Origin of the sequence: Dactylosporangium maewongense (assembly GCF_039531485.1) — a bacterium.
Classification (GTDB): domain Bacteria; phylum Actinomycetota; class Actinomycetes; order Mycobacteriales; family Micromonosporaceae; genus Dactylosporangium; species Dactylosporangium maewongense.
Genome location: NZ_BAAAQD010000029.1, coordinates 56349 through 114019, shown reverse-complemented (window position 1 = coordinate 114019; position 57671 = coordinate 56349). Strand labels below are relative to the sequence as shown.

The 57671-nt window shown below is 72.4% G+C and carries 45 protein-coding genes and 1 pseudogene (2 of these 46 cut by a window edge); 24 read left to right on the top strand and 22 right to left on the bottom strand.

Features of this window, described 5'->3' with window-relative positions:
* The 6 genes in view from ABD332_RS48345 to ABD332_RS48320 are tightly spaced (at most 20 nt apart) and all read left to right on the top strand, a layout consistent with a single transcriptional unit that may run on beyond the window.
* A protein-coding gene (locus ABD332_RS48345) for an ABC transporter substrate-binding protein (RefSeq protein ID WP_344511820.1) crosses the window boundary here: on the top strand, positions 1-890 show its 3' portion. It extends 745 nt beyond the left edge of the window; the window shows 890 of its 1635 coding nt (coding positions 746-1635); its start codon lies off the left edge, out of view; it ends in the stop codon at positions 888-890.
* Positions 887-1645, top strand: a complete 759-nt coding sequence (locus tag ABD332_RS48340; RefSeq protein WP_344511818.1) for a DUF1684 domain-containing protein — start codon at positions 887-889, stop codon at positions 1643-1645. Before ABD332_RS48345 ends, ABD332_RS48340 begins: the two co-directional genes overlap by 4 nt.
* Complete coding sequence (locus ABD332_RS48335) at positions 1629-2573, top strand: ABC transporter permease (protein ID WP_344511816.1); 945 nt, start codon at positions 1629-1631, stop codon at positions 2571-2573. Before ABD332_RS48340 ends, ABD332_RS48335 begins: the two co-directional genes overlap by 17 nt.
* Positions 2563-3375: an ABC transporter permease gene (locus ABD332_RS48330; protein WP_344511814.1), complete on the top strand. Its 813-nt coding sequence runs from the start codon at positions 2563-2565 to the stop codon at positions 3373-3375. The genes ABD332_RS48335 and ABD332_RS48330 overlap by 11 nt, the downstream gene beginning before the upstream one ends.
* A gap of 20 nt (positions 3376-3395) precedes the next feature.
* On the top strand, positions 3396-4697 hold the full coding sequence (locus tag ABD332_RS48325; protein ID WP_344511812.1) for a hypothetical protein: 1302 nt from the start codon (positions 3396-3398) through the stop codon (positions 4695-4697).
* On the top strand, positions 4694-6283 hold the full coding sequence (locus ABD332_RS48320; RefSeq protein ID WP_344511810.1) for a dipeptide ABC transporter ATP-binding protein: 1590 nt from the start codon (positions 4694-4696) through the stop codon (positions 6281-6283). Before ABD332_RS48325 ends, ABD332_RS48320 begins: the two co-directional genes overlap by 4 nt.
* 10 nt (positions 6284-6293) lie before the next feature.
* Here ABD332_RS48320 and ABD332_RS48315 read toward each other — a convergent pair whose 3' ends face one another.
* A complete protein-coding gene (locus ABD332_RS48315) occupies positions 6294-6632 on the bottom strand; it encodes a winged helix-turn-helix transcriptional regulator (RefSeq protein ID WP_344511808.1) in 339 nt (112 codons plus the stop codon).
* 110 nt (positions 6633-6742) lie between these two features.
* Here ABD332_RS48315 and ABD332_RS48310 point away from each other — a divergent pair, with 110 nt between their 5' ends.
* Positions 6743-7417: an alpha/beta hydrolase gene (locus tag ABD332_RS48310; RefSeq protein ID WP_344511807.1), complete on the top strand. Its 675-nt coding sequence runs from the start codon at positions 6743-6745 to the stop codon at positions 7415-7417.
* A 69-nt stretch (positions 7418-7486) separates the two neighbouring features.
* Here ABD332_RS48310 and ABD332_RS48305 read toward each other — a convergent pair whose 3' ends face one another.
* On the bottom strand, positions 7487-8215 hold the full coding sequence (locus ABD332_RS48305; RefSeq protein WP_344511805.1) for a TetR/AcrR family transcriptional regulator: 729 nt from the start codon (positions 8213-8215) through the stop codon (positions 7487-7489).
* Between the two features lie 81 nt (positions 8216-8296).
* Here ABD332_RS48305 and ABD332_RS48300 point away from each other — a divergent pair, with 81 nt between their 5' ends.
* The 3 genes from ABD332_RS48300 to ABD332_RS48290 all read left to right on the top strand — a co-directional run bounded on the left by ABD332_RS48300 (position 8297) and on the right by ABD332_RS48290 (position 11059).
* Positions 8297-9172, top strand: a complete 876-nt coding sequence (locus ABD332_RS48300) for an NmrA family NAD(P)-binding protein (RefSeq protein WP_344511804.1) — start codon at positions 8297-8299, stop codon at positions 9170-9172.
* A 111-nt stretch (positions 9173-9283) separates the two neighbouring features.
* Entirely contained in the window at positions 9284-10300 is a 1017-nt protein-coding gene (locus ABD332_RS48295; protein WP_344511802.1) for an FUSC family protein, read from the top strand.
* A gap of 351 nt (positions 10301-10651) precedes the next feature.
* Positions 10652-11059 (top strand): DNA-binding protein, encoded by a 408-nt coding sequence (locus tag ABD332_RS48290; protein ID WP_344511800.1) that lies wholly within the window; start codon positions 10652-10654, stop codon positions 11057-11059.
* 167 nt (positions 11060-11226) lie between these two features.
* On the opposite strand, the gene ABD332_RS48285 is transcribed toward ABD332_RS48290, so the two are convergent.
* The 5 genes from ABD332_RS48285 to ABD332_RS48265 all read right to left on the bottom strand — a co-directional run bounded on the left by ABD332_RS48285 (position 11227) and on the right by ABD332_RS48265 (position 26557).
* Positions 11227-11967 (bottom strand): hypothetical protein, encoded by a 741-nt coding sequence (locus ABD332_RS48285; protein WP_344511798.1) that lies wholly within the window; start codon positions 11965-11967, stop codon positions 11227-11229.
* A 66-nt stretch (positions 11968-12033) separates the two neighbouring features.
* Positions 12034-12990, bottom strand: a complete 957-nt coding sequence (locus tag ABD332_RS48280) for a cyclase family protein (protein WP_344511796.1) — start codon at positions 12988-12990, stop codon at positions 12034-12036.
* Between the two features lie 198 nt (positions 12991-13188).
* Positions 13189-18456: a non-ribosomal peptide synthetase/MFS transporter gene (locus ABD332_RS48275; protein WP_344511794.1), complete on the bottom strand. Its 5268-nt coding sequence runs from the start codon at positions 18454-18456 to the stop codon at positions 13189-13191.
* A complete protein-coding gene (locus tag ABD332_RS48270) occupies positions 18453-21647 on the bottom strand; it encodes a non-ribosomal peptide synthetase (RefSeq protein WP_344511792.1) in 3195 nt (1064 codons plus the stop codon). The genes ABD332_RS48275 and ABD332_RS48270 overlap by 4 nt, the downstream gene beginning before the upstream one ends.
* A 23-nt stretch (positions 21648-21670) precedes the next feature.
* Positions 21671-26557, bottom strand: coding sequence for an amino acid adenylation domain-containing protein (locus tag ABD332_RS48265; protein ID WP_344511790.1), 4887 nt, complete (start codon positions 26555-26557; stop codon positions 21671-21673).
* A 348-nt stretch (positions 26558-26905) separates the two neighbouring features.
* Here ABD332_RS48265 and ABD332_RS48260 point away from each other — a divergent pair, with 348 nt between their 5' ends.
* Positions 26906-27085 carry a hypothetical protein gene (locus ABD332_RS48260; protein ID WP_344511788.1) on the top strand — a complete coding sequence of 60 codons (180 nt, stop codon included), beginning with the start codon at positions 26906-26908 and terminating at the stop codon, positions 27083-27085.
* Between the two features lie 41 nt (positions 27086-27126).
* Here the strand turns inward: ABD332_RS48260 and ABD332_RS48255 are convergent, their stop codons facing one another.
* Positions 27127-27459, bottom strand: a complete 333-nt coding sequence (locus tag ABD332_RS48255) for a DUF2867 domain-containing protein (protein ID WP_344511786.1) — start codon at positions 27457-27459, stop codon at positions 27127-27129.
* Between the two features lie 145 nt (positions 27460-27604).
* On the opposite strand from ABD332_RS48255, the gene ABD332_RS48250 reads away from it, so the two are divergent.
* On the top strand, positions 27605-27871 hold the full coding sequence (locus tag ABD332_RS48250; RefSeq protein ID WP_344511784.1) for a hypothetical protein: 267 nt from the start codon (positions 27605-27607) through the stop codon (positions 27869-27871).
* 28 nt (positions 27872-27899) lie between these two features.
* Here the strand turns inward: ABD332_RS48250 and ABD332_RS48245 are convergent, their stop codons facing one another.
* The 3 genes from ABD332_RS48245 to ABD332_RS48235 all read right to left on the bottom strand — a co-directional run bounded on the left by ABD332_RS48245 (position 27900) and on the right by ABD332_RS48235 (position 31215).
* Positions 27900-29228, bottom strand: a complete 1329-nt coding sequence (locus tag ABD332_RS48245) for a hypothetical protein (protein ID WP_344511782.1) — start codon at positions 29226-29228, stop codon at positions 27900-27902.
* Positions 29179-30051: a HEAT repeat domain-containing protein gene (locus tag ABD332_RS48240; RefSeq protein ID WP_344511780.1), complete on the bottom strand. Its 873-nt coding sequence runs from the start codon at positions 30049-30051 to the stop codon at positions 29179-29181. The genes ABD332_RS48245 and ABD332_RS48240 overlap by 50 nt, the downstream gene beginning before the upstream one ends.
* Positions 30052-30144: 93 nt before the next feature.
* A complete protein-coding gene (locus tag ABD332_RS48235; RefSeq protein WP_344511778.1) occupies positions 30145-31215 on the bottom strand; it encodes a hypothetical protein in 1071 nt (356 codons plus the stop codon).
* 227 nt (positions 31216-31442) lie between these two features.
* Here ABD332_RS48235 and ABD332_RS48230 point away from each other — a divergent pair, with 227 nt between their 5' ends.
* Complete coding sequence (locus ABD332_RS48230) at positions 31443-32267, top strand: hypothetical protein (RefSeq protein ID WP_344511776.1); 825 nt, start codon at positions 31443-31445, stop codon at positions 32265-32267.
* 100 nt (positions 32268-32367) lie between these two features.
* Here the strand turns inward: ABD332_RS48230 and ABD332_RS48225 are convergent, their stop codons facing one another.
* Positions 32368-33438, bottom strand: coding sequence for a hypothetical protein (locus tag ABD332_RS48225; protein WP_344511774.1), 1071 nt, complete (start codon positions 33436-33438; stop codon positions 32368-32370).
* Positions 33435-36017 carry a hypothetical protein gene (locus ABD332_RS48220; RefSeq protein WP_344511772.1) on the bottom strand — a complete coding sequence of 861 codons (2583 nt, stop codon included), beginning with the start codon at positions 36015-36017 and terminating at the stop codon, positions 33435-33437. Before ABD332_RS48220 ends, ABD332_RS48225 begins: the two co-directional genes overlap by 4 nt.
* 158 nt (positions 36018-36175) lie before the next feature.
* Here ABD332_RS48220 and ABD332_RS48215 point away from each other — a divergent pair, with 158 nt between their 5' ends.
* The 9 genes from ABD332_RS48215 to ABD332_RS48175 all read left to right on the top strand — a co-directional run bounded on the left by ABD332_RS48215 (position 36176) and on the right by ABD332_RS48175 (position 49427).
* Complete coding sequence (locus ABD332_RS48215) at positions 36176-37402, top strand: toll/interleukin-1 receptor domain-containing protein (protein WP_344511770.1); 1227 nt, start codon at positions 36176-36178, stop codon at positions 37400-37402.
* Positions 37399-38343 (top strand): AAA family ATPase, encoded by a 945-nt coding sequence (locus ABD332_RS48210; RefSeq protein ID WP_344511768.1) that lies wholly within the window; start codon positions 37399-37401, stop codon positions 38341-38343. The genes ABD332_RS48215 and ABD332_RS48210 overlap by 4 nt, the downstream gene beginning before the upstream one ends.
* Positions 38316-39464 (top strand): hypothetical protein, encoded by a 1149-nt coding sequence (locus ABD332_RS48205; RefSeq protein WP_344511766.1) that lies wholly within the window; start codon positions 38316-38318, stop codon positions 39462-39464. Before ABD332_RS48210 ends, ABD332_RS48205 begins: the two co-directional genes overlap by 28 nt.
* Positions 39461-40546, top strand: coding sequence for a hypothetical protein (locus ABD332_RS48200; protein WP_344511764.1), 1086 nt, complete (start codon positions 39461-39463; stop codon positions 40544-40546). The genes ABD332_RS48205 and ABD332_RS48200 overlap by 4 nt, the downstream gene beginning before the upstream one ends.
* A complete protein-coding gene (locus ABD332_RS48195; protein WP_344511762.1) occupies positions 40543-45642 on the top strand; it encodes a CU044_2847 family protein in 5100 nt (1699 codons plus the stop codon). The genes ABD332_RS48200 and ABD332_RS48195 overlap by 4 nt, the downstream gene beginning before the upstream one ends.
* A gap of 85 nt (positions 45643-45727) precedes the next feature.
* Positions 45728-46042: a CU044_2847 family protein gene (locus ABD332_RS48190; RefSeq protein ID WP_344511760.1), complete on the top strand. Its 315-nt coding sequence runs from the start codon at positions 45728-45730 to the stop codon at positions 46040-46042.
* A gap of 323 nt (positions 46043-46365) precedes the next feature.
* The gene (locus ABD332_RS48185; protein WP_344511758.1) at positions 46366-47385 is read left to right on the top strand and encodes a hypothetical protein; all 1020 of its coding nucleotides are present in this window, start codon (positions 46366-46368) and stop codon (positions 47383-47385) included.
* 148 nt (positions 47386-47533) lie between these two features.
* A complete protein-coding gene (locus ABD332_RS48180; protein WP_344511756.1) occupies positions 47534-48517 on the top strand; it encodes a hypothetical protein in 984 nt (327 codons plus the stop codon).
* 409 nt (positions 48518-48926) lie between these two features.
* Positions 48927-49427 carry an RNA polymerase sigma factor gene (locus ABD332_RS48175; protein ID WP_344511754.1) on the top strand — a complete coding sequence of 167 codons (501 nt, stop codon included), beginning with the start codon at positions 48927-48929 and terminating at the stop codon, positions 49425-49427.
* Here the strand turns inward: ABD332_RS48175 and ABD332_RS48170 are convergent.
* Complete coding sequence (locus ABD332_RS48170; RefSeq protein ID WP_344511752.1) at positions 49342-50055, bottom strand: TetR/AcrR family transcriptional regulator C-terminal domain-containing protein; 714 nt, start codon at positions 50053-50055, stop codon at positions 49342-49344. The genes ABD332_RS48175 and ABD332_RS48170 overlap by 86 nt on opposite strands.
* A 101-nt stretch (positions 50056-50156) precedes the next feature.
* Between ABD332_RS48170 and ABD332_RS48165 the strand changes: the two genes are divergently transcribed.
* Positions 50157-50375: a hypothetical protein gene (locus ABD332_RS48165; protein ID WP_344511750.1), complete on the top strand. Its 219-nt coding sequence runs from the start codon at positions 50157-50159 to the stop codon at positions 50373-50375.
* Here the strand turns inward: ABD332_RS48165 and ABD332_RS48160 are convergent.
* The 8 genes and pseudogenes from ABD332_RS48160 to ABD332_RS48125 all read right to left on the bottom strand — a co-directional run bounded on the left by ABD332_RS48160 (position 50354) and on the right by ABD332_RS48125 (position 57049).
* A complete protein-coding gene (locus tag ABD332_RS48160) occupies positions 50354-50692 on the bottom strand; it encodes a GMC oxidoreductase (protein ID WP_344511864.1) in 339 nt (112 codons plus the stop codon). The genes ABD332_RS48165 and ABD332_RS48160 overlap by 22 nt on opposite strands.
* Positions 50693-51312: pseudogene (locus ABD332_RS48155) on the bottom strand (glucose-6-phosphate dehydrogenase); the annotation flags it as partial.
* A gap of 205 nt (positions 51313-51517) precedes the next feature.
* Positions 51518-52828, bottom strand: coding sequence for an NAD(P)/FAD-dependent oxidoreductase (locus tag ABD332_RS48150; protein ID WP_344511748.1), 1311 nt, complete (start codon positions 52826-52828; stop codon positions 51518-51520).
* 96 nt (positions 52829-52924) lie between these two features.
* Positions 52925-53257 (bottom strand): molybdopterin-dependent oxidoreductase, encoded by a 333-nt coding sequence (locus tag ABD332_RS48145; RefSeq protein WP_344511862.1) that lies wholly within the window; start codon positions 53255-53257, stop codon positions 52925-52927.
* A 180-nt stretch (positions 53258-53437) separates the two neighbouring features.
* Positions 53438-54241, bottom strand: a complete 804-nt coding sequence (locus ABD332_RS48140) for a hypothetical protein (RefSeq protein WP_344511746.1) — start codon at positions 54239-54241, stop codon at positions 53438-53440.
* A gap of 317 nt (positions 54242-54558) precedes the next feature.
* The gene (locus ABD332_RS48135; protein ID WP_344511744.1) at positions 54559-54897 is read right to left on the bottom strand and encodes a hypothetical protein; all 339 of its coding nucleotides are present in this window, start codon (positions 54895-54897) and stop codon (positions 54559-54561) included.
* A 120-nt stretch (positions 54898-55017) separates the two neighbouring features.
* Positions 55018-55347 carry an STAS domain-containing protein gene (locus ABD332_RS48130; RefSeq protein ID WP_344511742.1) on the bottom strand — a complete coding sequence of 110 codons (330 nt, stop codon included), beginning with the start codon at positions 55345-55347 and terminating at the stop codon, positions 55018-55020.
* 574 nt (positions 55348-55921) lie between these two features.
* Positions 55922-57049 (bottom strand): FUSC family protein, encoded by a 1128-nt coding sequence (locus tag ABD332_RS48125; protein WP_344511740.1) that lies wholly within the window; start codon positions 57047-57049, stop codon positions 55922-55924.
* A 109-nt stretch (positions 57050-57158) separates the two neighbouring features.
* Between ABD332_RS48125 and asnB the strand changes: the two genes are divergently transcribed.
* Positions 57159-57671: the start of an asparagine synthase (glutamine-hydrolyzing) gene (gene asnB / locus ABD332_RS48120; protein ID WP_344511738.1), read on the top strand. 1338 nt of this gene lie beyond the right edge of the window; the window shows 513 of its 1851 coding nt (coding positions 1-513); its start codon is at positions 57159-57161; its stop codon lies beyond the right edge, outside the window.

Genomic DNA, 57671 nt, shown 5'->3' with positions numbered 1-57671 from the left:
TCGGCGCGGTCAGCAGCGGCCAGGCCCAGCTCGCCGCGAACGTGCCGCCGGTGACCGCGGCCGCGTTCGAGGCCGGCGGCGGGGTGCGGGTGCTCAGCGCGGCCGCGGCCGGGACGCCGTTCACCGCCTACCTCAACACCACGCGGGCGCCGTTCGACGACGTCAAGGTGCGCCAGGCGTTGCAGCGCGGCATCGACATCGACAGCATCGTCAAGGCGGTCTACGCGGGCCGTTTCCCGCGCGCCTGGAGCCCCCTCACGCCCAGCACGCCGTACTCGTACGACAGCGCCCTGGAGAACAGTTGGCCGCAGGACCTGACGCTGGCCAACCGGCTGCTCGACGAGGCCGGCTGGAACCAGAAGGACTCGCAGGGCTACCGCACCAAGGACGGCAAGCGCCTGACCGCGGTCTGGGTCCAGAACAGCACGGTCATGCGTGAGCAGCGCGACGTCGTCGCCCAGGCCGTCGCGGACAACGCCAAGAAGCTCGGTTTCGAGGTGACCGTGCAGGGCCTCGACGCCGGCACCTTCTCGGCCCGGGCCAAGGCCGGCGACTACGACATCACCGACCAGAGCAACCAGCGGGCCGACCCGGACATGCTCTACAACGTGTGGTCGTCGAAGTTCGCGGCGACCAAGGGCGGCGCCAACTACGCCAACGTCACGGACCCGCAGGTCGACCAGTGGCTCAGCCAGGGCACCACGGCGCTGCGGCAGGAGGACCGGCCGGCGGCCTACAAGCCGCTGCAGCAGTGGGTCATCGACAACGCCGCCGCGGTGCCGATCTACGTCCCGCAGTACCTCCTCGGCGCCTCCAACGCCGTGCAGGGCGTGCAGTTCACCGTCTCCGGGTACCCGGACTCCTTCTACACCGTGTGGCGGACCAAGTGAGCGACGACGACTTCGAGTCCTGGCTGGCCGCGCGCGCCGAGGAGGTGGCCGGCCCGGCTGGCCACACCGCCCTGACCGGCACGTACCCGGTCGCCGATCCGCTCGTCATCGACGGCGCGCCCGGCACCTGGAGCGTCCAGGACGGCCGGCTCGCCGTCACCGTCGAGCCGGGCGCGCCGCTGACCAAGGACGGCGTGCCGGTGACCGGTACCGCCTTCGTCGAGGGCGACCTCGAGGCGCCCGGCGTGACGATCCGGACGTTCGTGCGGGAGGACGGGCCGGTGGTGCGCACGTACGAACACGCCGCGCCCGGCCGGACGGGTTTCGCCGGCATCGACCGGTACCCGTACGACGAGCGCTTCCGGGTCCCGGCGACGTTCGAGCCGTTCGCCGTGCCCGAGGCCACCCCGATCCCCTACCAGCGCGACGACGTCCTGCGCGCGCACGTCGTGCCGGGCGAGTTGGCGTTCGCACTCGCCGGCACCGAGCACCGGGTGCGGGCGTTCGAGGGCCATGGCGGCCTGTGGTTCGTGTTCGCCGACGCGACGACCGGCGTGAGCACGTACCGGCCCGGCCGCTTCGTCGAGGCCCGCGGGACGCCGGAGGGGTACGTGGTGGACTTCAACCGCGCGTACCTGCCGCCGTGCGCGTTCTCCGACTGGTACAACTGCCCGCTGCCGCCCCGGGAGAACGTGCTGACGACGGCGGTCGAGGCGGGCGAGCGGTCGGTGCAGCGCCGTGCGCACCCGGTCTGACGGCGGCCGCCTCGCCCGCCGGGCGGCGATCGCGGTCGTGCAGCTGTGGGGCGCCGCCACGCTGTGCTTCGCGATGCTGCACCTGATCCCCGGCGACCCGGTCGACATCATCATGGGCAACCAGGCGCTGGTGTCGCCGGAGCTCAAGGCTCAGGTGCGCGCCGAGTACGGGCTGGACGACCCGGTGGTCGCGCAGTACCTGCGGCTGCTGGGCGAGCTGGTCCGCGGCGATCTCGGCACGTCCTACCAGCTGCAGCGGCCGGTGTGGGGCGCCCTGGCCGAGCAGGTGCTGCCCACCGCCGAGCTCGCGGGGGCAGCACTGCTGCTCGCGGTCCTGCTGGCGGTGGGCGCGGCGGTGCTGGTCCCCGAGCGCAGCCGGGTCGCCCGGACGGTGTTCTCCGGGCTGGAGATGGTCGCCGTGTCGCTGCCGCAGTACTGGCTGGGCATCCTGCTCATCACATTCCTGTCGCTGCGCTGGCACCTGTTCCCGGTCATCGAGGCCGGCACCTGGCGCAGCCTCGTGCTGCCGGCCGTCGCGGTCGCCCTGCCGATCGCCGGCACCCTCGCCCAAGTGCTGCGCGAGGAGATGGACACCGCCCTCGCCCAGCCGTTCGTCACCGCGGCCAGGGCCCGCGGCGCCGGCGCGCTGGCCGTGCGGACCGGCCACGCGCTGCGGCACTGCCTGGTCCCGGCCACCACGCTCACCGGCTGGTTCATCGGCAGCCTCCTCGGCGGGTCGGTCCTCATCGAGCAGGTGTTCGGCCGGCCCGGGCTCGGGCAGGTCGCGCTGACCGCGGTGACGAACAAGGACCTGCCGATGGTCACCGGCGTCGTCATGCTGGCGGCCGCCGTGTTCGTGGTCGTGAACCTGCTCGTCGAGGTCTCCTACCTCATCATCGACCCGAGGGTGCACCGCGATGGGACGTAGGCTCACCGTCGCCGCGGCGGCGCTGGTCGTGCTGGCCGCCGTGACCGCCGCGCTGTGGCCGCAGCTGTTCACCGGTCACGATCCGAACGCGACCGATCCCCTGGCGTCGTTCCGGCCGCCCGGCGCCGGACACTGGTTCGGCACCGACCAGCTCGGCCGGGACCTGTTCGCCCGGGCCGTCTACGGCGCCCGGCACTCACTGCGGATCGCCGCCGGTGCGACCCTCGTCGCGCTGCTCGTGGCGGTGCCGGTCAGCGTCCTGGCCGCGCTCGGCGGCCGGTTCGCCGACAGCGTCATCAGCCGCGTCCTCGACGTGCTGCTGTCGTTCCCGGCGCTGCTGCTGGCCCTCGTCGTCGTCACCATCGTCGGCCGCGGCGAGCTGAGCCTGCTCCTGGCGATCGGCCTGGCCGACATGCCCGGCTACGCCCGCCTGCTGCGCTCCCGGCTGCTCGTGGTCCGCACCGCCGGCTACGTCGAGGCGGCCACCGGACTCGGCGTCGGCCCGTGGACGTCGCTGTGGCGACACATCCTGCCCAACGCGGCCGGCCCGCTGCTGGTGACCGCCACCCTCGGCCTGGGCGTGGCCGTCATCTTCGCCTCCGGGCTGAGCTTCCTCGGCCTCGGCACCCAGCCACCGACCCCGGAGTGGGGCGCGATGCTCGCCGAGGGCCGCTCGACGCTCGCCGTCGCCTGGTGGGCCGGGGTCTTCCCGGGCCTGCTCATCACCGTCACCGCGGTCGCCGTCACCATCCTCGGCCGCGATCTGCGCAACCGCTTCGGCGTCGGCTCGATCCGGCCGTGAACCCTACTGGAGGTGTCCCCGTGCCGACCGACCGCTACGGGCAGCGCGTGTCCACAGTGGACCCCGACGCTGCCGCGGCCTACTTCGACGCCGTCGACGCGTACCTGGTCCTCGACGACGCCGCCGCCGACGGCTTCACCAAGACGATCGCGCTGGACCCCGGCCTCGCCGTCGCCCACCTCGGCCTCGGGCTGAGCCTGGCGGCGGCCGGGCGGGACGGGGAGGCCCGCGAGGCGTTCACCGCCGCCGTCCGGCTCCGCCGCGAGCACCCCGAACGGCTCAGCCCGCGGGAGGCCCGCCAGATCGACCTCGTCACGGCGCCGCCGGCCAACCTGGCCGCGTACGCCGAGCATCTCGAGGCCCACCCCGGCGACCTGCTCGTGCTCGGGTTCGCCGCAGGCCTGCTCAGCGGCCGACGGATCGCCGCGGGCACCGGCCGCGAGGGCGTCCTCGCGCTCGCCGCCGCGTCGGCCACCGCCTTCCCGCAGGACTGGGCCGTCGCCGGGATCTGCGCGCTGGAGCTGGAGGAGGCCTGGCAGTTCGCCGAGGCGGAGCGGGCGGCCGAGCGTTCGCTGCAGGACCGGCCGGACAACCGGGCCGCCTGCCACGGGTACGTCCACGTCCTGCACGAGACCGGGCGCATCGGTGCCGTCGAGTCGTTCCTCAACGGCTGGTTCGGCACCCGGCACCCCCACTCGCCGCTGCAGACGCACCTGCGCTGGCACCACGCGCTCGTGGCCCTCGAGAACGACGACCCAGAGCTCGGACTGCGGCGCTACCACGCCGCCATCGACCCTCGCGTCTCCACCCGCCGAACCACACTCGTCGACGCCGCCGCCGTGCTGTGGCGGCTGCACATCGACGGCCTCCCCGGCCTGCCGTGGGAGCCGGTCGCAGAGCTGGCCCGCGCCCAGGTGGCTGGCCCGCGCGGCGCGCTGTTCGACGTCCACGCCGCCCTCGCGCTCGCCGCCGGCGACCGCGCGGCCCTGGCCGGGCTCCGCGCCACCTGGGAAGCCGAGACCGCGCGGCCCAACCGCGACGTCGTCCTCGCCGTCGTCGACGGGATCGCCGCGCACGCCGACGGCCGCTACGACGTGGCCGCCCGGCACCTCGGCGGTGTCGTCGCGGCGGTGGCCCTGGTCGGCGGGAGCCGCCTGCAGCAGGACATCGTCGTGGACACGCTGTGCGACGCGCTGGCCCGCAGCGGGCAGGCCGCCCGGGCCGCCGACATCCTGCAGGACCGCAAGCACCGGCGCCGGTCGCGACGTGACGAGCGCTGGATCGCCGACCTGCGCCGGGATTCCGCGGCGGTACCGCGATGAGCCCCGACCCGGTCCTGGCCGTCGACGACCTGCGCGTCACGTTCCGCACCGCACGCGGTGCCGTCGAAGCGGTCCGGGGCATCTCCTTCACCCTCCACAAGGGACAGTGTCTGGCCATCGTCGGCGAGTCAGGGTCCGGCAAGAGCGCCACCGCCCGTGCACTGCTCGGCCTGGCCGGCCCGGCCGCTTCCGTCACCGCTGCCACGCTGCGGCTCAGCGGGCGGGACCTGAGCACGCTGACCGAGGCCCAGTGGCGACGCCTGCGCGGCCGCGACATCGGGCTCGTCCCGCAGGACGCGCTCGGCTCGCTCAATCCGCTGCACCGGGTCCACCGCGACGTCGGGGAGCCGCTGCGCCGGCACCGGCTGATCCCGCGTGCGCTGCGGCCCGGCCGGGTGGTCGAGGCGCTCGCCGGCGCCGGGGTGCCGGAGGCGGCCGTGCGGGCGCGGCAGTACCCCCACCAGCTCTCCGGCGGTCTGCGCCAGCGGGCCCTGATCGCCTCTGCCACCATCGCCGGGCCCCCGGTCCTCGTGGTCGACGAGCCGACCACGGCCCTCGACGTCACTGTCCAGGCCCAGGTGCTCCTCGAACTGGAGGGCCTGAAGGCCGGCGGCACCGCGCTGCTCATGATCAGCCACGACCTGGCCGTGGTGGCCCGGATGGCCGACCACATCCTGGTGATGCGCGACGGCGTCGTCGTGGAGTCGGGACCGCCGGCAGCGGTGCTCGGGGCAGCTCGCCACCCGTACACACGCCAGCTCCTCGCCGCGGTTCCCACCGGCCGGCCCTACCGCGACCCGGGCGGGGAAGCCCGCCCGGCCCTGCTGGAGGTCCAGGGGATCAGCAAACGGTACCGCCGCCCCGACGGCACCGACCACGCCGCCGTGTGTGACGTCTCGTTCACCGTCACCGCCGGGCGCACGCTCGGCGTCGTCGGCGAGTCCGGCTCCGGCAAGAGCACCGTGGCCCGCATCGCCCTCGGCCTGTTGCGGCCCGACGAGGGCGACGTCCGCTTCGCCGGTGCCCGGTGGAGCTCGGTGCCGGAGCGGCTCCGCCGCCCGCAGCGCGGCCGCATCCAGCTCATCCAGCAGGACCCGCTCGGCGCGTTCGACCCCCGCTTCACCGCCGGCCGGGTCATCGCCGAAGCGCTGCGGTCCGAGCGCGACCGGACCGCCCGGCGCCGGCGCGTCGGCGAGCTGCTGGAGGCCGTCGGCCTGCCCGCGTCACTGGCCGCCCGCGCCCCCGCCGAGATGTCCGGGGGCCAGCGCCAGCGCGTCGCGATCGCCCGGGCCCTGGCCACCGGCCCCGAGCTGCTGGTCTGCGACGAGCCGGTGTCCGCCCTGGACGTCTCCATCCAGGCTCAGATCCTCGCGCTGCTGGCGGACCTGCAGGCGCAGCGCGGCCTGGCGATCCTGTTCATCTCGCACGACCTGGCCGTGATCCGGCAGATCAGCGACGAGGTGCTGGTGATGAAGGACGGCGCCGTGGTGGAACGCGGCCCGGCCGACGACGTGTTCGACCGCCCCGTCGAGCCTTACACCCGCGAACTGCTCGCCGCCGTTCCCACGCTGCCGGTGTACCCGTAGCGCAGCCCGTTCACCGTTCCGCGACGGTCCGGGTGTCGTAGGCCGCACGGGATCGTTCCACTTCGGCCACGTTCTCCCTGCCCCAGGCGATCATCGGCTTGACCGCTTCGTGGAGGGCGACGCCCATCTCGGTGAGCTGGTACTCGACGTGTGGGGGCATGACCTCGAGCACGGTACGGACGAGGATGCCGTCGCGTTCAAGATTGCGCAGGGTGACGGTCAACATCCGCTGGCTGACGCCGTCCAGGCCGCGCTTGAGCTCGCTGAACCGTCTCGGCCCCGCGTCCAGCATCGAGATGACGTGCAGTGACCACTTGTCCTCGATCAGCGGTCGGCATCCGCTGCGCATGGTTACCTCCAGAGAACCGAGGCACCGGAATGTGCCTGATTGCCCGCTGCATGACATCCGTCAGAACATGAGGGAACTCCCAAGAAACACCCTCACAGCGAAGGATAGGCATGTCCACTTACGTCCTCATCCATGGCGCGTGGCACAGCGGGGCGGCCTGGGACCGCGTCGTGCCGCTGCTGAGCGCCGCCGGCCACCGGGTGCTCGCACCGACCCTGACCGGCTACGGCGACCGCATCCACCTCCTCAGCCCCGAGGTCGGACTCGACACACACATCGACGACGTCGTGCGGCTGCTCGACGACCAGGACAACGTCGTCCTCGTCGGCCACAGCTACGCCGGCATGGTCATCACCGGGACAGCGAACCGCACACCGGACAAGATCGCCCGCCTCGTCTTCCTCGACGCCATGGTTCCCCACAACGGCGAAAGCGCCGTCGACGTGATGCCGGCCACCCAACACCTCATCGACCGGGCGGCACAGACCGACACCCCATGGCGCCTGCCACCGATGTCCCGCTCCTTCGGCGTCACGGAACCGGCCGACCTCGCCTGGCTGGACACGATGCTGTCCGACCAACCGGTCCGCTGCCTGCAACAGCCGGTCGCCCTCGACAATCCGGCCGCGCACGCGATCCCACGCACCCACATCCACTGCACCACCGACGCTCCACCGCGGCGCCCCGTACCGCCGCAGGACGAGGTGTGGGAGCTGCCGACCGGCCACGACTGCATGATCACCATGCCCTTCGAGCTCACCGAACTGCTCCTCAAGGTGCACTAGGGCCGAGCTGCTCCGCGGCGGTCGGTCGGCCAGTCGCGGCACGGCGGCACCGGTTGCGGTTCGTGGGTCTCAGTCTCGCGGGCGCTGCGCCTGGTCGAGTGAACGGTTGAGCCACTCCGTCATCAGGGCTCGCTCGGCGTCGGTGAGCGCGGGCAGCTCGGGCACCACGGTGGCGAACGTGACCGTGACCGTGGTCGTGGTGGCGTCCGGCGCCGGAGGTGCGGCCGTGAGGATCCGGTCGGCGACGGCATCGAACATCACGTCCGCCAGGCCGGGGTCCCGCAGTGCCGCGGGCATGCCCAGCAGGGCCAGGACGGTGCCGGTGCCGGCAGCGTGGATCATGGCCACGGCCCGTCGCTCGTCGACGCGCAGGCGGCCCGCGGCGGCGAGCCGCCGCACCAGCGTGCGCAGCACCTCGATGCCGGCGGTCGTCGCCGGTGAGGGCGTGCCACGGCCGGGGGTGTTGAGCAGTGCGTACAGCTCCGGGTTGGCCAGTCCGAACTCGACGTGCAGCTGCCATCCGGCGCGCAGGTCGGCCACGGGGTCGCCGCTGGGCTGGGCCGCCGAGACCGACTTGCCGGCGACGTAGGTGGCCATGACGTGCTCGGCGAGGGCATCGATGAGGCCGTCCTTGTCGCCGAACAGCCGGTAGATGGTCGGCGCCTGCATGCCGGCGGCCTGGGCCACCGCCCGGGTCGTCACGCCGCGGGCGCCGTGCTCGGCCAGCAGCCGTGCGGCCGCCTCGAGGACGGCGGAACGGCTCTCGTCGCGGACCCCGGCGACCTGCGTCTGCTCCATGTATCGAGGATAACAGGAAGTTGTTTCCGTTGGAAAATCACTGATAACGTCGACCTCATATCAACGGAAACAGGGAGCGACATGATCATCGTCACCGGAGCCACCGGCAACCTCGGATCCCGGATCGTCACCCGGCTACTGGAACTGGTCCCCGCCGACACCGTGGGCGTCAGCGTCCGGGACGCCGGCAAGGCCGCCGCGCTCGCCGAACGCGGCGTCCGAGTCCGGGTCGGCGACTTCACCGACCCCGACACCCTCCAGCACGCGTTCGAGGGCGCCAGCCAGGTGCTGGTCATCTCCGCCTCGATCCGCGGCGCCGGTGCGGTCGCGGCCAACATCGCCGCCATCGACGCCGCACGCGCAGCGGGAGCGCAGCGCATCCTGTACACGAGCCATCAAGCAGCGGCGAAGGACTCACTCTTCGCACCGCAGCTCACGCACGCCTTGACCGAAGAGCACCTCACCCGGCAGGGCGTCGCGTTCACCGCCCTGCGCAACGGGTTCTACGCCAGCACGCTCGGCCACTACATCGGCGCCGCCCTGGAGACCGGCCGGCTCGTCGCGCCTCAGGACGGCCCGGTCTCCTGGACCGACCACGCCGACCTGGCGGAGGTGGCTGCGGCGGTACTGGCAGGCAACATCACTCTCGACGGCGTCACCGCACCGCTGACCGCGCCCCAGGCACTCGACTTCGAGGCCGTCGCCGGCATCCTCAGCGACCTCACGGGGCGCACCATCGAACGGGTCGTCGTGGACGACGAGGCGTGGAAGGCCGCGGCGGTCGAGCGCGGCATGCCACCGCAGGCCGCCGACTTCACCCTCGGCATGTTCCGCGCCGCCCGCCGGGGCGAGTTCGCCGTCACCGACCCGACCCTGGAGGCCGTCATCGGGCGGGCCGCCGTCCCGGCCGGCGCGGTCCTCGCCACGATGACCGCGGCGCAGCTCGCAGCTCGATGACCCGGCGGCCACACCCGGACTCCGGTTTCCGCCCGTGCCCCGGCCGGAGCTGACCGGCGCAGTATGAAGGATGGGCGACCATCGCAAATACGAACAAGACGGGTGAAGAGGATGGGTGAGCAGGCGCGGGCGATGCTCTCGGACCTGCTCCACATCCGCCCGATGCGAGGCACCCACCGGGTCGCGCTGCGGGCCGGCGTCAGCGTCCTGGTCCCCCTGCTCACCGTGCTGGCGCTGGGCCACCCGAGCTGGACGGCCTACGCCGCCTTCGGGGCGTTCACTTCACTGTACGGGCGCAACCACGTGCACCTGTCCCGCGCCGCGATGCAGGCGAGCGCCGCAGCGGCGCTGACGGTGTCGGTCGTCCTCGGCGTGCTTGTCGGCTCGCTGGAGTCGCCGGCGTGGGTCGCGGTGCCGGTCGCCGCGCTCGTCGCGGCGCTGGGCGCCGTGCTCGCCGCCGCGCAGGACTGGCACCCGCCGGGGCCGCTCTTCCTGGTCTTCGCGTTCGGTACGGTCGCCTCGGCCCCGCACCACGTGTCGGACGTCGCGGTCGCCGCCGCCGTGACCGGGGCCAGCAGCCTGTTCGCGCTGCTGGCCGGTAACGTGGGCAGCCTCGTCCGCCGGCAGCGGAGCCGGCCGGCCCGGCTGGCGCACGTGTGGACGTGGGAGCCGGTGCGCTACGCCCTCGCTGTGGTGCTGGCGGGCGGCCTGGCGACCGGGATCGGGATCGGCCACCCGTACTGGGCGACGGTGGCGGCGGTCGCTCCGCTCAGCGCCCCCGGCCGCACCGCCCAACTGGTCCGCGCCGCGCACCGGATCCTCGGCACGCTGCTCGGGCTGCTGCCCAGCGCGGCGCTGCTCGCGCTGCACCTCCCGCCGTACGCGACCGTGCTGGTCGTGGCGGCGCTGCAGATCGTCACGGAGCTGCTGGTCGGGCGGCACTACGGGCTGGCGCTGCTGTTCATCACCCCGATGGCGCTGCTGATGGGGCAACTGGCGGTGGCCCGCCCGGCCGGGCAGCTCCTCTTCGACCGGGCGGTCGAGACGGTGATCGGCGGCCTCATCGGCGGCGCGATCGTCCTGTGCCAACCGTGGCTGCGGCGTCACCGCACCCCAGGCACCACCTGACATCCATTGATGCGGTAGCGCGGCCCGGGCACTGCTGGACGTCGGTGCCCGGATCGCGCCGCGATGGCAGAACGCACGAGGCGCACAGGGCGGTGTGGGCGATGCGTTTTGACGAGTTTCGCAAGGCCAGTGACCTGCACGCAGCCCAGACTGAACGGATCCGGCAGGCGCTCGAGGGCAGCGGCCTCGGGGTCGTCGCGGCGTCCGAGGCGACCCGGCACCCGCTGCGGCGTCCGGCAGGTCGTCCTCCATCCGGCGCAGGGGTCGGTAGGCCAGGCCCAGCGCGCGGCGGTTTGAACAATCTATTGAAAACAGATTGTTGAGCTGGCATGATCCGAAGGCGTGACGGAGATGCTGACTTTCCCTGACCCCGAGGCACGGCGCGCGGAGCGGGTATACGCCGCGCTGGCCCACCTCACCGAGCGCCACGCCGCGTCGCCCGAGCTGCGCTCGCGGCATACCCACGCGGACGTCGCCGCCCCGCACGAGGTGGTCCGCGTCGCCGCGGCGATGGCCGCCGGGTCGATCCCGCCGGCCCCAGGCGAGCCCCCGCTGGACAAGTCCGACCTGGTCGCGGCGCTGACCCTGCTACCCGAGGTGCGGGCGGAAGTGGACGCCACCGAGCTCTACCTGCTCAGAACCGCCCGCGCCCGCGCGATGACCTGGCAGGACATCGCGCTGAGCCTCGGCCTGGGCACCCCGCAAGCGGCCCGGCAGCGCTACGAGCGGCTGGAGGCCCGTAGCGACCCGACGACATGATCGGGGATCTGCCCGAGCGGCTCGATGTCACTGAGCCGGCGCGCCCGTGGAGAGGAGCTGCCATCCCGACAGCCCGCACCCCGACCCGACCCGACCCGCGAACGTCAACCGGCATGTCCGACCCGGCCGACGTTCGCGGTCACAGCACCAGCCGGGACGGCTCGGCTTCAGACCGGGGTGGCGACCGGCAGACCGGCGACGCAGCGCACGTTGAGGCGGAGCTTGGCGGCCAGCAGGTCGATCTCCACGCGCGCCGTGTCACGGGCGCCGCCGTCCATGCTCACGACCTTCGCGCCTGGGGCGGGCCGAACGTCGAGGACGCGCACCTTCCCGTCGGCGCAGCCGGCGACCACGACCCCGCCGAGGGTCGACAGGCTGACGGCGACCAGCGCCGGCGTCGCCTCGGGGTTGGCGCTCGTCACCGGCGCCGTGGTGGCCGGCGCGCCGGCCGCCGGCGGGGCGGTGGTGACGGCGGGCCCCGGGTCGGTGTGTCCATCGCCGTCCGTGGCGTTTCCCGGGCGTCCGGCCGCGCCGCCCGACTCGATTCGGCCGTTGCCCGCCGACGGATCGCTTCCAGTACCCGGGGACGGGCTGGTGCCGGCCTCGACCGCAGGTTCCGTCCCGTCCGGCTGCGCGGTGCCGGCCGCACCCGGTTCGCGTCCTGCGGAGCTCGGCAGTTCGATCGGCCCGGCGTCGTGCGCCAGCAGGAACGACCCGAGGATCACCGCCGCAGCGGTCGACAGGGTGAGAGCGAGCCGCGTACGACGCCGGGTGTGGAACTCCTCGGCGACGTCGTCCGCCGGCGATCCGGTGAAGATGCCGATCGCCCGGACCGGGCGGTGCGGCACGCCGGACGGGAGCCGTTCGGTGACGTGGTCCTGCCCGTCGGGCACCTGTGATTCATCCACGAGCATAGTTTGTATCAGACGGCTCAACGCGGCACGGGCAGCGCGGGACGCCCTCGCGAACCGCGGTCAGAACGTGGCGATCGGGTTGACCGGGCTGCCGGACGTCCCGGCGAAGCGGACCGGTGCGACAGCGAGGTGAAAGTCCCATTGGCCGAGCTCGGCGGCCGTCGTCGCGCACGCCTCCAGGTCGCAGTTGTCGAGCAGCCACAGACCCATCGCGACGAGACCCACGGCATGAACCGGCATCAACACGTCGTCGTACCCCGACGGCTGAACGTCCTGAGGGGTGTCGGCGCCGATCAGGGCGACCTGTCGTTCGCGCAGCCACGGCAGGCAGGACGCGTGCCAGCCGGCCTGGGTGAAACCGCCGGCCGGACCGGCTTCGTGCCGGACGCGGCCTTGGCCGGTCCGCAGGAGCACCGCATCGCCGGATCGCACCCGCACACCCTGGCGACGCTCGGCCTCCTCGAGATCGTCGGGGAACACACCCTCCCCCGGCTCCAGCCACGGCACGTCGCGGACCCTCGCGATGTCCAGCAGGACGCCACGCGTGACGATCCCGTTCGCCGCCGCCGTGACGGCCCCCCACGCCGATCCCGTTGCGGCGTCGACCGACGAGTGCGGCCGCCCGTTGTACATCGTGCCGTCCCAGAAGATGTGACACGGCGAGTCGACGTGGGTGACGGTGTTGCCGTGGAACGTGATGCCGAGACGCTCGGACGAGAACCCCCAGCGCCGGTCGTTGCGGAATCCGGGCAGCGGCATGTGCTCGGCACCCGGCATGTCGGCGGCGCACAGGCACGTCGTTGTCGACCGCTCCATCTCGTCCGGGACGGCGACCTCCCACGCGCACGACACGCTCCTGCCGTGGCGCACGGCCCGCGCCGCCGCCAGCCGGACCTCGTCGGTGATGTGGTTCAGCGTCCCGAGCTCGTCGTCGTCGCCCCATCGCCCCCAGTTCGACAGCGCGCTGAAGTACCCCAGCACCTCGTCCTGCGTGGGCATCGGTCGCCCTGCCGTCATCCCAGCATCGACTCCTCCGGTCACGCGGTTCGAGGCACCGCGGGTAGACCCCGACCGTACTCCCGGCACGGCCGAGCGCACCTGGACGGCCGGCCAGGCCGGACCCCGCGGCATTTTCGCTGGTGCTGCCGCGAGGTCGGCCTGGTCTCCCGATCACGTGCTGCCGTTGGACGACCGCGTCGAGAACGGTGCGTCGGATTACACGCGCACCTGTTCGTCGGCCTGGGCCTGGACCTCGTCCAGCGAGTCGGGGATCTCGGCGCCCGCTGCGGCGTCCGGCAGGTCGTCCTCCATCCGGTGCAGGGGTCGGTAGGCCAGGCCCAGCGCGCCCCAGATCACCAGCAGCACGCCGCAGGCCAGCAGGATCAGTCCCGTGCCGCGGGCGTCCCCGACGCCCACGACCCGCCCGACGGTGTCCGCGAGCGCGCCCCCGGGCCGCAGCAGCGGCGCGACCGCCTCCGTGAACGGCGGCGCGGTCAGGAACGCGACCGGTGTCATCGCCACGGCGAGCATCTGGTTCGTGGCGAGGACCCGGCCCTGCAGTTCGAGGCCGACCTTGACCTGGATGATCGCGAGCCAGTGGGCGTTGAGGATGGTGAGCGAGGCGTACCAGATGAGGCTGCCCGCCGCCGCGAGCGCCGTCGATGGCCGTAGCCCGACGAGCGCGGCGCCGAGGCCGACCCCGATGACGAAGCCGACCATGCCGGTGGCACGGCGTTCGGCGCCGCCCCACAGCACCATGGCCAGTGCGCCGAGGGCGGCCCCGATGCCGCTGAACGCGGTGACGACGCTGACGGCCGTCGTGCCGCCGAAGGCGTACACGGTCGGCACGGTCACGGCGAGGGCGAGCATCGCGAGGTAGTTCTCGACCACGAAGAACACGATCATGACCATGAGCGGGCGGCGCCGGATGAGGAACCGCCAGCCGCCGACGATCGCGCGGACGAAGGTCTCCTCCTGACGGCGGAAGAGCCGGTCGGGCAGGCGCACCAGCAGCAGCGTGCCGACGCCGACGAGCAGCGACACCACGTCGACCGCGACCACCCACGGCATGCCCAGCGCCGTGATCAGCGCGCCGCCGGCCAGTGGGGCGATGAGCATGCCGATGCCCGGGCCGAGGTTGGCGAGGGCGTTGGCCTGCCCCAGGTACGGCTTCGGCACCAGCTGCGCGACCGCGGCCAGGTAGGCGGGCCGGTGGAAGGCGGTCACCGCTGACAGCAGCCCGGCCAGCAGCCCGACGCTCCAGATCTCCAGGCGGCCCAGCGCCAGCAGGGTGACCACGGCGGACATGACCGCCGCGCCCGCCCCGTTGCAGGCCAGCATGATGCGCCGCCGGTCGATCCGGTCCGCCACGGCACCGCCCACCGGCAGCAGCAGGATCGAGGGCAGCAGGGCCAGCATGGTGACGAGGGCGTAGTCGGCGACGCGGCCGTTCTGCTGGTACGCCCAGACGCCCAGGGCGAACGAGCTCAGCGCGGCACCGATCAGCGAGGCGGTCTGGCCGGCCGTCATGACGTAGAACTCGCGCAGGTCGCGCCGGGCCCGGCCGCCGGTGACCGCGGTGCTGACCACCTCCGGCGCCCGGCCCGCGCCCCACTCCCGCAGCGTGCCGGCGATCTCGTCGGCCGCGGCCGCCGCCTGGTGCTTGAGGAAGTAGTGCCCGGCCCGGGGCAGGACGGCGAGGGCGACGCGGTCCGCGAAGGCGCCCCATTCGGCATAGCGTTCCTGGTACAGCTCCGTCGAGCGGTCCCGCGCCCCGATGAGGCACAGCACGGGCGCCCGCAGCCGCCGCCGGTCGGGCCGGGTCAGCTCGCGGGTGAACCACGTCTGGGACTCGTCCACGTCGTGCCGCAGGCTGCGCAGGATCACGTCGGCGTCGAGGCCCTCGTCGTCGTCGAGGCCGCCGAGTGTACGCAGGAAGTCGCGGTACGCCCGGTCGGAGGTGAACCAGGTGGCGTGGAAGCGCCGGTGCAGCCAGGACGACACCCGCCCCGGCAGCCGGGCCGCCGGGAAGCTGCCGCCGACGACCAGTCCGGCGACCTCGCGGCCGTCGGACTCCAGTCGGAGGGCGAGCTCGGTGGCGGCCGCCGAGCCGACGCAGTGGCCGTAGACCAGCACCGGGCCGGTCGGCAGGTCCGCGACCACGCGGTCGATCAGCTCGGCCATCGGCAGCGGCGGCTCGTCGGGCCGGGCGGGGTCGTGCCCGGGCAGTTCGATCGCCAGGACGGCCGCGCCCGGCAGGCGCTGGGCGAGTTCGGTGGCGAGCGGCCCGTAGGCCGCGGCCGAGCCGCCGCCGTAGGGCACGCAGACGACGGTCAGGGTCGCGTCGGCCGGGCCCGCGAGGCGGTGCAGCAGCCCGGTCGAGCCGGTGTCGCCGTCGAGGTAGGCGGCCAGCTCGCGCACGGTCGGGCGGGTGAACAGGTCGATGACCCGCAGCTGCGGGTCGATGGCCCGCACGGCGCGCACGGCCTTGAACGAGTCGCCGCCGAGGGCGAAGAAGTCGTCGTCGAGCCCGATCTCAGCGCCGTCGAGGACCTCGGCCCAGGCCGCGGCGACCCGCAGCTGCGTCGGGGACTCCGGCGCGACCCGGGTGGCGGCGCCCGGCGGCTGCGGTGCGGGCAGCGCGGTCCGGTCCACCTTGCCGTTGGCGGTCAGCGGGAGCCGGTCGAGGATCACGAACGCCGACGGCACCATGTAGTCCGGGAGCCGGTCGCGCAGCGCGGCCCGCACCTGCCCGGGATCGGCGGTTGCGGGCGTGATCCAGGCGGCCAGCCGGCGCGTGTGTGCTTCGCCGACGGGCAGTACCACGGCCTCGCCGACGCCGGGGACCCCGCGCACCGCGGAGGCGACCTCGTTGAGCTCGACCCGGAAACCGCGGATCTTCACCTGGTCGTCGACCCGGCCCAGGATCTGCACGAGGCCGTGGGCGTCGACGCGGACGCGGTCGCCGGAGCGGTACCACCCCTGCTGGAAGCGGTCGTCGACGAGGTTCAGGTAGCCGCGGGCCACGCTCGGGCCGCCGATGCGCAGCTCACCGGGCACCCCGTCCGGCACCTGGCGGCCCGCCCGGTCGGTCACCCGGCATTCGACGTTCGCGAACGGGCGTCCGATGGGGACGATGCCGGTGCGGCGCTCGGCCGGGACCTCGCGCACGTCGCAGCCGAAGACGGAGACGGTCGTCTCGGTCGGGCCGTAGTGGACCTGGACCTCGAGGTCCGGCCGGACCCGTTCGATGCGGTCGACCAGCTCCCACGGGCAGGGCTCGCCGGCCAGGACGAGCAGCTCGCGGGGCAGCAGCGCGGCGAGGTCGCCGTGCGCGGCCAGCAGCTCCAGGTGGCTCGGGACCAGCTTCATCGCGTCGACCGGGTGCTCGGCCAGGTAGGCCGCGAACGCCTCCGGGTCCGTGGCGGTCTCGCGGTCCACGAGGTGCGCCACGCCGCCGGTGGCGAGCGCCCCGAACAGGTTCGTCATGCCGAGGTCGGCGGCGTGGGTGGACACCAGGGCGTAGGACCTCCGGTGTCCGATGCGGTCCGCCACCGCGTGCAGGTAGTGCGCGATGTTGCGGTGCTCGACCATGACGCCCTTGGGCCGCCCGGTCGAGCCGGACGTGAAGATGAGGTACGCGAGGTGGTCCATCGGCACCACCACGGCCTCGGCCGGATCGCCGGTGACGTCCGCGACGACGATCGCCTCACGGCCCGGGACACGGCACGGTGCACGGTCCGCGAACGCCGTCTCGGTGAGCACGAACCGGGCCTGGGCGGTGTCGAGGATCTCCGCCACGCGGCCGTCCGGGTAGCCGGGGTCGACGGGCAGGTAGACGGCGCCGGCCTTCAGCGTTCCCAGCATCGCGACGGGCAGGGCCGTCCCGCGCTCGGTGAGCACCGCGACCGGCTCCTCGGGCCGTACGCCGGCCGCCAGCAACCGGGCCGCCACCGCCCCGGCGCGCCGGTCCAGCTCCGCGTAGGTCAGCCGGCCGTCCGCCGCGACCACCGCGGTGGCCTCCGGCGTCGACCCGGCGTGGCGGGCGATGAGCTCGTGCAGCGGCCGGTCCAGCGGGTAGGACACCCGCGGGCCGTCCGGCCCGGGCCGCACGCCGGGCTCCAGCGCCAGCGCTCCGACGGGGCGGTCGGGCTCGGTGACCAACCCCGTCAGCAGCGCCAGGAACCAGTCCACCAACCGCCGGACGGTCTCCTCGTCGAACAGGTCGGTGCGGAACACCAGCATGCCGCGGTAGCCGTCGTCCACCCGCGACAGCGTGAGGTTGAGGTCGTACTTGGCGGTGTGGGTCGGCAGCAGGACGCCCTGCGCGTCCAGGTGCGGCAGGCGCGGCGGCGCGGCCGGCTGCTCCAGCACGTTGAGCAGCACCTGGAAGATCGGCGTGTGGCCGAGGGTGCGCTCGGGCTGCAGCCGCTCCACGATCCGCTCGAACGGGGTCTCGGACTGCGCGAGCGCGTCGATCGCCACCTCGCGGACCCGGGCCAGCAGCTCGCGTCCGGTCGGGTCGCCGGAGCAGTCGGTCCGCATGACCAACGTACCGATGAAGCAGCCGATCATCTTCTCGATGTCGGGGTGGTGCCGGCCCGCGACCGGGACCCCGATCGGGATGTCGTCGGTGCCGCACACCCGGGCCAGCAGCGCCTGGAGCGCGGTGAGCAGCACCATGAACGGGGTGGCCCCGCAGGAGGCGGCGAGGTCGGCGAGCGGGCCGGCCAGCGCCGCGGGCACGTGCACCGGCACCTCCCCGGCCCCGTGGCCGGCCACCGCGGGGCGGGGCCGGTCGGTCGGCAGGTCCAGCACCGGCGCCAGGCCCTGCAGCCGCTCGACCCACCGGTCCAGGGCCGCGGCAGACGGCTCGCGGCCGGCCTGCCAGCGGGCGTAGTCGGCGTACTGCAGCCCGGGCGCGTCCGGCGCCGGGCGGCCGTCGAGGCGGGCGGCGTACAGGTCGGCGAGCTCGCGCAGGGCGAGGTCGACGGACCACTCGTCGAAGGCGATGTGGTGCACGACGAGCAGCAGCACGTGCTCGTCCGGCCCGTCGCGGCGGATCAGCGCCCGCAGCGGCGGCTCCTCCTCGAGCCGGAACGCCCGCTGCCGGACGTCGTCGATCTCCCCATCGGTCTCGACGAGCACGTCGTCCGCGCTGCCCAGCACCGCGCTCGGCTCGCCGTCGCGGTCCACGTACCGGGTGCGCAGCACGTGGTGGCGCTCGGCGAGGTCCCGGATCGCGGCGGTCAGCGCGGCCACGTCGAGCGGGCCGGTCAGCCGCACGGTGGCTGTCACGTGGTAGGAGCCGCTGTCGGGCTCCAGCTGGTGCAGGAACCACAGCCGGGCCTGGGCCGGTGACAGCGGCGCCGGCGAGTCCCGGTCGGGGGACGCGGGAATGGTGCTGGCGGCGCGGGCGGCGTTGCGGCGTGCCCCGGCCAGCCGCTGCTGCAGCAGCGAGCGCTGGGCGTCGGTGACTGTCACGCCTGCGCCGCCTCGTCCAGCAGCAGTGCCTCCAGCGCGGCGGCGAAGTTCGCCAGCACCGGCTGCTCGAACTGCAGCCGGACCGGCACCGGGAAGTCCAGCGCGTCGCGGAGCCGGCCCACGACCAGCGTCGCCGACAGGGAGTGCCCGCCGAGCGCGAAGAAGTTGTCGTACACCGACAGCTCATCGCGCTTCAGCACGGCGCTCCACATCTCGGCGACCAGCTGCTCCGCCTCGGTGCGCGGCGCGACCCGCTGCTGCACCTCGTCCCGCGGCTCGGGCAGCGCGGTGCGGTCGACCTTCCCTGACGCGTTGACCGGCAGCGCGTCCAGCGTCATCCAGCGGCGCGGGACCATGTAGTCGGGCAGTGTCGCCCGCAGCAGGGCCTCCAGGGCCTGTGTGTCCGGCGTCGACCCCGGGCGCGGTACGACGTAGCCGACGAGGTGCGCGTCGCCGGTCGGGTCGGCGACGGTCACCACCGCCTCGGCCACGTCCGGCGCCGAGCGCAGCTGCGACTCGATCTCGCCGAGCTCGATGCGGTGCCCGCGCACCTTCACCTGGTGGTCGCGGCGGCCGAGGAAGTCCAGGAGTCCGTCGGTGCGCCAGCGGACCAGGTCGCCGGTGCGGTAGCAGCGTTCGCCGGGGCGGACCGGGTCGGCGACGAACGCGGCCTCGGTCAGGTCGGGCCGGCCGTGGTAGCCGCGGGCCACACCGGCGCCGCCGATCCACAGTTCGCCGATGGTCCCGGGCAGCGCGAGGCGGCCGGCAGCTGGGGAGTTGGGGTCCATCACGTACACCCACTCCCCCGCCATCGGGGTGCCGATCGGCACGGTGTCGCCGACGGGGGCGGTGAGGCGGTACATCGTGGACGCCACGGCGGTCTCGGTCGGGCCGTAGCCGTTCCAGCACTCGCCGAGCCGGGCCGTGAGCTCGCGGCCGAGCGCGGGGTCGAGGGCCTCGCCGATGGCGATCCCCCGCACCTCCGGCGACTGCCAGCCGGCCGCGACGAGCATCCGGAACGTGGTCGGGGTCGCGGTCATCACGGTCACCTTGGACTCGGCGATGCGCTGCGCCACCAGGTGCCCGTCGACGGCCACGCCGCGCTCCAGCAGCACCAGCCGGGCGCCGTTGCCGAGGCCGCACCACAGCTCGATCCCGGCCACGTCGAAGGAGAGCGCGGTCAGGCCGAGCATCACGTCGTCGGGTGTCACCGGCACCAGCTCGCAGTTGGCCGCGACGAACGCGGCGACGGCGCCGTGGCTGAGCTCCACCCCCTTGGGCCGGCCGGTCGAGCCTGAGGTGTAGAGGATGTACGCGAGGTCGTCGGGGCCGGTCGCCGGGAGTTCGCCGGGCTCGGCGGCCAGCGCGTCGGCCAGGTCGACGAGGACGGCGCCGGTGCCCTCGACGAGCGGGCGGGCCACGTCGAGCGTCTCCGCGGCCGCGAGGACGACCTTGGCGCCGGAGTCGCTGAGCTGGTAGCGCAGCCGCTCGGCCGGGTGGTCGGGCTCCAGCGGCACGTACGCCGATCCGGCCTGCCAGACGCCGACCAGCGCGGCGGGCAGGTGCCGGTCGCGGGGCAGGCAGATCCCGACGGGCGCGCCCGGCCCGGCCCCGTGCTCGCGCAGCGCGGTCGCGATCCGGGCCGCGGCCCCGGCCAGGTCACCGTAGGTCAGGGTGCCGCCGGTGGCGTCGACGGCGACGGCCGCGGGGCGGGCGTCGGCCTGGGCGAGGACCGCGTCGAGCACCGTGGCGGGCGCGTCGGCGGGCAGGCCGGGGCCGGTGCCGAGGGCCACCAGGTCGGCCCGTTCGGCGTCGCTGAGCAGGTCGAGCTGTGAGAGCGGGCGGTCGGGCTCGGCCAGCATCCCGTCGAGCAGGGCGAGCAGCCAGCGCGCCCAGCGCTCGGCCGTCGCCCGGTCGAACAGGTCGCGGCGGTAGTGCAGCTCGCCCTCGTAGCCGCCGCCCTCGGCCTCCAGCGACAGGCTCACGTCGAACTTGTTGAAGTCGAGCGGGGCCTCGAGCCGCTCGGCGCGCACGCCCGGCAGCACCGGGTCGCGCTGGACGGTCTCCAGCAGGTACAGCATCGACTGGAAGATCGGTGTCGTGGCGGTGGAACGCTCGGGTGCCACGGCCTCCACGACCCGTTCGAAGGGCGCGGTGGCATGCGCGAACGCCTCGATGGTGGTTTCCCGGACGCGGTCGAGCAGCTGCCGGCCGGTCGGGTCGCCGGACAGGTCGGTGCGCATCACGAGCGTGTTGATGAAGCAGCCGACGACGCCCTCCGTCGCGCGGTGGTGGCGCCCGGACTCGGGCACGCCGACCGCGACGTCCTCGCTGCCGCAGAGCCGGCCCAGCAGCGCCTGCCAGGCCGCGAGCACCACCATGAACGGCGTCGCGTTGCATTCCCGGGCGGTCTCGCGCACCCGCTCGGCCAGCGCCGGGGACAGACTGAACGGCAGGTAGCCGCCGCTCCAGTCGGCCACTGCCGGGTAGGGCCGGTCGACGGGGAACGCGAGCGCCGGGGCGAGCCCGGCCAGCCGCTCGGCCCACCAGCCGACGTGGTCGTCCGCGGTCCGCGTGGCCTGCCACTCGGTGATGTCGGCGTACTGCAGCCGCGGCGGGGCGGGCGGTGTTCCCTGGCCGAGCCGGGCGGCGTACAGCGCGCCGATCTCATCGAGGATCAGGTCCTGCGACCACGCGTCGGTGGCGATGTGGTGCACGGTCAGGGCCAGCACGTGGTGCTCGGCGCCGACCCGGAAGAGCACGGCCCGCATCGGCGGCTCGCGGTCGAGCTCGAACGGCCGGCTCACCTCGGCCCGCAGCGCCGCGTCCAGCGCCGGCTCGTCGATGTCCGCCAGGGACAGTTGCAGCCGGTCGGCCGGGCCGGCGACGGCGTGCCCGGGCGGCGCGATGACGCTGCGCAGGACCTCGTGCCGGGCGGCGACCTCGCGCAGCGCGGCCAGCAACGCGTCGGCGTCGAGCGGGCCGGTCAGCCGCAGCACCGTGGGCACGTTGTAGATCGACGTGTTGGTCTCGAACTGCGCGTTGAACCACAGCCGGGCCTGCGACGGTGACAGCGGCTGCGGCGCGGCCGGGTCGGACCGGCGCGGGATCTCCGCGTCGGCCCGGGCGGCGGCGCGGGCAGCCGCGACCCGCCGCTCCATGACGGCCCGTAAGGTGTCCTGGTCAGACATAGACATATTTGACTTCCTATTTTCTAGTTGCCGGTGGCCGGTGCGGCCACGATGTCGTCCAAAACAAGCCGCTCGAGCTGCCCCGCGAAGTTCGCGAGGACCGGATGGTCGAACAGCAGCCGCACGGGAATCGCGCAGCCGAGCGTCTCGCGCAGCCGGCCGACGGCCCGGGTCGCGGCCAGCGAGTGCCCGCCGAGACCGAAGAAACTGTCGTCGGCGCCGATGCGATCAGTGGGGAGGATCTGGGCCCACACGTCGGCGACCAGCTGCTCCATCATCGACTCGGCCGGCCGGTGCGGCCGGTCCTCGCCGGGCTCGGGCAGGGCGCCCAGGTCGACCTTGCCGCTGGGCGTCATCGGCAGCGCGTCGAGCACCACCCAGCGGTGCGGCACGAGGTAGGCGGGCAGGCTCGCGCGCAGGTGGGCGGCCATCTGCCCGGCGGTGACCGGGCCCGCGACGTAGCCGACGAGGTGCGCCTCCGCACCCTGGCCCCGCGCCGTGACGACTGCGTGCTCGACGTCGGGGTGGGCGCGCAGCACGGCCTCGATCTCGCCGAGCTCGACACGGTACCCGCGGATCTTCAGCTGATGGTCGCGCCGGCCGCAGAACACGACCTCACCGTCCGGCCGGCGGTAGACCAGGTCCCCGGTGCGGTAGCACCGCCCGCCGGGCACGACGGGGTCGGGCACGAACGCGGCCGCGGTCAGGTCCGGCCGGTTGTGGTAGCCGATGGCCGGCCCGGCGCCGCCGATCCAGAGCTCACCCACGACGCCCGCCGGGACGAGCCGGTCCAGCGCATCCATGACGTACAGCCGCTCGCCGAGCATCGCGTGCCCGATCGGCACGGCGTCGCCGACCTCGAGGACGCGGTACGCGGTCGACAGCACGGTCGCCTCGGTCGGGCCGTACGTGTTCCACAGCTCCCGCACCACCGGCAGCAGCTCCCGGGCCAGGGCCGGGTCGAGTGTCTCGCCGGCGGCCCACACGCGCAGGTCCGCCCCGCCGGTCCAGCCCGCCGCGAGCAGGGTGCGCAGGATCGTCGGCGGCACGTTCATCACGTTGACGCGGTGCTCGGCCATCTGGCGGCCGAGGCGGTACCCGTCCACCGCGCTGTCGCGGTCGACGACCACGCAGCAGGCGCCGACGCCGAGCGCGGACCAGATCTCCGCGCACGAGACGTCGAAGCTGAGCGTGGCCACGGCGAGCATCCGGTCCCCGGGCCCGAAGCCGGGCTCGAAGCGCAGCGCCTCGGTGAGCGCGGCGACGCTGGACTGCGCGACGGCCACGCCCTTCGGCTTGCCGGTCGAGCCCGAGGTGTAGAGCAGATAAGCCCGATCGCCGGACCCGACGACCGGGAAGTCGGCCGCGGGCACAGCCGGCGCCCGGTCCAGTTCCAGGTCCAGGTCCAGCGCGCCTGAACCGGCCGCGGCGGCGGTCGTGGACCGGCAGAGCACGGTCTTCGCGCCGCCGTCCGCGGCGAGCCAGCCCAGACGCTCGGCCGGCAGCTCCGCCTCCAGCGGCAGGTAGGCCGCCCCGGCCCGCCACACCCCGAGCAGCGTCGCCGGCATCCGGTGGTCGCGCGGCAGGCACACGCCGACGACGTCACCGGGTCCGATGCCCTGTCCCAGCAGGAGCGCCGCGATCGCGGCCGAGTCGTCCCACAGCTGCCGGAACGTCATCTCGTCGTCGGCGCCGACGACGGCCACCTCGCCGGGGCGCTCCCGCACCTGCCGCTCGATCGCCTCGACCGCCGTGGCCGGTGCACCGGCCGGGACCGGCGGGCCGGCGGCCAGGTCGAGCAGCTGCGCCTCCTCGGCCGCGGTGACCAGCGGCAGGCGGTTCAGCGGGCGATCCGGGTCCGCGGTGACCTCGGCGAGCATGCGCAGGAGCCGGTCCGCGAACGCTTCCACCCACTCGCGATCCGTGAGGCCGGTGTCGTACTCCACCTGAAGCTCGACGCCGTCGGCCGTCTCGTTCACGAAGACGGTCAACGGGTTCTGCGCCCCGCCGCACCCCAGCTCGCCGAGCAGCTCCAGCCGTACCCCGCCCCGCTCGACCCGGACCGGCATCCCGGCCGGCTGCGCGGCGAGCACCACGGGGGTGAGCATCGCCCCGCGCGACTGGGTGCCGACGGCCGCGAACAGGTCCTCCGTGGACGGCCGGGGCCGGTCCAGCGCGCGGGCCGTCGTCGCCGACGCGGCCGCGACCGTGTCCCGGACGGTGGCCGCGGACTCGAGCCGCAGCCGGACCGGCAGCACGTCGACGAGCGGGCCGATGACCCGGTCGAGCTCCGGTCCGGCGCGCCGGGCCGCGACCACGCCGACCAGCACGTCCCGGCGGGCGGTGAACCCGGCCAGCAGCAGCCCGAGCGCCGTCAGCCAGTCCGCGAAGACCGCGGTGCCGCTCGACGGCGGCACCGGGCGGGTGATCCGCTCGCCGCGGAAGCTTCCGGTGCCCGAGAACAGTTCGCTCGGCGGCGACGCGCCGGCCAGCTCGTCCCGCCATGCGTCCGTCGCGCCGTCGGGCGTGACGGCGAGGTCGCCGACCTGCACCGGCAGCGGCTCGACGGTCCCGGGCGCGGCCAGCTCCGTCGCGAGCTCGGTGAGGAACGTGCCGGTGGACCAGCCGTCGAAGGCCACGTGGTCGGCGACGACCACCAGTTCCGACACCCCGGCGGCGAGCCGGATGAGCTCGACCCGCAGCAGCGGCGCGGTGCCGGTCAGGTCGAAGGCGTGCCGGGCGGCGGCCTCCGCGATCGCGTCCGCCCGTCCGGCGCGGTCGGTCGCGGGCCGGTCGCGCAGGTCGTGCTCGGCCGTGGGCCGGTCGCGCAGGTCGTGCTCGGTCGCGGGCCGGTCGCGCAGGTCGTGCTCGGCCGTGGGCCGGTCGCGCAGGTCGTGCTCGGCCGTGGGCCGGTCGCGCAGGTCGTGCTCGGCCGTGGGCCGGTCGCGCAGGTCGTGTTCGATGACGGGGACGTCCGTCCGCCCGCCCACGACCGCGATCGGCTCGCCGTCGCGCTCGACGATCCGGCTGCGCAGCACCTCGTGGCGCGACACCAGCGCGGCCAGCGCCGAGCGCAGGGCGGGCGCCTCGACCGGCCCGGTGAGCCGGACCCGGAACGCCACTGTGGTCACGGCCGGCACCGAGCCGACCTGCCGCAGCGTCCACAGGCCGCGCTGCGTCGCGGTGAGCGGGTACTCCGTCCGCCCCTCATGCCGGACCGGGGCCGCCGCGGGCCTCCGGCCGCCGTTGACCAGGGCCGCGAGGGCGGCGACGGTGGGCTCGGCGAGGAAGTCGGCCAGGGCGACCGTGGTGCCGAACTCGCGGCCGGCGAGCGCGCAGACGCGGGCGGCAGCCAGGGAGTGCCCGCCGAGGTCGGTGAAGCGGTCGTCGACCCCGATCTCGTCGATGCCCAGCACGTCGCCGACGATCGCGGCGAGCCGCTCCTCCGCGGGAGTGCGGGGCGCGACGAACACGGTCTCGGTCCCGCGCCGGGCCGCGAGCGCGGGCAGTGCGGCCCGGTCGATCTTGCCGTTCGGGCTCAGCGGCAGCCGCTCGGTGATCGCCAGCCGGGTCGGCACCAGGTGCTCCGGCACCCGTCGGCGCAGCCACGCGCGCAGGCTCTGCTCGTCGAGGCCGGTCGCCTCCACGTGCCCGACCAGGTAGGACACGCCGTCCTCGTCGGCGGCGGCGACGACACCGGCGCGGCGCACCGCCGGATGCTGCACGAGCACCGCCTCGACCTCGCCGGGCTCGACCCGGTACCCGCGGATCTTCACCTGGTCGTCGGCGCGGCCGGCGAACCGCAGCACGGTGCCGTCGGTGCGGACCAGGTCGCCGGAGCGGTACCAGCCGTCGCCGAACCCGCCGCTGTCCCGGTTCAGGTAGCCGCGGGCGACGACCGGGCCGCCGATCCACAGCTCGCCCAGCTCACCGTCGGCGACCGGCTGCCCGTCGGCGTCGCGCACGGACATGACGGCGCCCGCGATCGGCTGCCCGATCGGCGGCTCGCCGGCGTCGTCGCGGCCGACCTCGGCGATCGCGCACGTCGTGGTGCACTCGGTCGGGCCGTAAAGGTTGAGCACCCGCCGCACGCCGGGGTTGGCGTAGATCCGGTCGACCAGCGCCCGTGTCAGCGGCTCCCCGCCGGCGAACACGGCCCGCACACCGGCCGGCAGCGGCGACCGCAGCAGCGCGGCGAGCGCGGACGGCACGCCGTAGACGGTCGTGACCTCGTCGCGGGCCGGCAGCGCGGGCAGCGCGAGGACGTTGTCGGCGAGGATGACCGTGCCGCCCGTGACCAGGGGCAGGAACAGCTGGGTGATCGACGGGTCGAAGCAGATCGACGCGGTGGCGAGCAGGCCGCGCAGCTCCTCGTCGGTGTACGCCTCGGCCTCGTACCGCAGCAGGTTCATCGTGTTGCGGTGCTCGACAACGACGCCCTTGGGCTTTCCCGTGGAGCCCGAGGTGTAGATGACGTACGCCGCGTCGGTACCGTCACCGGGCCGGCCGAGCGGCGTCGCATCGGCGTCCGCGGCGATCTCGTCGACCGGCACCGCGACCGCGTCCAGGCCGGCCCACGCCGAGCCACGGGTGGTCGCGACGAGCCGCATCTTCGTGTCACCGGCGATGTACGCCAGCCGCTCGGCCGGATACGCCGGGTCCATCGGCACGTAGGCGGCACCGGTCTTCAGCACACCCAGCAACGCCGGGAGCAGGTGCTCGTCCCGGCCCAGGCACACGCCCACGAGTTCACCGGGACCGGCGCCGGCCCGAGCCAGCTCCCGGGCGATCCGGTTCGCGCGGGCGTCGAGCTCCGCGTAACACATCCGGACGGTGCCGGCGATCACGGCAACCCGGTCCGGTGTGCGCCTTACCTGCTCTTCGACCTGTTCGTGGACACGCTGATACACGCCCAGCCCTCCCAATTTTCAGACGGCCGTGCGTTAGCCGTTTGCCTGCCGGAAATAATGCCGCACCAATCAAGGGGCATTCTGGGCTGCATCCACTGAAGTCAAATGGCCTGTGATCACCGGAAACACCGTCTCACCTCGCAGAACGGGCACCGATCGGCGTGCGGCGAGGGAAAACCCTACCGAGCACCCTAGTGATGATTTGGCTGTAATCGCCCCACCTGCGAGTCTGTTCACATGGCACGAATTGGGGTTGTAGCGCCAAGGGATCTCCCACGGACCGGGTACTGACGCATGCCCGCCGGCCGAGCAGCTCGAATTCAACCGGAATCAACGGGGATCAAGGACGTGCGACTGCGGATGGGTTCTTCAGGTGATCTGGCGGCGCGCCGCCGCCACCCAAACGCCACGGTCGCCACGCCGAACAGCACGATCGGCGGCAGCAGCGACACCGACAGCCCGAACGCCACCACCGACGCGGCCAGCGTCAGCCCGCTCAGCGACCGCGACCGTTCGATCAGGCGGTGAGCACCCACGCCCAGGCTCCGGCCCGGAAGGACGAGGTGGCGTCAGGCATCACCGGCCCTCCATCCGCGCCCGATCATGCGCAGCAGGGCGGGATAGACCACGAGGTACCGGAAAGGTTTGATGCCCGCCATGTAGACGGCGCCGAACCTCCCGTTGGGCTTGACCAGGACGGCCATCTGGCCACGGTGCCCGCCGGCGGGGTCCGAGACCCAGCCCAGATGCATCACCGTGTGGACGGTGCGGTTGGCCAGCTCGGCGGCCCACTCGTCGTGGGTCTGGTAGATCGCGGTGAACGGGACCGCGCGGGTCGAGCCCGCGCGGCCCGGCGCGGAGGTCGTCGGGCAGCCGGTCGCGCAGGCTCGGCACCCGGCCACCGAAGCCCGATCCGGGCTCGTCCCAGCCGAAGAGCGCCCCGAGCCTCCAGCGCAGGGCGAACAGCGCGCGGGATCGCTCCGGGGATCGGCGTGCCGGGCCAGGCTCCGCCGGCTGTTCACGATCGTCAGCACGTCCGGCGAGTCGGTGCGAAGCCCGCTGCTCGACCTCGCGATCCGTGACTGGGCCCGGCGCGACGAGGCCGTGGCCGAGCGGCTGCGACGCGTCGACAACCGGCGGATGGACTATCTGCGCTCGCTGTTCGCCACCTTCTGCCCGGACCCGGACGACGTCGAGGTCCGGTGCATGCTCACGTTCTCAGTGCGGATCGGCGCGTACGTCGTCGGCGCCGACCACCCCGGCCGCAGCCGCACCGACGTCATGAAACTCACCGGCGAGTGGCTGCTGCGGTAGCCCGCGAACGGCAATCTCACGCTGCCTGTCATCCGGACAGCGCTACCGCCGCTTCCCGCAACTCCCGCTGGAGCCGCTCGTCGTCCCACGAGTCGCTGGTCATGCCGCGCTCGTCGCGTTCGGCCAGTTCGGCGAGCCGTGGGCCGGCGCTCCTCGCGCCTATCTCCACGAGCAGGGCCACCGCCTCCGATCCACCGGACCGGTCGGCGGCGACTTCGAGCAGCGGTTCGACCAGCTCTGCCGGGTCGGCGCCGTGCCGCCACAGCGCCCGCGCGACAGGGACGCAGGCCCACCAGTCATCCAATGCCTCACGCAGCAGAGGCCGCAACCCTTCAGCGGCCGGTGCGAGCTCGGCGGCAAGTTCTGCGGCCCTTGCCACCGCCGGATCGCTGTAGCTCGATCTGACCGGCGCAGCACAGGCGATCTCGCCGAGGGCGGCCCAACGCGCGAGAACGGCTCGCAGGTGGTCGCCGCGCAGCGCCGCCTGCACGACCGGCAGCACCTCGGCCGCGTCACCGGTGGCGTGCCAGAGCAGCCGTGCAGCGGCGAGCCGCGCCGTGGCCTCCGGAACGTTCGCCGGCTCACGGCCGATCGCGACCCGTAGCCGCGCGGCCAGCGGCGCGGCCGCCGTCCCAGTGTCAGCAGCGTACCGCAGCTCGTCATGGACGTGGCTGAGCGGCTGACGATCGAGGAGATCCGCCGTGGCAGCCAGCAGTACTTCTGGATCGCCGGTGAGCTGCCAGATCGCGTGTCCCGCCCGGGTGCCGCCGACCCGGCGCAGCGCCGGGAGTGCCTGGTGGGCGGCCGGCCCGATCGCGGCCAACACCGTGCTGGCCACCGCGTCGGCGACGGGCAGCACGGCGATCAGCTCCGGGATGGCCGGCGCCGCGTCCGGACCCCAGGCCGCCAGAGCCGCCACGGCGTCCATGAGCGGCCCCCGCGCCCCCGCGGCATGCAGCGTGGTGATCCACCGGCGGATCCCGTTCAGGGCGACCGAGTCGAACTCCGGCACGTAGTCCTTGAGGAGCCGGTCCGCCCGCGTCCAGCAGCCGGCCTCCCAGGCGGCGATCGCGAGGTCCCGCCACCGCCGGTCCCGGAGCCGGACCAGTGTGGCCAGGGCAGCGGTCGGCGGTTCCGGGTAAGCAGCCAGGCCTTCCGATCCCGCCAATTCGAAGGGAACGGGCAACGGCTCGACATCATCGGCACCGGTACGGGCCGGCTCCAGGCCTGCGGCGGCGATCCGGGCCAGCACGTCGGCGACCTGGGACGCGGCAGCGCCGGCCTCCGCGGCCGCGTGCAGTGCGGCCTCAACGACCGCGGCGTCCGGGTCCGTCAGCAGCGCGCGCAGCCGCGGCATCAACGCCGCCGGCGCAGACCGGCTCACCCGGAACCGAGTGAGCAAGGCACGTCCCAGGAGCACTCGCCCACGCTGTTCGGTGCGCAGCAAGGCGGCGGCAAGCGCGTCGGCGGACTCCACGTCGAACCGTTCCATGGCCTCGTGCAAGGCCCCCCCTCACGGACCAAGGAGTGTGCCAGCTCCCGGCGGCGAAGGAACCCGCCACGGCGGCCACGGTCGCCGGTGGCAGCGGAAGACCGGCTTTCGCATACGCCAACGCGACCGCCGCCGGCTCCAGGCCGGCCTCCGCGGCCGCCGCCCACAGCAACTCACCCGAGGCCCCACCGTTGTGGGCGATGGCCAGCAGCAACTCCGCCCGGACTTCGGGATCGGTCTCCGTGTCCCAGCGACGCCGCAGCGCGCCGACGGTGTGGCCGCCACATCGTCCGAGCACGTAGGCTGCGGCCGCGCGGACCGACGGGTCCGGATCGTCGGCCTGCGGCAGAAGGGCCACACTGCCCGCGACGACCGCCTGCCGGACCGCGGGCGCATCCGGTCCGTCGCACTGCTCCGGATCGGTGAGGGCGCCGAGCATCTGCAGGAGCTGGTCCCGCTCGTGCACACCGTCGGCGGTGGCGAGCTCGATCAGGAACGGCACCACCTGCACGGTCACCGGATAGACGGTCTCCTGGTTCCAGAACGACGAGGCGAACCCGAAGTGGCCCTGCCGGGCGGCTTCCGGATCGGGTGAGGCCATGGCCCGGAGGATGTCCGGCGCCTCAGTACACGGACCGTATGCCCCTCGGTACATCGACCAGTCGACCTCATCGAGCCCCTCCAGCATCGCGCCACTCTACGTTCAGCTGGTAGTGCGTAGCTCGCATGGCACCCACCCGCCCCGTGAACCGTTGCGCTGCGCCCGCCGCTGCGGACGGACTCAGTTGGCCGCCGTGGGACCCGCACCGCCGGCAGGCGGCGTGAGCGGGTTGCCGGGCACGGCGTCGGCCTGCCGGAGCTTCGCGTAGACCAGGTCGAAGGTGTACCCGGCCGCGATGCCCATGGGCACGACGAACCACAGCAGCCGGCGGGCCGACTCAACGGTCAGCGCGTTCTGGTTGGTCAGCACCTGCGATGCCACGTACAGCGTGGTGGCGAGGATCCCGGCGCCGATCCCTCGGGCGGCCGACCACAGCAGGCCGGGATGCGCGTCCCTGGTGTCGCGCACCAGCGCACCGCCCGCAGCCGCGAGGATCGGCCCGCCGAGCAGGCACGCCATGGACGCGCCGACGCTATTCGTCGTGTAGGCCAGCAGGATCGCAGCCGCTGCCAACAGCAGGGCGGTCACCCCGGCGAGGCTGCTCAGCGTCCGCCTGATTCCGTCGCGTCGCTGCAGCTGTAGTTCCGCGGCCTGGGCCGCCTGCCTGCGGGTGCGTTGCCCCAGCAGGCTCGCGACGAGCCGGCTTGCGGAGGCATCGGCCCATGGTCGCCCCATGAGGTGCAGGTCCTCGGCGGTCGCGTCATTCACGTGTTTGCACAGGTGCTGCCAGACGACCGAAGCGCCGGCGCCGAAGCCCGCGACGGCGACGACCGGGATGCGCACGGCGACGCCGATGACGCCCGCGATGCGGGTCGAACGTCCACCACCGATGACGAGGATGCCATCGGCTTCGAACACCGACCGGTAGTATGAGGTCTCCCAGTCGTCTGCCGGATCCGGTTCGACCTGGATCCGGTCGGCCGCCTCCGGTGACACGGCGAACCGCACCGTGGAGTCGTGCGGTGCCCGGACGAAGACCCGACCGTCGCCGGCCACCGCCAGGTAGCCCTCGACCACGTCCCGCTCCACATACTCGGGGTCGCTGGAGAACACCACCAGGTCACATCCCGCCGACGCCAGTTCACGGCCGATCGCCCGGCTCGCGTCGACGAGCAGCGGCCCGTCCTTCAGGGGTGGTGCGTAGGTCCGCTCCAAGTCGCCGCTACCCAGCACGACGATGGCTGGCCGCATGTAGATCCTCCGGTGGCAGATGTCTCGGGTACGAATGCTGCAGCGCCATAACGTGCGCGACTCGTCGCCGCCGAATGTACCGACATCCCCATCGACGGTCCTCGGCCTCCAGGTCAGACCTTGCCGGACGGGCGACAATCCGATGTACGGCGCCCGCATGCACGAGCTGTAAGGTGATTGCCGCCCGGCTTGACGGGTGTTGGCGGCGCAGAGCCGAAGGGGCGCGGATGTACAACCTGCTGGTCGGCTTTCCTGACGAGGAAGCGTATGCAGAGCGGGTCGTAGAGTATACGGATGAAGCGATCCGGTCCTACATTGAACCGGGTGGCCGTCTGGACACCTCACGGCTGTTGAACCTGCCGACCCTCGTGCTGCCGGAGACCGGAAACGATCAGCCCCAGATCGCCCGGGTCGGGCGCCTGGAATCCATGAAGGTGTCCGGGAAGGTCTACCACTTTCGGTTTGTGCCGAGCCCGACGATGCCGGCCATTCCGTCTGCCCGTATCGGGGCACTGGCCGCACGTCTCGGAATCAGCGATTGGGAGTTTCGCCGCACTCACTGGGCCGTCAAGGACGTCGACCTGTACCACGTCCTGCACGAGGTCGCATCAACTGCACCGACGGTGTTCCGGCTCCCGCTGGACTGTCCACAGGAACGTGACCTGGTCGCCGTAATGATGCCGTTCGACCGGCGGTTCGATCCGGTTCACGAGGCCCTGCGCCGAGCGGCCGCGGACGCCGGCCTGCGCTGCCAGCGCGCCGACGACATCTGGCGACATGCGCACATCATGGACGACGTCGTCAGCCTCATCTGGCGCGCGCAGTTCGTGATCTCCGACTTCACCGACAAGAGCCCGAACGTCTTCTACGAGACCGGGATTGCCCACAGCTACGGCCGTACGGTCATTCCGATCACACAATCCCCCGACGACGTCCCATTCGATCTCCGCAGCATTCGATCTGTGCGCTATCTGTCCAACGGCGAAGGGCTCGAACTGCTGAGAGCGCAGGTTGCGAACCGACTGCGCGAGCTCGTCGTAGCGCACACCTGACGCGGCACCACGTCCGGCCCGACCGCGTCGCCCACGGCCCCGATCCGGGTGTCGGTTCGCCCGAATCGGCGACGGCCCGGCACGGTAACGCGGCGGGGGCTCACTGCGGCGCCAGCGCGTCGTCGCCGAACAGGCTGGACTTGTGGCCGCACACCTGGCAGATCCCGTTGGGCCAGTCCCGCTGCCCGTCGCCGCGCAGCCCGTGCCGGCGCAGCCCAGCGGTGAAGAAGAACATCTCCGGCAGCCGGGTGTGGCAGTACGGGCAGCCAAGCCGGACCGCCTCGCGGTTCAGGATCCGTCCCATCTCCTCGTGGCTGATCTCGATGAGTTCGCCGGGCGGCAGGAACAGCAGCTCCTCGACGTCGGTGAACGCCACGATCTTCAGCGCGCCGTCGGGCGGCAGCGGCCTGGGCGACGCCGACCGCCCGGTCAGGTTGCCCAGGTCCACGGGCGGCCGTTCGTGTCCCGCGGTGCCGGCGAGCACCTCCCGCAGCGCGGAGCCCAGGGCCGCGGCGAAGGCGGGCAGCAGCGAGCCGCCGCCGTCGGGGTGCCGGTACGTGATGCCCCGGAACGCCTTGCGCAGGTGCCCCACCTGCTTGTCGATCGCGGTCAGGCGCGGGGTGACGAAGTTGCCGTGCCGGTCGACGGCGTCGCCCATCGTGCCGCCGAGCGCGATCAGGTCGTCCAAGGTCGGCTGGTATCTGGCCTCGCACGCCACGACGGTGTCGGGCAGCCGCTGCAGGCGGTTGAGGTAGCAGATCTCGCGCAGCAGCCCCCGGCCCGTCATCGGGCTCGCGATCGGGCTGTCCATGAACCGTTCCCAGAAGTCGTTGAGCATCTCGGTCATCGGCGGCCCGAACGGGAAGTCCGGGAAGTCGACGTCCTTCGGCGAGATGTTCAGCACGATCGCGTCGGCGGCGCCGATCCGGACGAGGATCTCCCGCCGCCACGTCTCGCGGGTCGCCGGGATCAGCTCCACGGCGCCGTCGACCGTGGCGTCGGGCCCGAACGCGTCGCGCCAGACCGCCTCGATGGCGGCGCGGTCGCGCAGGTCGCCGACGATCTCGACCACCGCCGTGTCCTGCACCGCGAGCGCGAGGCTGGTGAGCACGGCAAAGTTGAGCGGGTCCGGCTTGAAGGTCCGCAGGAACAGCACCCTTGCCCGCGTCATGCCGCATCGTCCGTGTGCACCCAGGTCAGACCCGACGTGCGGGGCGCGCCGCTGTTCCAGGCCTGGACGTTGCGCATGCCGAACGGTGAGCTGAGGCCCTCGCGGTGGACCTCCAGCACGTCCACCTGGCTGATGAGGAACGGCGGGTGGTCCCGCGTCGCCCGGATGTCCGCGAGCAGCCCGTGGAGCTCCGCCAGCGCCTCGGGGTCGCGTTCGGCGACGATCGGCTCGGCGAGCAGCAGCTGCCGCTCCGCCTCGTCCAGGTCCGCGGCGTTGCGCCGGCGCCGGAACCGCCGGATCAGGGCGGTGGCGGCCGACCTGCGATGCAGGGCGGCCATGTCCCGCATCAGGTCGCCCTCGCCGCTGGTCATGTCGGCAGAGGCGATGAGGGCGGCGATGGCGTTGTCGAGGTCGGCCCTGGCCAGCGTCAGCTGCCACCGCCGGATGAGGAACTCCCCCCGGGTGCCGGCCAGCATCGCCGAGCGCCGCTCGGTGGACAGGCCGATCGCGTGCTCCAGCGCCGCGATCGCGCCGTCGACGAGATCCAGGTTGCGCAGCTGCGCGCCGGCCCCGACCATCTCCGAGCTCATGAGCACCACGCACTGCTCGTAGATCGGCAGCAGCTCGGCGCGGACCTGCTGGAACTTCGCCAGGCGTTCGACGTCGACGCCGCGTGCCGCGCCGGCGGTCAGGCCGTTCAGGCAGCCGACGAGCCCGGCGAGGCTGTCCACCCAGGCCGGTGCGGTGCCGACGCCCCGGTTGACGTGCTGGAGGACCTGCTCAAGGGCGTGCTCGTCGCGCCGGCGGTCCAGCTGCAGCGTCAGCGCCGCGAGCAGCAGCGGGCCGAGCGTCTCCGCCGCCTCCTGGCCGGGGTCGCCGGCCAGGGCCGACCCGGCGACCTCGATCGCCCGGTCGAGGTCGCCGGGCGGCCCGCCGACCTGGAACCGGCCCAGCAGCGCCACGGCGAGGTTGTTGCGGTGCCGCGTGCCGTCCGGGTCGCCGGGCGCGAACAGGTCAGCCGCGCGTCCGGCGACCTGTGCCGCCTCGTCGAACAGCGCGCGGGCCGACCCGGTCGCACCGGACTCCCGGTCGTGCTCGGCTCGCAGGGTCAGCGCGCCGAACAGGTTCGACAGGTGCCACGGCAGGTCCGTCTCGGGGTCGTGGGGCAGGCGGACCGACCGGCGGCCGTAGGTCACGGCGGCGTCGGCGTCGCCGGGTTCGCGGGTGCGCCGGTACCGCACCTGGAACAGGTAGCAGAGATTCGACAGGTCCTCGCCGCCGATCCGGGCGCCCGGGCGTTCGGCCGCGGCCTGGGCGGCCTCGATCGCCGCGTCGAGGTCGTCACCGGCGAGAGTCTCGCCGAAGCGGTCCCAGAGCAGGCGGGACCGCCGCAGCTCCAACTCGGTGCGCAGGTCGCCGTCCAGGCACCGGATCAGCTGCCCGCTCAACTCGATCAGCTCGTCGCGGTCCCCGGCGGTCGGCCGGATCTTGCGCCGCTGCGACAGCAGGTCCCACAGCGTGCCGGCAAGTTCGAGCGCCAGCTCCGGATCGGCGGCGTCGGCGTGCGCGTACCGGTAGTACTCGATCGCCTTGTCCTGGTCGCCCGGTTCCCGGGTCAGCTCGAAGCGGGTCAGGTAGGCGTTGGCGTGCGCGGCCAGCAGCACCGGGCTCTCGTCGTCGCGGGAGTTGCGCACCGCCCGTTCACCGAGCCGGATCGCCGCGTCCAGCCACGCCGGGTCCTCGGTCCGCTCGAACTGCTCGAGCCGGGCGTTGCGCAGCAGCACGACCAGCTCGCGGGTGAACCAGTCCAGCGTCTCGGTGCCTTCGGCCGCGGGGGTGCACAGGGCCTCCACGGCCGCCAAGTCGGCCGCGGAGCTCGTCCGGCGGAACCGTTCGAGCAGCAGCGAGGCCCGCGCGACCTGTGCCTCGGCCAGCTCGCGGCCGTCCGCGCCGGTGATCGCGTCCTCGTTTGCCGCGAGCGCCCGGTCGAGGTCGGCCGGGTCGCCGGTGAGGTCGAAGCGCTGCCAGTGGGCGCCGGCCAGCGTATTGCCGCACCGGCGGCGGATCCGGGGCGGGAGCTCGGGGTCCCGCATCTCGGCCAGCAGCGTCTCGACGGCCGCGTCAAGCTTGTCCAGGTCGTCCTGGAAGACCGCCCGGCTGATGGCCCGCATGGCGGCCCGCGCGCCGGACTCGACGGTCACCGCCAGGACCGCGGCGTGGGCGAGCGCGCGCAGGCCGCGCGGCACCTGCTCGGACGCCGCCGCGCGCACGGTCAGCAGCGGCCACGCGAGGTCCGGCGGCCCGGCCGGCGCGCCGTCGCCTGCCTGAACGTCGTCCCAGCAGGTCAGGAACATCGCGACGGCGGCCCGCAGCGTCGCCACGTCGTCACCGCCGCCGGCCTCGAGGGCCTCGGCCGCCTCGGCGAGGGCGGCCGCGGCAGCCGATGTACCTGGATCGAGCAGGGGACCTGTGGCATTGGTATCGACGAATGCCGCGACCGCATTCGCCAGCGTCGCGACGAGCGGGGTGAATTCGGCGTCCAGCGTGCCTCCTCCGGGACCAGATGCGCGGCCGGTCACCGCCGAACCTACCTGTACCGTGCACCGGTGACTCTCCGCCGGTCCGCCGTGCGGGCGACGGTCGTCCGGACGATGTGCCGGTCAGGCGGATAGTCCATGCTGATTGGCGGAAGAACGGCCCCGACACGTCGGGTGCGGACAATTGAAGGGCGAGGTGCGTGGGCGCGAACCGCATTTTCGTCAGCCACACCAACAAAGATCCGGAAGCGACCGTGCTGCTGGAGCAGCTCAAACGGGATCTCGTCGCGAACGGCTTCGAGCCGGTGGTGTCCGACCAGCAGATGACGCTGGGCGAGGTGTGGCAGACGAAGCTGCACAAGGACCTGGACCGCTGCGAAGGTGCCGTGATCATCATTTCCAGGAGCGCGCTGACCTCCGATTCCTGGGTCTATGTCGAGGCGACGATCCTGATGCAGCGCCGGTACGCGACCGACTTCCCGGTCATTCCGGTGATCGCCGGCGAGGTGAGCCGGCAGGAGCTGCGCGACAGCGACCTCGACCGGCTGCGGGTCAGCTCGCTGCACATGCCCAGCCGCGCGGCGAAACATCCGGCCCGCCTTGTCGCCCGGCAGCTGCGCCGGTCCCTGCCGCACCGGCGCCCACTGCAGGTGCTTGAGCAGAAGGTCCAGCATGCGCTGCGGCTGGTACCGGTCGGCGTGCTGGATCTGATGGGCGAGGCCCTCGATGAGGACCTGCGGGGCAAGAGCGAGGAGCAGAAACGCGCCGCGGTCGCGGAGCGGCTCTTCGCCACGGACGTGGCCCGGTTCGTGCGGGCGCTGGAGATGATCTGCAGCCAGAGCAAGGCCGAGGCGGCGGTGATCATCGAAATCTCGTTCCCGTTCGCGTGGGTCGACGGTGAGGCGGCCCGCCCGCTGGTGTCCCGCGACGCCGCCACGCGCTCGTTCGCGCTGAACTCCAACCGGCGGCTGACCGCGAAGATGTACGTGCGGCGGGCCTGCACCGGCCCGGAGACCTACATCGCGGCCGCGCTGCAGCCGAACGTCGAGTCGCCGGACGCGGCGAGCATGCACGCCGTCCGCACGGCGGTGCTCGACGCCCTCGGCTACTGGCCGGACGACAACCCGGCCCAGGAGGCGATCCAGGCGACACTGGCCGCCCACGCCGAAAAGGGCGAGCCGGTCGTCGTGCTGCTGCAACCGCCGGTCGACCCCGACACCCTCGCCGGCATCGCCACCCAGTTCCCGGGCCTCATCTGCCTCATCATGGCGGGCCACCCGCCGCACCGGGAGTTGCCCGCGCAGGTACGTGTGCTGCAACCGCACCTCGACCCTGCGGTCGAGATGGGCTCCCGAGCCGAATACCGCAAGATCATGAAGAAGGCCGGCATCGACGTGCTGGACGACGACCTCGGGAGCCGACCGTGACCGACTCGCGACTGCAGTACCACCGGCTGTTCGACCCGGGCAAGGCCACGCCACCGGAGCGGGCCGACGGCGGCAAGGGCTTCGGCGACCACCGCGAGACCTCGGCGTATGTGTACACCGAGGCGGTGATCCTCGCCGTCAACGTGGCGCTGGCCACCGCCCGGCCGCTGCTGGTGCGGGGCGCGGCCGGCTCCGGCAAGTCCTCGCTCGCCGCGGACGTCGCCGCCAGGAAGCAGTGGGACCTCTACTCGGAGGTCATCTCCTCGCGCACCGAGGCCAAGGACCTGCTGTGGCGCTTCGACGCCCTGCGCCGGCTCCGCGACGCGCAGGCCGGTGACCTCGCCGAGGACCAGCGCCGCTACATCCGCCCCGGCGTGCTGTGGCACGCGTTCGACCCGGCCTCCGCCGCCGGCTTCGGCCCCACGAGCGGCGCGCGGCCGGTCACCGGCGCCGGCGGGGCGGTGGTCCTGCTCGACGAGATCGACAAGGCCGAGCCGGACACCCCCAACGACCTGCTCGTTCCGCTCGGCGCCGGCACGTTCACCGTCACCGACCTCGAACCCGCGCTCGATGTGTCCGTGCAGCGGGCCCAGCAGCCACTGATCATCATCACGACGAACGAGGAGCGGGACCTGCCGCAGGCGTTCGTGCGCCGGTGCGTCGTACTGCACCTGCCGCCGCCCGGCCCGGACCGGCTCGTGGCCATCGCCGCCGCACACTTCGGCAAACAGGGCCGCAAGCTGCACCAGCGGCTCGCGCTGTACTTCGAGGAGGCCCGCGGGCGCGCCGAGTCCGCTGGAGTGGCGCCGCCGAGCACCGCCGAGTTCCTCGACGCCTTGGCCGCCAGCCGGGAGCTGCGGATCGAGGACGACGGTCCGGAGTGGCAGGCGTTGATGCGGGCCACCCTGACGAAGTGGCTGCCCGACGCGGGGACTCCGTGAGCGCCGGCCCGGCCGTGTTCGTCGGCGACCTGCTGCGCGCGATGCAGCGGTTACGTCCGGACCCGGCCGCCGCAGAGGCCATCGCGGAGCTGCTGGGTCTGCGCGGCATCGCCCCGGCCGCCCGCCCGCGGCAGTCGGCGACGCCGGCACCGGCGGCCAGAACGTCTGTTGGTGGCGCCGAGCCGGTCCGGCAGCCACGCCCACCGGGCGTCGCAGAGTCGATCGACCTCGCGCGGGCCATGGCGCCGTTGCCGGCGCCGCCGGCAGCGGCCGGCGCCGCCGAGGTCTCTCCGCGACCGGTCCAGGCGCAGGCGCTCACAGCGCGCCCCGCGCAGCCCCGGCGTGAGGGCGACCGCGTCAAGGCCACCCTCACGATCGGCCCGGTGCTCGGCGCGGCGCTGCTGCGCACGGCCGCCGTCGACCGGTTGGAGCCGGCGGGCCCGGTCGACCTGCCCACCGCCCCGTGGCCACGCCAGGTCGAGCCGCTCGACCCACCGGAACAGGATCTTCCGCCGCCCGCCCTGCCCGACTCGCTGTTCCCCGCGGTGCGCGCGCGGGCCCTGCTGACCGCGGCGCTCGGCGTCGGGCATCCCGACGGCCCACCCGACATCCCGGCAATGGTCGACGCGCTGATCCGCGGGCGGCTGGTCGACCAGGTCCGCCGGCGGCGGCTCAACCTGCGTCTCGGCGCCGAGGTGCTGGTCGACGCGAGCGCCGCGATGACACCGTTCGCGCTGGACGCCGTCGTCCTGCGCGGCCAGATCGAAGGGCTGCTCGGCCCGAGGGTGCGCTTCCTGCGGTTCGTCGGCTGCCCGGTCGGCGGGGCCGGCACCGGCACGGGTCCCCGGCCCTGGCCGGCATACCGGGCACCACTGCTGCCCACCCGGATCCTGGTGGTCAGCGACATCGGCGCCGCACCGGCCGACCTGGCCACACCGGTCGCGGCGTGGCGGTGGATCGCCTTCGCCGCCGCCATCAGGGCCCGGGGCTGCCCGCTGCTCACCCTGACGCCCTACCCGCTGGAGCGGATCCCACCCGACCTGCGCCAGCTGCTCAACGTGGTGCCGTGGCGGGAGACGACGACCGTGCACACCGTCGCACAGATCGCTGGCCGCCGATGACCAGTGCTGCGGCCGCGGACCCCCTGGCCGGACCGGCCCCGGGGCAGCTGCCCACGTCGGCGCGGGCGGCCGTCGACGCGCTCGCCGCCAGGCATCCAGACACTGTGCAGCTCGCGGAGAGCGCCAGCGTTGCCGTGCAGGTGGAGCCCGCACTGCTGCGCCGGCTCCGGGTCGTGCTGCACCGGCGCATGCCGCCCGGGGTGGAGGCGGACCTGTGGTTCAGCCCGCTGGTCCGTAGCGGCAACCACTCCGGCTTCGAGTTGCACTCCGACGTCCGGCTCGCGCTGTTGGAACGGCTCGCCGAGCGCCCCGCCGACCTGCTGGCCAGCTGGAACATCGTGGAACGCATGCACCGCCCGGCCGCGCCGACGCAGCGGCTGGAGGAGGCGCTGACGGTCGCCGTCCTGCGCGGCGACGCCGACCGCGAGGCCGGCGAGCACCTGCTGGCGGTCGCGACCACCATGACGGAGCAGCCGGCACGGTCGCTGCCGCTGGCCAGGTGGGCGGCCGCGGCGATGACCCGGATCCCGCCCGCGGTCTGGCAGGTGCCCGAGGCCTCCCTGCTGGCCATGCTCGTCAGCGCGCGGCTCGACGGGCGGCGCGTCCTGCCCCTCGGCCACCGCCCGCTCGGCGTCGAGGGCTGGGCTCGGCTGCTGCGGCCGTCCGCGCCCGCCGCCGTGCTCCGCGTCGGCCTGCGCTGGATCGACGACGGCCTCGAGCTCAGCGAACCCCCGGCCGCCGGCGCCCAGCTGCTCACGGTGCCGGTCAGCGATCCGGTACTGCTGCATGTGACGAGCCTCGACAGCACCGGCGGCGGGCATTGGCTGGCCCTGGACCGCGGCGCCACCCAGCGGTTCAGCGTGCCGGAGGGCGAGCTGGTCGTCGCCACCACCGACGGCGCGCGGTGGCGCATCGGCCGGGCGAAACTCCGCCCGCAGCCGCACCGGCCGCTCGACCTGATCGAGGCCCGGCACCGTCCGACCGCCCAGGGCCTGCTGCGCACCGCGGCCGTCGCCGACCCGCTGAAGAACATTACCGCCGCCGATGTGACGAACGCCGATGTGACTTGGCCGGCCCGGTGAACCAGCCCGTCGAGGCCATGCCCGGCTACCTCGGCCGCCTGCTGGACGACCGCGGCACGCAGGCCGGGACCGTGTTCCAGCTCCGGCCCGGCATCCTCGTCACCGCCTGGGACCCGCTGGACGCCATCGGTTGCGGCAGTCCCGGCAACGTCTGCCAGGTCCGGGCGCCGGGCAGCGACGATCCACGGCCCGCCACCGTGCACGCGGTCGACGAGCTGCGGAACCTGGCCGTGCTCACCTGCGCCTCGTCGCTGGCCGCCTCCGCCGTCGGGCTGGCCGCTTCGGCGTCGGTGCGGCCCGGGTCCGTGGTGGTGGCCGGATCGCCGCCGCGGCTCGCCGTCTGGCAGGGCCGGGTGGGACGCGCCGACCAGGTCGGGTTCGAGCGGCTGTACGCGCCCGGCGTGATCGCCGCGATGGCCGGCGCGCCGGTCCGCCGCCCGCGCGACGACCGGGTCGTCGGCGTGCTGACCACCCGCTCCGGCGGCGGCTCCTGGACCCGGCTGCGCGACACCGTGTGGGTCGCGCCCGTCGAAGACATCGTTGCCCTGCTGGACGGGCTCGCCGACGTCACGGTGACCGGCGACGGCGCACTGGACGCGTTGCTGTCCATCGACGACACGACGGTCCGGCTCACCGCCCCCGACGTCGACGTGTCCGCCGGGCACCGCGGCGTGCGGCCCGGACTGCGCAACGCGCTGCACGACATGGGCCGGGAGCGGTCCCGCTACCGGCCGACGGCCGAGGTTCCCGGCACGGGCGGCGCACCCGAGATCCGCAACGCGGTGCTGCGCCGGGCCGGGACGCTGCTGGCCCGCTCGTTCCTGCCCCCGGTCGTCAGCGACGCGCTGGCCGCGTTGGTGAGGGGCGCCGACGCCCAGCAGGCCGCACTCCGGCTGGCGATCGACGCCGGGCCGTTCGCCGAGCTGCCGTGGGAGGCCATGCCGGAGCCGGGCTCCGCAATCCCGCTCGCCCTGCATCCACGCGTCTCGGTGTACCGGCAGGGTCCGGCCCGCGAGCCGGCGCCGCTGCCCGGCCCGCTGCGGATCGTCGCGGCCGTCGCCGCGCCGGACGGCCCCGACGCGCTGGTCCGCGACCACGAACGGGAAGTCGGAGCGGTGTTCGACGCCGTCCGCGAGGCCCGCCACGACGCCGCCCAGGTGGTGGTCGTGCCGTACGCCACCACGGCCGCGATCCGGGCCGCCCTCGACGGCCGGGTCCACGTGCTGCACCTGTCGGCACACGGCGCGCCCGGGGTGCTGATGCTGGAGGACGAGGAAGGCGCCCCGCGGCTCGCCGACGCGGCGACGCTGCTGGCCGAGGCGATCCCGCCGGGCGCCGTGCCACCGGTCATTGCGCTCGCCGCGTGTTCCTCCGGCGTCGTTCGCGAGAACTTCGGGCTGTCGTTCGCGGCGGAGCTCACCGCCCGGGGCGCCCACGCGGTGATCGCGACCCAGACCGCGGTGTCAGACCCGTACACGACCAGGGTCTTCGCCCATGTCTACGCCCAGCTTGCGGCCGAGGCGAACTTCGACGTGGTGGCGGCCTTCACGCGAGCCCGCCGGCTGGCGCACGAGGAGCTGGCCGGCTCGCCGGACCCGGCCGACCGGCGGCTGGCCGACCGCGAGGAGTGGAGCGCGTTCACCATCGTGGCCTGCGCGCCCGAGGTACCGGTCGTCGACGTCGTGGCGACCCGCCGGGAGCTGCCGCCGCCGGTGCCGGACGTCGGCTGGCTGCTGGCCCGCCCGGTCGGCGAGTTCGTCGGCCGCCGCGACGAGCAACGCCGCCTGCCGGCCCTGCTGGAGCGCGACGCCACCGCCGGGATGGTGCTGCACGGTATCGGCGGGGTCGGCAAGACCACCCTCGCCGCCGAGCTCGTACGCCGATGCAGTGAGCGGTTCCCCAAGTGGCTGCTGGTGACGTGCGTCGGCGCGGTGAGCGTTGAGCAGGTGTTGAGCGCGATCGCCCAGGCATTGCAGGTGGACGGCGGCGTGCTGCTCGCGCAGTCCGCGCGCGCCCTGCTGCAAGGAAACATCTCGTGGCAGGAACGCTTCGACCGGCTGCGCCGTGAGGTGTTCCTGACCACAGCGGTGCTGCTGGTGCTCGACGGGTTCGACGAGAACCTCGTCCCGGCCGGCGACGGCGGCTGGGAGCCCGGCGAGCCGGTGCTGGCGGCGCTCCTCGCCGAGTGGGTCAAGGGCCCGGGGCGCAGCCGGGTGCTGATCACGTCCCGGCACCGCTTCAGCCTGCCCGGCGGCGTTGAGGACCGCCTGCACTGGCACGACGTCGGTCCGCTGCCGGGCGCCGACGCCGGCAAGCTGCTGCGGTCGCTGAGCGGACTGGGCCGGTACGCCGACGACGCCGATGCCCGGGAGCGGATCTGGCGGGCCGTGGGCGGCCATCCGCGCGCCCTGGAATACGCCGACGCCCTGCTCGCCGGGGGCCTGGGGCGCTTCGTGGACGTGACGAGCCGGCTGCGCGCGGCGGCCACCCAGCAGGCGCTCGCCGGGGACCGTGACCTCGACGGCGCGCTCGCCGACGCGGTCGCCCTCGCCGCCGACGACGCTCGGGTGGCCCACCTGATCGACGGTCTGGAACGGTTCCCCGGCGCGGCCGAGCTGCTGGCCGGGATCAGCGTGTACCGGACGCCGGTGGACGACGACGCGCTGCTGTTCCAGGTCGGTACGCCCACCCCGGGGCAGAACCGTACGGCGCTGGCCGCGGCGATCACCGACGTCCTGCAGTCGCACAGGCTTCGGGCCGAGGACCTGCCCGCCGCACTGGCCCGGACTGAACGGCTGGCCGCCGCTTTTGCCGGGACTGGATGGCTGCCCGCCGCGGACCGCGAGCGGGTCGGCCGGTTGCTGACCGAGTACCACGAGTCCCGACGCCCACCCTTCCAGGCCCAGGCTGACCTGCCGGACCTGCTGTCGCGGCTGATCACCTCGGGTCTGGTGACCCGGGTCCCCGAGGGCCTGGTGATGACCTACCCGTGGGTCTCGGCGGTCCTGCAGGAACGATTGCGCCTCACCGGCCGCCCCCTTGACGTGGGGCACGCCCACCGCGCGGCGGCCCGGTACTGGCGCTGGCGGGTCGAGGTGCGTCCCCAGGATCCGGCCGCCGACCTACGGGACCTGCAGGAGGCCCGCCACCACCTGTTCGAGGCCGCCGACGCCGACGCCGCCGCGGAGATCACCGAGCACATCTGCGCGGCGCTGCACGCCCGCGGCGCCTGGGACCTGGAGAAGAGCCTGCTGCTCGACACGCTGGACCGGCTGCCGGCGGATGCGCCGCGCCGGCCGCTGTTCACCGGGCAGCTCGGCGTACTCGCGCAGGAACGCGGCAATCACGACGAGGCCGACCGCTGGTACCGCCAGGCCCTGGACGGCCTGCTCGACCGGGACGACGAGGCGGGCGTGGCCGGGGTCCGCCGCCAGCTCGGCGCGCTGGCACAGGCACGGGGCAGCGCCCGCGAGGCCGAGGACTGGTACCGCGCGGCCTTGCAGGGCTTCGAGGCGATCGGTGACGTCTCCGGCCAAGCCGGCGTGCGGCATCAGCTCGGCCTGCTGGCCCATGCGGGCGGTCGCGAGCGGGACGCCGTCGAGCGCTACCACGCGGCGCTGCTCGGCTTCGAGGAGCTCGACGACCGGGCCGGCGAGGCCGCCGTGCACCACCAGCTCGGTGTCCTGGCACAGGGGCACGGACGGTTGGACGAGGCCCAGGGCCTGTACGAGCGTGCCGTGCGCACCACCGAGGAGCTGGGCGACCGGCCGGGCCTCGCGGCGGCCCTGCACCAGCTCGCCGCGCTGGCCTCCGAACGAGGGGAAGCCGACGAGGCGGGCCGGCGCCTGCAGGAGAGCCTTGATGTGCTTGCCGCCGACGACGACCGGTCCGGTGCCGCCGCTGGCCAGCACCTGCTGGGCGTGCTCGCCCAGCAGCTCGGCGACTACGACGAGGCGGCGTGGCGCTACGACGCGGCGTCCGGCCTCGCCGGGCAGCTCTCCGACCGGGTCGCCGGTGCCGCCGCCGCCCACCAGCGGGGCGTAGTCGCGCACCTGCACGGTGACCACGCCACGGCCGAACGCTGGTACCTGGAGGCATTGCGCACCAACGACGACGCCAGCAACCTGGGCAGCGCCGGGCACAGCCGGTACCAGCTGGGCAGGCTCGCCCACGACCTGGGCAACCTCGGCGAGGCCGAGGAGCACCACCGGGCCGCGGCGGAGACCTTTGCCGGTCTCGGCCGCTGGGCCCTGGCGACGCGCAGCCACGTGGAGCTGGCCCGACTGGCGAACGAGCACGGCGACAGCTCCGACGCCCGCCGCCGCTTCAACCGGGCCCGCGAACACTTCGAAAGCCTCGAGGACTGGGCCGGCGTCGCCCTCACGCTCATCCAGCTCGGCCGGCTCGCCCAGCAGGACGGCCACAGTGACCTGGCCGAGCGGTACTACGCCCAGGCGCTGGGCATCAGCCAGCGGCTGGACGACCCGCTCGGCACCGCGATTGCGGAGACCCAGCTGGCGCTGCTGGCCGAGGACGACGGCGACCTCACCGCGGCCGTGCGACGGCAGGTGGCGGCGCTGACCATCAGGGCCGACCTGGACATCCCGGACGCGGTGAGCAACGTGGAATCCCTCGTCCGGTTGCGGGCGCGCCTCGGTGCCGGTCAGTTCGACCGGCAGGTCCGCGAGCACTTCACCCCCGCTTCGGCCACTCTGCTGCTGGACCTCATCGAGGAGCGGGCCGCGCTGCTGCCTGCTGCGCCGCCGGCCGGACCACCTGAGCTCGTGCTCCACCCGGCGGCCGGCGGTGTGCCGGTCATGGTGCGGATCTCTCCTGGGGCGCTGCTGGCCGCATCGCCGGACCGCGTTCAGGCACAGCTGCGTGCCGCGTACGAGCAGGCGGAGCGCAGCATCCTCGCGGTGGCCGAGTCCGTGGCCGGCACCATCGCGAGGCTCGCCGGCCCGGGGCCGACATCGGAGCTTCGGGAGGTGCGGGTCGAGTTCGGGGTACACGTGTCAGCGGACGGACAGGCGGAACTCGTGCGTGGCACCGCGCCGGCAACGCTGACGGTCACGCTGACCCATGGTGCAAGGTGAAACGCCGCATCCGGGGATTGTTCAGCGATGACATCTTCTGCGAGAGTCGTCAACTATGGCTGAAGGTCGACCGTATGCACTCACCATGAGATTTGGCACGACCGATGTACTGGTGCAGACCGACGAACCGGAGCCGGTCGCGCGCATTTCGAGCACGCGCGTCACCGCCGACTACGAGGACACCGAGCAGGCGATCCTGGGCGTGGTGAAATCCATCGACGGGACGATCGAGCGGATGTCGGCGCTGTCTGTGCGGCCGAGCCAGGTGCAGGTGCAATTCGGTATGAACGTGCTGCCCAATGGTGAAGCGTTGGTGGCAAGGGGCGCGGGCGATGCACTGCTGACGTTCACGCTGACCTACGCGGCTGCTGATGCTTCACAGGTGAAGTTGGTCGTATAGCACTGCGACGACGTCCGCGGTCGAGCCAGCCGGGCGGTTCGGCGAGCGCTCGTTCCCGAAGCACGCGAGATCGCGGCCCGACGACCGAGCCTGATTGCTGGATTACCAGGCCTCGGCGACTGGATCTCCGCCCGAAACGCCGCCCGCTCCCGCCGTTGCGACCTGCTTGCCCAAGCATGTACGGCCCTTCGGTGGATCCGACTCCAGCCCCTGGCGGCCATACGATTGGACACCCCGTCCGTCCAGGATGTTCGATGCGCCCGTCAATCGTGGTTGTAGGCAGTGGCTCCCTCGACCGCGTATACAAACCCCCGCTGCGTGACGTGGAAGAGCTTCCCGAGGCATGTCAGCAGGTCGGACGCGCGTTGGCCCTCGCGGGGTGCGATCTCGTGGTCTTTTCGAGTGCTGACGATTACGTCGAGAAGGACGTCGTGCACGGTTTTGTCAGCGTCGACGGGCCGGGCCGGGTCGTGGTGCGTACGCCGCAACTGGCGCGGGTCGACTTCAATCTCAGCGAGGAGCAGGCCGCCCGGGTCGAGATCGAAGCGGACACCGCCGACGAGTGGGAAGTGTCCTACTACCGCTCGGTCCACCTGGCCGACGGGCTGGTCGTCATCGGCGGCGGCAGGTCCACCCGGATCGCCGGTGTCCTCGCGATCGCGCAGCGAATCCCGATCTTCGCCCTGGCCGGATTCGGCGGCGGAGCCGCCGTGGTGCGCAACTACCTCGACAAGAGCCGCAACGACGCCACCGCCGAAGACATCGTGCTGATGGGTCGGCCGTGGTCGGCCGACCGCGCCGAGCGTCTCGCGGCGAGTCTGATCGAACAACACCGACGCCGTCAGGCAGCGCTCGCAGCATCAGCGGCCGCAGTCCGCCGACACGGGCGTCGGAGGGTCTTCACCGCTCTGGCCGCCGCAGCAACCACACTGCTTGGGTTGTCGACAGTTCCGCTGACGCAGGTCGGGCTGCCCCGTGCCGCAGCACTGGCGGCGCTCCTCGCCGGACCGATTCTGGCTGCGATCGGCGGCGCGCTGCTACGCGAGACCAAGGACAACCGGCCGCAGCCCGAGCCGTTGTGGTCTGCGGTACGCGGTCTCGGCGCCGGGGCTCTGACGACCACGTTGTACCTGTCGTCGCAACTGCTCACCTCACCCGACCTGGACGCGATGACCCTGGCCGGCATCCGACCGTTCCTACTGCTCATCGCACTCGGCATCGCATCCGGATACACCGTCGACAAGGTGTTCGCCCGGGTGCGACACCTCGACGTCATGCCCACCCAGCCGTTCCCGGACATCAACGCGCGAGCCGCGGCCGAGCCGTCGCAGCAGAACCAGTGAGAGGCAGTGCCTCGCCGACAGGCCCCCGACGTAGAAGAATATCGGCCGCTGTCCTCGGCGCCCGGCGATGCGGAGGTGAATGATGGCCGGATCCCGGCGGATTCTGTATCTTAGGCCGTTCCGCTCGGAGCCGGACCATCATTTGATAGTGGCCCTGTCCGCCATCCTCGCGAAGTTCGGAAGCCTTGTCGCCGTGGGGACCACTGAAGCTAAAAACACTTTGCAGGACTACTGCGAACAGCGCGAAACAGGATCCCCTCCCATCAACATCACTTTCGTGGAATGCACCTATGAGGAGTGGAAGCGGGTCATCCACCATGAGATCAGCACAGCCGACTGCGTGCTGTTGTATATCGCCCCGAAGGAGGACGACTTTCCCACCATGAAGGGCCGTGAGGCGGCATTTCCTCGCATGGAGCGCTACTATTCGTCTCCATTCAAGGACCTGGTCACCGGCTCTGGACTGCTGCGGGAGGTGCTATACCTTGATCGACTTCAAATGATCGAGCGAACGATCATCATTTGCAACGAGGAGGATACCAGTTACATCGAGTCTATGATCGCCCTAACGTCAACCAATACACTGTTCTTCATGTCCACGGCACAGGGTCCTCGCGCCCCGACGCCGAGACTCTGGGCACTGGACAGGCAGCTTGCCCGACTCCGCCATGCTGCAGGTACCGTCCCATTCACCAGCCACGACACGGCTTCCATCCGCTCGCGGTTCGCCTCGAACCTGAGGCGGCAAGTAAAGCGTGCAATAAAGCGGCAATCCGACGGCCACGGCAGGACGGAGGCGATGGACCCATCCGCCCCGCTTCCCATCAACGTCTCCGACGATCCCCGACGCCTGCCCCCCGACGGAGAATTAAAAATTGTCAGCCATACCAACGTTGAAGACCTCATCGTCATTCCCAATGGCGAAATCATGGAAGTACCTCCGCGCAAGGCACAGGACATGCTCAGCGGGCGAGCAACGAGGAAAGGCTGCCCAACCTGCAAAGGTGCCGTTGAAAGGATCTTCTTTTACATCTACGGCCTGAGGTGGAACCCCGACGAACATGTGCGAGCGAAGTGTCAGCGCTGCACGTCGTATCTGATGATTGAAGAGCGCAGGTTGATCGAGGTCTGAAACCTCCTCCACCCGCAGGCGCAGCATGCCATCGCCGCCGTTCGACCGTTGAGCGAACCCAGCGGGGCGGCGATCTGCTGTCGACGGCCGCTGTCGTGACTATTCGGTAGCTTGGGCCGCCGATTCGGCCTGAACCACCCGGCTGCCGTCCTGCTCAGTTCTTCAAAGGCCAGCGTTGGGACCCAACCACCCTCCGGCGGCGTCAGCCCGACCTCCTGATCAAAGATCTCGGCGCGCTTCGCGACGCATACCTGGCAGATGATCGGTCCTGCCTTGGTGGCCACGACTCGGACGTACCGGTTGTGGCGGCCGCAGAGAGAGCACGTGACGTCGCTGAACCGAGACGAATCATCCACCATCCGGCGAGGATAGCCAGCCTCGTCCAACGCGCGTTGTCTTCGGCAGATCAGTGCGTACTGGCCGCATCCTCATCACCCACGGGCCGTCGACGCTCAACCACGCAGCCAAGCTCGGGCGGCCGCTCGGGCCCTACGCCATCCAGGCCGCGATCGCCGCCCATCACTCCCGCACGAGGACCTTCGCCGAGACCGGCCGGGCCGGGGTCGTCGCGTTGTACGACGCACTCGCCCAGGTCGCCCCTTCACCCATCGTCGCCCTGAACCGTGCGGTCGCGCTGCTCTACGCGGACGGGCCGGCCGTCGCGGCGATCGACGCGATCCGGAACGACAAGCGCCTGGCCCGCTACCACCTGCTGGGCGCCGTCCGCGCCGACATCCTGAGCCGTCTGGGTCGGGCAGCCGAGGCCGCAGAAGAGCTCGAACGCGCCGCCGACTCCGCACCGACGCGCCACAAGCAGCTGCTGGTCAGATGGCGAGTATGGCGTCGATGCCACGTTCGAAGAGGTCGTCGTCGTTCCATCGCCCGTCTTCAAGGTGTCCGGAGGCAATGAGGGTGGGGTAGGCGTCGGGATGCGCCAACAACTGGCGCCGGGCTTCGGCCCGCGCCTCGGGATCTTCAGCCTGGCGCCAGGTGGCTTCGGTGATGGCTGCGCCGATCACATAATTGGCCAGCAACCGGGTTATGGCGGCCAACTGGAAGCCGGTGAAACCGCCACGGACGAGCGCCGACTGCAGGAACTCGGTGCGCGCCAAAACGTTAGGACCTAGCATCGGCCTCCCGATCAGACTCGGAGCCCAGGGATGGCGAAGCATGATCGCGCGCCACCTGAACGTCAACGCACGCACGTCATCACGCCAGTCGTCACCGACGTCCGGGAGCGGCATCTCTCCGAAGATGTGGTCCAGGGCCAGGTCCAGGACATCGTCCTTCGTGTTCACGTGCCAGTAGAGCGCGGTCGAGGTCACCGCCAGACGCTGCGCCAGGTTTCGCATCGTCAATCCGTCGATGCCACGCTCATCGAGCAGCGCCGCCGCCACCTCAACAATGCGCTCACGGGTCAGCGGGGCCGCCCGGCGCGGCCGGTCCGGCTCCTGACGCAGCCACACTGCGCCAGCAGTTCCACCACGTCGACCGTTCTTTTCTCCGGCCGACGGCTCACCAAATGCGTTCGCGTCCACTCCCTGATCCTAGTACGGTGTTGAGGTAACTTTACGTCGGTAAGTTGGTATTGCGTTGTTAACTACCCGGCCAGAAGGGATGGTATGAACCAATGCCACTGATGCGGATCCAGCTGGACAGCGACAAGAACACCGCACGCCGCGTACTGGAACTCCACCAGGCGGGAAAGGTGCACCATGAGTCCCGGGACGCCGCACGCGAAGAGGTCTGGCGCCACGGCCGCACTCCCGCCGCTGAACCGGTCTTCGTCGGCACCACCAACGGCGAACCCGTTCGGCTCATCTACGACGTCGAGGTCTACCTGGACATCACGCGTTGAACTACACCCTCCGCGCCCATGCGCTCCAACAGGTGGTCGCCGACCCGCATCGCGTTGGCCATGGCGGCCAGTGCCGGGTTCACCGCCCCGATGCTCGGGAAGAAGCTGGTGTCGACGACGTAGAGGTTCTGGACCTCGTGGGTCTGGCAGTTGGCGTTGAGGACGGAGTTGGCCGGATCGTTGCCGAACCGGCAGGTGCCGGCCTGATGGGCGACGCCGGCCACCGGGATGTCGGACTTCATGTAGGCCCACCGGCGGTCCGCGCCGGCCGGCGCCTCCATCGTGCTCGCCGAGGTCAGCTGCAGCAGGTGGTTCACGACCACGTCCTGCAGCGCGCCGACCTTGTCGTAGAAGTGTCCCCGGTCCTCGACGCCGAAGTTCTCAGCCAGGGTGATCTGCACGTGGGACAGGAAGTTGCGGCTCCACACCGGCTCCAGGACGTAGTTGGCGAACCGGAGGACCAGCACCTCCTCCAGCCCTCGCTTGCCCAGGAAGTGGTCGATCCGGTACAGCTGCGACTCCTGGACGTACTGGTGGAGCTCGGCGGCGAGCTCACGAGCCGACTCCAGGTCGTGGCCGAACGGCTTCTCCACCACCACCCGGCCGCCCGAATCAGGTCGGCCTTGCCCAGCCCCTTGACGGCCGGCCCGAACAGGAACGGCGGGATCTCCAGGTAGAACACCGGCTTGTTCATACCCTTGATCGCTTTGCCCACCTTGTCGTACGTGTCCGGATCGGAGAAGTCGCCGGGTAGGTAGGACATGCGCGACGCGAGCCGGTCGAAGACATCGTTGTCCAGCTTTCCTTCGGTCGCCTCGATCGAGCCCTGGGCCCGCTTGCGCAGGTCGTCGACGCTCCAGTGGTCCACGGCGACGCCCACGACCGGGCAGTTCAGCAGGTTTCTCTTCTCCAACCGGTACAGCGCCTGGAATGTCATCACCTTGGCCAGGTCGCCGGTGATGCCGAAGATGACCAGGGCGTCTGCGTCATGCGTGGTCTTCATGTGGGCCTGCTCAGGAGGTTCTGTCCAAGCACCAACTTTCAACCGGCCCGAGCGGCGCGTGCTTCTGCTGTGTCAGCTCCCACGAGACGCCGCCGGCTCGGCCGGCTCAGGGTCCGCTGCCCGGTCATCCGGCACCGTCCTAACGGGACTGTCCCCAGTGGATTCTCGGCAGCTCGACCTGTTCCGGGTCCAACAGCTCGGCCGAGCGGTGGTGCGGCCGGAAGTAGAACTCCTCGGCCCAGGCCACGAACGCCCTGAGCTCGGCCCCGGCGTTGGCGAGAAGCTCGGCGTGCACGCCCAGCCAGGAGGCGAAGGCGAGCCGGCCGTGCAGCTCGTGCCGGTGCGGGCCGATCTCAGCCACGGCCGCCTTCCGGCCGATCATCGCCATGATTCCCTTGTCGCGGTAGTGGAACGATTCCCGGCCCGTGCCGCCGATGTCGCCGATGATGTTCTTCGCCGCCCAGGCGCCTGACTGCTGGGCGACGCTGCCCAGCTGGGGCAGGGCCCGCTCGTCCCCGTGAGGGATGTTGGCGACGTCCCCGACGGCGAAGACGTTCGGATGCCCGGGCACACTCAGGTCGGGCCGCACGTCGATGCGCCCGCCCCGGCCCTGACCGATGCCGGCGTTGCCCGCGATCGCGGAGGCGCTTTCCCCGCCACCCCAGATGACAAGGTGGGTCGGGATTGTGGTCTTGTCCCGCAGCGACACGTGGTCGCGCGCCACCTCCGTCACGGCGGTGCCGAGCCGGAGCTCGACCCCGCGCTGCTGGAGCTGCGTGGCCGCGTATGTGTGCGACTCGTCGCTGAACGGGGCGAGCAGGGCCCGGCCGAGGTCGACCAGGATGATCCGCGCGCCGGCCACTGCGAGGTTCGGGTAGCGGTGTGGCATCACGTCATAGACCAGCTCTGACAACGCGCCAGCGATCTCCACCCCGGTGGGCCCTCCGCCCACGATGACGAAGTTGAGCGCGCCCTCGTCGATGAGTTCCGGCTTGGCGGACGCGTCGGCGAACAGCTGCAGCACCCGCTCGCGGACGCGGCGCGCATCAGTGAGGCTGTAGAGCGGAAACGCGAACTCCTGGGCGCCGGGAGTGTGGAAGAAGTTCGGCTGCGCCCCGGCGGCCAGCACGAGGTAGTCGCCGGTGATGGTCCCGCCGTCGGAGAGGGTAACGCTGCGCTGGTCCGCGTCGGCGGCGACCACCTCCGACCGCACCAGAGTCACGGCGTCCTGGCCGCGGAACACCTCGGTGTGGTCGAACGCCATGTCCCGGCCGGCCAGCTCCGCGGTGGCCACCTGGTAGAGGAGCGGCTGGAACTGGTGGTACCCGTTCTGGTCCACGAGGGTCACCCGGGTCCGTGAGTCCTCGGCCAGCACCTTCGCGCAGGCCACGCCGGCGAAGCCGCCGCCGACGATCACGATGTGAGTGCTGGAGCTCCTGTTCGATTCCATTCGCGGCACCGTCCGGTCGTGGTGCTGGTTGTAACGACGCCCTACCCAAGCGCCTGGCGAACAGTCCCACCCGGAGCATTCCCTAGCGGCTGCCGTTCAGATAGGCATGCGGTACCCATAGAACTCGTGGTCCTCGTTGTAGCCGCTCTGTCCCGCGCCGAGATGTTCGAAGCTCTCGACGAACTCGATGGCCTGGACCCATGTGACCTGCTTGAAGCCGAGCTCGAGCTCGTTTCGCAGCCGCAGTGGGGCACCGTGCAGCTCGTTGAGCGGCGCGCCGTTCATCTCGTAGGCGAGAATGGTCAGCTCGTGGCCCATGTGTTCGATCTTGTGGGCGTCGTAGTACAGGCCTCCTTCGCCGCCTGCACCGAAGGAGTAGAACACGACGAAGCGCGCATGGGACGATGGCTTTCTGCACCACCCGGGGATAGCGCAGCGTGAGCGGTGAGGCGGCCCACCAGGCAGCCGCGACGACGGCCATCCAGATGACGTACAGCCACCATCCGGTTCAAGAGGCGATGTTCCGGCCGGTGGTGATGTGATTGAGGTTCACCAGCAGTCCGGTGATCCAGACCATGAGGGTATGGACGAAGATGAACCCGACAAAGATCACCATGAAGCTGAAGTGGACGATGCGGGCCGTCTGGCGGTTGATCCGGCCCCAGCCCAGCCCAGCCCGAACTTGGCGGCGATGGCGGGCGCCTGCAGCAGGCCGGTGACGAACGCCAGCGGCGCGGCGATGAAGACCGCGACGAAGTAGGCAAGGATCTGCAGCCCGTTGTACTGCGTCCAGCCCTTGTTCGCCGGAAACTGCAGCGACCCGTACTGGATGGCGGTCGAGATCGCGTTGGGGATGACGCTCCAGTTCGTCGGCACCACCCGCGCCCACTGGCCCGTGGTGAAGAGCAGGACGTAGAACACCACTCCGGTCAGGATCCAGAGGAAATCGCAGCTGAAGTGCCACCAGCGGGCCAGGCCGATCGAGTGCCGTATCCCCGGGATGCCGAGCCAGCGGGGCAGGGTGACCGCGTCGTCCTTGGCGGTCCACGCACGCTCGGGCGGAACCTGGGCCATCCGGTCCGGCGGCACCGGTCCGCGCAGCCGCAGCAGCTCCCGGCCCGGCGTGGACCCGGCGTCTGTTTGCAGCCGCGGGTGGTCGGCCAGGATCTGTATCCCGGACCGGATGATGAACAGCATGAACAGCAGGTTCAGGAAGTGCAGGATGCGCAGCCACAACGGGAACCCGGTGGTGACCGGCGGCTGGAAGTCACCGGTCCCGGGATGACTGGCGATCCAGCTCTGCACCGCCGGATAGGTGCGCAACTGCTGGCACACCGCGATCCCGATGACCAGCCCCACGATGCTGATCGGGATCAACCAGGCGGTGCTGTACCAGCGCTTGCCGATGCGCACTTCGGGTATCCGCGCCCTGATCGGGGGGATCCGCCTCGACCACTCCGCGACGACGACGCGGTCCTCGGCGGAGCTGAGCCCGGCCGCCAGTGGATCTGGAGTGCCAAGAGGGTCAGGAGATGCAGCGCTGGCTGCCGCGCGCGCCTGGTCCGGCCCTGTCCCCTCCGCCAGGTCGACCCGTCTGCCGACTCATGCGAACCTCTTCACCAGAAGTAGTTGGAGATTCACTTTCCGTGAGATCATGAATTCGGGCCGCGAATTCCGGTCCGAGAACAGGCCGGGTTAGCTGCGTCATGAGCGGATCAACGCTGACGCGGTCACCGTGTGAGAACAATGACGACGCTGCCCGGCGTGCCCGCGACGGCGGCCGGACTCCGGGTTCCGTCAGACGCCTCTTGGCCGGTGCCGGCGCTGTCCGGCGGCTGGATGCGTTCTGATTCCTCGTCGTCGATAGCAGACCGTCCCGCCACCCGTACGCATCGAGGGCATCCATGCGGTCCGCCGGGCGTCTGTGCACCGATCCAGCCGTGCCGGCTGAACAGGCTCCAGGTCAGTGTCCAGGAATGCAGACTGGCGCCGAGATGATCCACAACCAGCCCGCAGCAGTCGCACACCAGGCTGAAATCCGTGCCGTCCTGTGTGTGCAGCACCGTCATGCGAGGCCCCGCCCTTCCGGTCACGGGCGGTCTGCGAACGACGGCGATCCGCCCCGTGCATGTCATGCTCACCGGAGCGCATGGCGGTCGCCCATCGGAATTGTGACGATCGTACGACGCTTACCGTGACGGCTCACCCGGCGCCGGCGCGCCTCCGCCGACCATCTCGGGCAGGGCATCCGGTCCGGACAGCTGCACCAGGTGCCGTATCTGCGTCGACGGTCCCAGCAGGGTCAGCCGTCCGCCGAGGTCGCGCAGCCGGCGGTGCAGCTCGACGAGGAGGTCGACGCCGGCCGCGTCGACCGACGGGCACCGGGCGAGGTCGACGTGCATGTGGATCGGCCGCCGACCCAGCGCGCCGGTGAGCATCGTGATGTACAGCGCCAGGTGCCCCATGTCGCGGGGATCCTCGACGACCGCGTCGAACCGTAGCGAACGGCCGCGGGTCATGCCGTGTCTGCCCGGTCCGTGGCGAGCACGGCGATCACCGTCGCGACGGTCCGGCGGTTCGGGCGCCACCGGCGCCGCCCGGCAGACAAGGCCCACGGCACCGGTCGTGGTGTCGCTACCGGTTCGTACCGGCGGTGAAGGCGCGACGGGGCGGTTCTCGGCACCGTCGTCGGCACGCTCACATCGGCCGTGTCCGGATCCGGGGCGGCACCGTGCTCGGCCAGTGCCTCGCGCGGCAGCTGCGCCACGTGATGGCTGGACGGCCGCTCCTGCGGACCATTGGACAGGCATCGGTCGCACAGCCGGTACCGGCCGCCGATCAACGGCATGACGTCGACACCCCCAGGTCTTGCTGCACGGCGTGGCTCCGCCCGGAGCCGCTGTCGCGATCCTCGCCGCGCGGCATGGCGGGCGCTCCTCATTCGTGTGACAGTTGTGCGACGAGGCAGGGCCGGCTGCCTCCACACCGCCCGGCCGACTGGGTTCTCCCGCCGGACATCCCGCGACCGCTGGGCGACCGAAGTTCCGATTCCGGGGAGCGGCCGGCAACGCGAACATCTGTCGTCCGGACGACCTACTCGCCGGCAGCCGGCCGAGTCGTGGCCTCGCGCCGGCGGGCCTCGGCCGCCTCGAGCACCATCCGGTTGGCGGTATCGGCGTCGCAGCCCGTGCTGCGGATCTGGTCGCTAGCGATCGTCCGCAGCTGGGTCACCATCCCCTGCCCGAACTGACCAAGGCCGCTCTCCGACGCCCGCCCAGCCAGGCGCGCCACGTCGCAGGCCGCCGCCCGAATCGGGGTCAACTGCCTCCCGCGGGGGCCGGCTCGCCGCGCGGCCCGGACCGTCGCAGCGACCGCGGCCACCGCGTCCCGGAGTGGTCCGGGCACCCGCTCGCCCTGTTGCAGGCCGTTGGCCGCCCACCGGGCCAGCTCCCGGCACTCCAGCACGATCGGGTCCAGGTGGTCGATCGCGTGCCGGTACCGCTCGACGTCGCTGCGGCGTTTCCACCGCGCCGGCGCGAGCCTCACCACCTCCTCGGCCCCGTTCATCGCCTCGTGCATCCGCCCGAGGTCTGGCTCGAGGGCCCGCAACCGCTCCAGTGCCTGGACCGCGAGGTCCGGCTCATGCTCGTCGAGCGCCCGGGCGACGCGGTCCAGCTCGGCCGCGAGGGTCCCGACGATCGGGGCGGCGGCCCGGTCGAGCACCCGCATCGGGTTGAGCGGCAGCAAGAGCGCCACCACGACGAGCCCGACGACGGCCCCGACGACGGACTCCTCGATCCGCTGCCACCGTACCGCGGGCGTCGCCGCCGACAGCGTGGCGATGAGCACCGCGGAGCTGCCGGCCTGGGCGACGAGCGCCCCGCTGCGCCCCACCATGAACAGCGCGAACCCGACCGATAAGGCGACCACGAGCCCGGTCTGCCACGGCCCGTACCCGATGAGCAGCAACAGCCCGTCACTGACGAGAATGCCGATCGCGACGCCGACCAGCAGCTCGACGGTGCGCCGTGCCCGCTGCCCGAGCGCCGCGACGATGGTGCCGACGGCCGCGCTGGGCGCGAACACAGGCGTCGCGACGCCGAGCAGGCCGTGTGCCACCTCCCACGACACCGCGGCAGCCAACCCGCACTGCAGGGCGATCAGCGCCGTGACCTCCAGCTGCCGCAGCCGGGCCTGCCGAGCCTCCCGGAAGACACCCACATGGCCGCCTACCCCTGGCTCGGCGCGGCGAACCGCGGGGACATGCCGCGCGTGGCAAGCCAGGCGTTGCGGGCGATTGTGCCCGGCGTTGGACGGGTACGGGCCAACCATGTGCGGAATTGTCGGATGGGTCGCGTATGACCGGAATCTCGTCCATGAGCAGTCGGCGCTCCGGGCCATGACGGCCACCGCCGCGCTCCGCGGACCCGATGCCGAAGGGCTTTGGCTCGATCAGCACTGCGGCTTCGGCCATCGCCGGCTGGCCGTGATCGACCTGGCGGGCGGCGTCCAGCCCATGCTCGCCGAAGAGGACCGGCAGCCGACCGTCGCCCTCACCTACAGCGGGGAGGTCTACAACTACCGGGAGCTGCGCGCGGAGCTGCGCGCGCTCGGACACGACTTCCGGACCGACTCCGACACCGAGGTCGTGCTCCACGCCTACCTCGAGTGGGGCGAGGATTTCGCCGAACGGCTCAACGGCATGTACGCCTTCGGGGTGTGGGACGGCCGCCAGCAGCGCCTGTTGCTGGTCCGGGACCGCATGGGGGTCAAGCCGCTGTGCTTCCATCCGACGCCGGACGGGGTGCTCTTCGCCTCGGAGCCGAAGAGCATTCTGGCCCAT

Coding starts and splice junctions, on each gene's coding strand:
- ABD332_RS48310 (WP_344511807.1), top strand. CDS start 6,743: ATGTCCACTTACGTCCTCATCCATGGCGCGTGGCACAGCGGGGCGGCC.
- ABD332_RS48165 (WP_344511750.1), top strand. CDS start 50,157: ATGCGGATCCAGCTGGACAGCGACAAGAACACCGCACGCCGCGTACTG.
- ABD332_RS48240 (WP_344511780.1), bottom strand. CDS start 30,051: ATGCTGGAGGGGCTCGATGAGGTCGACTGGTCGATGTACCGAGGGGCA.
- ABD332_RS48130 (WP_344511742.1), bottom strand. CDS start 55,347: ATGACCCGCGGCCGTTCGCTACGGTTCGACGCGGTCGTCGAGGATCCC.
- ABD332_RS48230 (WP_344511776.1), top strand. CDS start 31,443: ATGTACAACCTGCTGGTCGGCTTTCCTGACGAGGAAGCGTATGCAGAG.
- ABD332_RS48280 (WP_344511796.1), bottom strand. CDS start 12,990: ATGACGGCAGGGCGACCGATGCCCACGCAGGACGAGGTGCTGGGGTAC.
- ABD332_RS48245 (WP_344511782.1), bottom strand. CDS start 29,228: ATGCCGCGGCTGCGCGCGCTGCTGACGGACCCGGACGCCGCGGTCGTT.
- ABD332_RS48190 (WP_344511760.1), top strand. CDS start 45,728: ATGAGATTTGGCACGACCGATGTACTGGTGCAGACCGACGAACCGGAG.
- ABD332_RS48305 (WP_344511805.1), bottom strand. CDS start 8,215: ATGGAGCAGACGCAGGTCGCCGGGGTCCGCGACGAGAGCCGTTCCGCC.
- ABD332_RS48225 (WP_344511774.1), bottom strand. CDS start 33,438: ATGACGCGGGCAAGGGTGCTGTTCCTGCGGACCTTCAAGCCGGACCCG.
- ABD332_RS48150 (WP_344511748.1), bottom strand. CDS start 52,828: ATGGAATCGAACAGGAGCTCCAGCACTCACATCGTGATCGTCGGCGGC.
- ABD332_RS48315 (WP_344511808.1), bottom strand. CDS start 6,632: ATGCGCAGCGGATGCCGACCGCTGATCGAGGACAAGTGGTCACTGCAC.
- ABD332_RS48300 (WP_344511804.1), top strand. CDS start 8,297: ATGATCATCGTCACCGGAGCCACCGGCAACCTCGGATCCCGGATCGTC.
- ABD332_RS48290 (WP_344511800.1), top strand. CDS start 10,652: ATGCTGACTTTCCCTGACCCCGAGGCACGGCGCGCGGAGCGGGTATAC.
- ABD332_RS48330 (WP_344511814.1), top strand. CDS start 2,563: ATGGGACGTAGGCTCACCGTCGCCGCGGCGGCGCTGGTCGTGCTGGCC.
- ABD332_RS48200 (WP_344511764.1), top strand. CDS start 39,461: ATGACCAGTGCTGCGGCCGCGGACCCCCTGGCCGGACCGGCCCCGGGG.
- ABD332_RS48235 (WP_344511778.1), bottom strand. CDS start 31,215: ATGCGGCCAGCCATCGTCGTGCTGGGTAGCGGCGACTTGGAGCGGACC.
- ABD332_RS48295 (WP_344511802.1), top strand. CDS start 9,284: ATGGGTGAGCAGGCGCGGGCGATGCTCTCGGACCTGCTCCACATCCGC.
- ABD332_RS48320 (WP_344511810.1), top strand. CDS start 4,694: ATGAGCCCCGACCCGGTCCTGGCCGTCGACGACCTGCGCGTCACGTTC.
- ABD332_RS48135 (WP_344511744.1), bottom strand. CDS start 54,897: ATGACGGTGCTGCACACACAGGACGGCACGGATTTCAGCCTGGTGTGC.
- ABD332_RS48270 (WP_344511792.1), bottom strand. CDS start 21,647: ATGTCTGACCAGGACACCTTACGGGCCGTCATGGAGCGGCGGGTCGCG.